This window comes from Bradyrhizobium sp. 31Argb, assembly GCF_043638955.1.
GTDB lineage: Bacteria > Pseudomonadota > Alphaproteobacteria > Rhizobiales > Xanthobacteraceae > Bradyrhizobium.
In genome coordinates, this window is the sequence record NZ_JBEGDB010000041.1 from 1 (window position 1) to 44,632 (window position 44,632).

Genomic DNA, 44,632 nt, shown 5'->3' on the forward strand with positions numbered 1-44,632 from the left:
GATCCGATCACCTCAAAAGCTCTTGTGCCACGGGGGCCGTCCACATATGGGTCCCGGGTCAAGCCCGGGACGACATCATCACTCATTCGACTCGCTTATTGCTTCGGCTTGATCGCCCAGGACACGTTCACCGAGACCGCCAGCGTCTCCTCGCCCGGCGCAACGGGAGCTGCTGCCGCCATTGGCGCGGCCATCTTGCCGCGGAAGAGGGGCGTCGGCGGCCCGCCTTCCGAAATGCTGAGCGCATCGCCGAGCGTTACGCCGGCCGCCTTGGCGTAGATTTCCGCCTTGCGGCGCGCGTCGGCGATGGCCTTTTCGCGTGCGTCGTCGAGCAGTTTTGAGGCCTGCGAAACCAGGAATCCGATCCCGCCGATCTCATTGGCGCCGGCGCCGACCAGGACATCGATCAGGCCCGCGATCTTGGCGATGTCGCGCACCTTGATGATCACACGATTGGTGGCGCGATAGCCGGAAATCGTTGCCGGCCCCGGTCGGCTTTGCGCCGACGGATATTGCGGCTGCAGCGACAATCGCGAGGTCTGGTAGTCCTTCTCATCGATGCCGGCGCCTTTCAGCGCCAGCAGCACCTTGCCCATTGCGGCGTTGTTGATGTCGGACGCCTCGCGCGCGGTCTTGGCTTCCGAGGTCACGCCGGCGTCGATCTCGGCCTGGTCGGGCGCGGCCGAGATCGTGGCTTCGCCGTTGACGGAAATGGCAGGGGGCGGGACCGTCTGCGCCAGGGCAGGCGATGCCGCCAGCGCCAGCGCCGCGAGGGCAACGAGCTGTTTCATTCGCTTCACTTCACTTCAGGGGTACGTAGACGTTGATCACCAGCTTGTCTTCCGCCGTCTTCAGCGGATCGGTGGTGTATTCTTCTATAAAGGTGTCTTTTGCCTCCAGTTTCTTGTCGTCGAGGTGGTTGGTGATCGCCTCGTAGGTGTTGTCCATGTTGTCGTAGGAGCCGCGGTGGACGAACTTCAGGGCCTTGCCGTCGGGCGAGTTGCCCATGCTCATGTTCTTGCCGAGGTTCTTCACCTCCTGGTCGACAGGGATTTCCGCGACGAAGGTGAAGCCGGTGTCATCGGTCGAGGTATAGACGATCATCGAATTGCCCGTCGGCTTGATGTTCTGCTTGTCAAGCTCCGCCGTCAGCGCCTTCAGCGAGTCGATCAGGGCGTCGAAGGCCGAATCCCAGTTGGCGTTGCCCTTCATCATGACAACCTTCTTCGGCTCCAGCGTGAACTCCTCACCGAAGGGGTCGGCGGTCTGCACCGGCGCGGAGGCGGGCGGCGTCGGGCTCTGGGCGGCTGACGGGGTGTCGGCCGGTGATTTGGTCTCGGCCGGCGGCGGCGCGGGAGAGGGGGTTGGTGCCGGCGGCACCGGCGAGGCCGAAGGCGCCGGCGAAGGCGAGGCGGCTGGAGCCGGCGCTTGCGCCAGCGCCGCGCTGCCCCAGGCAATGGCGACTACCGGGACCAGCGCGACCAGGGTGCCGCGGAAACCATTGAATCGAATCATCTTGATCTTCTCCATCCCCATCTCGAGCGGACGCCTTTTCGTCCCGGCTGACGTCCGCATGGCGCGATAGTCCTAACACGCAAGTTCCGCTTTCGTCCCATGACACTTGTGCCATGGGCGGCCGCGGGTGCGGAATGAATAGCGTCGTTTCGCGACATCATTCCGCTGCATCTTTCTGTCCGAGCGGGATCTTTTTCGGAAAATCGCTGTCGCTTTGCGCGAGCGCCGCCTCCCGGGTCTGGATCATGCTCTGGCCAATTCGGCTTCATTCGCCATATAAGGCAGGCATAAATTGGGAAATTCCATGAGCGCGCTCGCCAACCACGCATTCGCCAAGATGAACGGCATCGGCAACGAGATCGTCGTGGTCGACATGCGCGATTCGAAGGCGGCGGTGGCGCCGGACGACGCCCGCGCGGTGGCAGCCCCAGCCGGCGTGCCCTACGACCAGCTCATGGTGCTGCAGCCGCCGCGGCTGCAGGGGACGGAAGCCTTTATCAGGATCTACAACAATGACGGCTCGGAAGCCGGCGCCTGCGGCAACGGCATGCGCTGCGTGGTGCGCCGTGTGTTCGAGAAGACCGGGCAGACGGCAGCTACCTTCGAGACCCGGGCCGGGCTGCTCAATTGCTGGCAGGGCCCTGCGCCCGATCTCTACACGGTGGACATGGGCCCGCCGAAATTCGGCTGGCAGGATATTCCGCTGGCCGAGGAGTTTCGCGACACCCGCTATATCGAATTGCAGATCGGCCCGATCGATGCGCCGATCCTGCATTCGCCCTCGGTCGTCAGCATGGGCAATCCGCACGCGATCTTCTGGGTCGAAGACGTCAACGCCTATGACCTTTCCCGCTTCGGGCCGCTTCTGGAAAACCATCCAATCTTCCCGGAGCGTGCCAACATCACGCTCGCCCATATCGTCGATCCCGATCACATCACGATCCGGACCTGGGAGCGCGGGGCGGGCCTGACCAAGGCCTGCGGCTCGGCGGCCTGTGCGACCGCGGTGGCGGCGGCGCGGCTGAAGCGCGCCAATCGCACCGTCGAGATCACGCTGCCCGGCGGCAAGCTCATGATCGAATGGCGCGAGCGCGACGACCACGTGCTGATGACGGGGACGGCGACCTTCGAATATGAGGGCCGCTTCGATCCGGCGCTGTTCGCCAGCGCCAGCGTCACCTGAGATGGCCGTCGACGTCGTCACCTTCGGCTGTCGCCTGAATGCGTTCGAATCGGAGCTGATCCGGCACGAGGCGGAGAACGCTGGCCTTGCCGATACCATCGTCATCAATAGCTGCGCGGTCACCAACGAGGCGGTGGCGCAGGCGCGGCAGTCGATCCGCCGGTTGAAGCGTGAGCGCCCCGAAGCGCGCATCGTCGTCACCGGCTGCGCGGCGCAGACCCAAGCGCAGATGTTCGCCGAGATGGCCGAGGTCGATCGCGTCATCGGCAATGATAAGAAGACGCAAAGCGCAGCCTGGCGTGACGCGCGCGCCGTGTTCGATGCAGGCCTTGGTGTCGCGGCGAGCGAGAAGATGGCGGTCGCCGACATCATGGCGGTCAGAGAGATGGCGCCGCATCTGCTTGAAGGTTTTCAGAAGGGCCTGCCGCGGGTGTTCGTGCAGGTGCAGAACGGCTGCGATCATCGCTGCACCTTCTGCATCATCCCGTTCGGCCGCGGCAATTCGCGTTCGGTGCCGATGGGCGCGGTGGTCGACCAGGTCCGCGCGCTGGTCGAACGCGGCCATGTCGAGATCGTGCTGACCGGCGTCGATCTCACCAGCTATGGCGCCGACCTGCCGGGCATGCCCAAGCTTGGCACATTGACCCGGCAGATCCTGAAGCACGTGCCGGAGTTGAAGCGGCTCCGCATTTCCTCAATCGATTCCATCGAGGCTGACCGCGACCTGCTCGATGTGATCGCGGATGATGCCCGGCTGATGCCGCATCTGCATCTGTCACTGCAGTCCGGCGACGATCTGATCCTGAAGCGGATGAAGCGGCGGCATTCGCGGCGGGACGCGATCGAGTTCTGCGCGCAGGTGCGGCGGCTACGGCCGGACATGGCGTTCGGCGCCGACATCATCGCGGGCTTCCCGACCGAGACCGAAGAGATGTTTGCACGCTCGCTAGCTTTGGTCGAGGAGTGCGATCTGACCTTTTTACACGTGTTTCCCTATTCCAAGCGTCCGGGCACGCCGGCGGCGCGGATGCCGCAGGTGGCTGGTGGTGAGATCAAGGAGCGTGCGCGACGACTGCGCGCCGTGGGGGACGCGGCGTTGCGCAAACGGCTCGCGGCCGAAATCGGCACGACGCGTCAGGTCCTGATCGAAAGCGACAAACAGGGCCGCACGGAGCACTTCCTGCCGGTCGCGATCAGCGGCGAAACACCGGGCGCGGTGCAGGCGCTTGCGATCGCCGGTGATGATGGGGCGCGGCTGCTGGTTTAACCCCCGCTGTCATCGCCCGGCTCGACCGGGCGATCCAGTATGCGCCGGCCTCTCGGTGCTAGCGCGACCGTCTCTGGAATACTGGATCATCCGCCTTCGCGGATGATGACGGTGGCGTGTGCGGTGGCTACTCCCCATTCCAACCGCACGCCCGCAGCCGCTCATGCATATGCTCGGGCGCCGGCGCCGTCACGCGCACCGGGTCCTTGTTCTTCGAGATCGGAATCATGAGTTCGCGCGAGTGCAGATGCAGGCGCGGTTCGCCGAAGCGCGGGCCGTTGCCGTAGATGTTGTCGCCGACGATCGGCCAGCCCATGGCGGACGCGTGCACGCGCAATTGATGGGTGCGGCCGGTGACCGGTTCCATCGCAACCCAGGCGAGACCGTTGCCGCGGCCGAGTATTTTCCAGTTCGTCACGGCCTTTTGACCTTCCGGGTCCGGCTTCTGCCACCAGCCGCGCTCGGCGGTCTTGCGGCCGAGCGGCAGATCGATCGTGCCTTGCTCTTCGGCAGGCCCGCCTTCGACCACGGCCCAATATGTCTTTGATATCTTGCCGTGCTTGAACAGTAGGCCGAGCGAGGCGGTCGCCTTGCGGTGCCGCCCAAGGACGAGGCAGCCCGAGGTGTCCCGGTCCAGCCGATGGGCGAGCACCGGCGGTCGCGGCAGGCCGAAACGCAGCGCGTCGAACGAGGCTTCCAGATTGGGGCCGCCTTTTGGGCCGCGATGCACCGGAATCCCCGCCGGTTTGTCGATCACCAGCATCAGGCCGTCGCGATGGAGCACGCGGGCCTCGATTTCCGCCGGCGTCAATTGTGGAACATCGTTCACGCGTCGAGACTTTTGTTTGCGGGGCGAAACGGCTAACACACCCTTGCCATGAACGATACCACTGCACCCAAACTGAGCTGGTGGAAGAGGCTCTCCAACGGGCTGAAGCGGACCTCGAGTTCGATCGGCGCTGCCGTTGCCGGCCTCGTCACCAAGCGCAAGCTCGACCGCGCCATGCTCGATGATATCGAGGATGTGCTGCTGCGCGCCGATCTCGGGACCGACGTCGCGGTGCGCATCACGGAAGCCGTCGGCACCGGGCGCTACGACAAGGAGATCTCGGCCGACGAGGTCAAGGCCGTGGTCGCGACCGAGGTCGAGAAAGTGCTGGCGCCGGTTGCCCAGCCGCTCGAGATCGATGCGGCGAAAAAGCCGTTCGTGATCCTTGTGGTCGGGGTCAATGGCTCCGGCAAGACCACAACCATCGGCAAGCTCGCGGCCAAGCTTTCAGCGGAAGGCCGCAAGGTGATGCTGGCCGCCGGCGACACCTTCCGTGCCGCCGCGATCGAGCAGCTCAAGATCTGGGGCGAACGGACGAAATCGCCCGTCGTCGCGGGCGCGCAAGGCTCGGATTCCGCAAGCCTCGCCTTCAATGCGTTGAGCGCGGCCAAGGAGCAAAAGCTCGATGTGCTCTTGATCGATACCGCCGGCCGGCTGCAGAACAAATCCGAATTGATGAACGAGCTCGAAAAGGTCGTGCGCGTGATCCGGAAGGTCGATGCCACGGCGCCGCATGCGGTGCTCCTGGTGCTCGACGCCACGGTGGGACAAAATGCGCTGTCGCAGGTCGAGGCCTTTCACCGTACTGCTGGCGTCACCGGCCTCGTGATGACGAAGCTCGATGGCACCGCGCGAGGCGGCATTCTGGTGGCGCTGTCGGAGAAGCATAAATTGCCGGTGCATTTCATCGGCGTCGGCGAAGGCGTCGATGATCTTGCCCCCTTCACCGCGCGCGATTTCGCCAGGGCGATCGCAGGGATCGAGTAGTAATGGACAAGAAAGCACCGCATCCTCTGTTCAAGCTTGCGACCGAGCTTGGTCCGCTGCTCATCTTTTTCTTTGTCAATGCCAAGTCGAACCTGTTCGTGGCCACCGGCGTATTCATGGTGGCCGTGGTGGTCGCGATCATTGCGGCCTACGTGGTGACGCGGCACCTGCCGCTGATGGCGATCGTCACGGCCGTGGTGGTCCTCGTGTTCGGCACGCTGACGCTGATCCTGCACGACGAGACCTTCATCAAGATGAAGCCGACCATCGTCTACACGCTGTTCGCCGCGATCCTCGGCGGCGGCCTGCTGTTCGGCCGTTCCTTCATCGCGATCATGTTCGACCAGATGTTCAACCTCACCCCGCACGGCTGGCGCATCCTCACCTTCCGCTGGGCTTTGTGGTTCCTGGCGATGGCCGTGGTGAACGAGATCGTCTGGCGCACCCAGAGCACCGATTTCTGGGTCACCTTCAAGGTGTTCGGCATGGTGCCGCTGACGATGCTGTTTGCCGTCACCCAGATGCCGCTGATCAAGCGCTATCAGCTCGAGCCGGTCTCGCTGGAGCGGAGCGAGGCGGAGGCAGGGGACGTCAGCAAGGGATAATCTCTCCGCCCGTCATTCCGGAGCACGCGTAGCGTGAGCCCGGAATCCATTTTGTCACTTGCGCTAGCGGGCCAATGGATTCCGGGCTCGTGCTCCGCACGCCCCGGAATGACGGAGAGAAGCTACGTTCCCGCCTTGAGCGCCTTCTCGATCTCGACCTTGAGCACGCTGTCGAAATTCTGCGGCGTCACCGGCCCGACCATCTTGTAGACGATGGTGCCTTCGCGGCCGACGATGAAGGTCTCGGGCACGCCATAGACGCCCCATTCGATCGAGGCGCGGCCGTTGGCGTCGACGCCGACGATGCTGAAGGGATTGCCGTAGCGCCCGAGGAAGCGGCGGGCGTTGTCGGGTGCATCCTTGTAGTTGATGCCGACGAGCTGCAGTCGGTTGTCCTTGGCGAGCTCGGTCAGGAGCGGCGCTTCGTCATGACATGGCACGCACCAGGACGCCCAGACGTTGACGAGGCTGACCTTGCCCTTGAAGGTGGCGGGATCGAGCCCGGGCACCTGCGTGCCATCCCTGACCAATCCCTCGAGCGCGGGCAGCGCGGTCTGCGGCGCCGGCCGGCCGATCAGCGCCGATGGAATCCTCGAGGGATCGCCGCCATAGAGCCGGAGCAAGAACAGCGCCGCAAGGGCGGCAAAGACCACCAGCGGCAGCGCCACCAGCCAGCGCCGGCTCCGCGGCGCGGTTTCGGCAAGGGGCTCGCTCATGAGATCATGATCCGATTGGATGGAATCGGATTCATGATCCCATCTCTTTGCTTGAGCATCTGTTCGGAAAACCGGTTTCCACTTTTCCGGATCATGCTCTAGATCTCCGCTGCGCTGCGCCCGGAGCGCCTGACGATGCCGCTGGCCTCGAGTTCGCGCAGTCGCGCCGTCTGCTGGCGATAGTCGAGCGTGATCCAGACGATCAGCAGCACCACCACGGCCGCCACCAGCCCGTAGGATGTCGCGATAAAGGAGGCGTAGGGGCCGAGCGCTGCCATCATCACGCTGCCTTTTGATTGGCCTGCATCATCTGCAGGCTGCGCACCCTGCGGCGCAGGATTTCGTTCCGCATCGCCGCTAAGTGCAGCGTGATGAACAGCAGCGAGAATGCGATCGCCATCACCAGCAGCGGAATCAGGAAGGCATTGTCCAGCGTCGGCCCTCCCATCCGGATCACGGATGCCGGCTGGTGCAGCGTGTTCCACCAGTCGACGGAGAATTTGATGATCGGGATGTTGATCGCGCCGACCAGCGTGAGCACGGCGGCGGCGCGCGCCGCGCGCGAGGGATCCTCCACCGCGCGCCACAGCGCGATCAGGCCGAGATACATCAGGAACAGGATCAGCACGGAGGTAAGCCGCGCGTCCCATTCCCAATAGGTGCCCCACATCGGCCGGCCCCATAGCGAGCCGGTGACGAGGGCGAGGAAGGTGAAGGCGGCGCCGATCGGGGCCGCGGCCTTGGCCGCGACGTCGGCGAGCGGATGTCGCCATACCAGCGTGCCGAGCGAGGCGATGCTCATGATGCCCCAGACGAACATCGACAGCCACGCGTTAGGCACGTGGATGAACATGATCTTGACTGTCGCGCCCTGCTGGTAGTCGTCCGGCGCCATCGCGGACTGGTAGAGCCCGATCAGGAGCAGGATCACGGTTGCGCCGGCAAGCCACGGCAGCACCCGCGCGGTCAGCGCGAGGAATTTCGTGGGGTTGGCGAGGTCGATCAGGCTCATGGCTTTCTCTGATAATCGCGGCCGGCGTCGCAGGCAATTGGCCCAAAACCTCTCGTGAAGAGTTGATTGACCTCAATCCAGCCCATGCCGCAGGCTGGCGGCTGCGGCAAAAGGCCCGACCACGAAACTCACCAGCGACAGCGCGCACAGGATCGAGAACGGGGTTCCGAACGACATCGGGCCCGTTATCGCGGCTTGCGAGGCTGCGACACCGAAAATCAGCACGGGAATCGATAATGGCAGCACCAGCACGGCCAGGAGCAGCCCGCCGCGGTGCAACGTGACGGCGAGCGCCGCCCCGATCATGCCGGTAAAGGTGAGCGCGGGGGTTCCCGCCAGCAGCGTCAGCGCCACCGCCAAGGTCGCGGTGCCATCGAGATTGAGCAACAGCCCGAGCACGGGCGTCGCTACGATCAGCGGCAGTCCGGCGGCAAGCCAATGCGCCAGCGCCTTTGCCGCGCAGGCGAGTTCCAGCGGCGTCCGGCTCATGACAATGAGATCGAGCGAGCCGTCCTCGTGGTCGGCCGTGAACAGCCGATCGAGGGTCAAAAGGCTCGCGAGCAGCGCGCCGAGCCAGAGGATCGCGGGCCCCAGCCGCGAAAGCAGCGCCAGGTCCGGCCCGACCGCGAACGGCATCAGCACGGTGACGGTGAGGAAGAACAACACGCCGATCAGCGCGCCACCACCGACGCGCAGCGCAATCCGGATGTCGCGCCGAATCAGTGCCCGGAGCGCGGTCATGACTTGCCCCCCATGCGCAATTCCCTGACGTCGATGCCGAGCGGGGTATGGGTCGCGGCGATCAAGATGCCGCCGCTTGCCAGATGATCGCGCATCAAATTGACGAAGAGGTCCTGGCCTTTGGTGTCGAGCGCGGAGGTCGGTTCGTCCAGCAGCCAGACCGGCCGACGTGCGACCAGTAGCCGCGCGATCGACAGCCGGCGGCGCTGGCCGGCGGAGAGATAGGCGGCGGGCAGATGCGTGGCATGATCGAGGCCGACGGAGGCGAGGCATCGGCCGGCGTCATCAGATTCGCCGCCGAGAAAGTCCCGCCAGAAGGAAAGATTTTCGAGCACGCTCAGCGCCGGCTTCAGCGCGTCGCGATGGCCGAGATAGTGGGCCTGCTCGGCCACCGTCAGTTCAGCCTCGCCGCCGTCGAACGTGATCGCGCCGTCCGACGGCATCAAGAGGCCGGCGATCACGCGCAACAGCGAGGTCTTGCCCGAGCCGTTAGGGCCGGTGATGGCGAGTGCTTCGCCCGATGACGCCGCAAAGCCTAATCCCGAAAACACTTCGCGGCCGCCCCGCACGCATCGCAAGTTGTGTCCCGAGAGCCGCATCATCCCTCGCAGCCCTCTAGATCTGGCCGAGCATAATCTGCGCGCAAACGCTTCGCGTTTGTCGCGGGGAAAACCGGTCCCCACTTTTTCGGATCATGCTCAAAGAAATCTTTCGCTAGCCGTTGAGAATTTTTGGGTGGCGCAAGGCTGTGGCGCGCTCGTCGGTGTGGCGGCGCTTCTAGAAAGATTCTATAAGCCCCGGAACTTGATGCAGCACACCATCGGCCTCCGCAAGCGGGAAGCTGACCTCGCCGCTGCCGGTATAAAAATACCCTTGCCGGGTATAACGGAATAAGTGGGATTTCCTCGCATGACATCGCTCGACAGCTTCAAATGCCGCAAGACCCTGAAGGTCGGTGGCAAGACCTACGTCTATTACAGCCTGCCTACGGCAGAGAAGAACGGTCTGAAGGGCATTTCGAAGCTGCCATACTCGATGAAGGTGCTGCTTGAAAACCTTCTGCGCAACGAGGACGGCCGCACCGTCAAGAAGGAAGACATTGTCGCGGTCAGCAAATGGCTGAGGAAGCGCAAGCTCGAGCATGAAATTGCGTTCCGCCCCGCGCGCGTGCTGATGCAGGATTTCACGGGCGTTCCCGCCGTGGTCGATCTCGCGGCGATGCGCAATGCGATGCAGAATCTCGGCGGCGATGCGGAGAAGATCAACCCGCTGGTGCCGGTCGACCTCGTCATCGACCACTCCGTGATCGTCAACTTCTTCGGCGACAACAAGGCTTTCGCCAAGAACGTGGTCGAGGAATACAAGCAGAATCAGGAGCGCTACGAGTTCCTGAAATGGGGCCAGAAGGCGTTCTCGAACTTCTCGGTGGTGCCGCCCGGCACCGGCATCTGCCACCAGGTCAATCTCGAATATCTGGCCCAGACGGTCTGGACCAAGAAGGAGAAGATGACGGTCGGCAAGAAGACCGGCACCTTCGAAGTCGCCTATCCTGATTCGCTGGTCGGAACTGATTCGCACACCACCATGGTCAACGGCCTTGCCGTGCTCGGCTGGGGCGTCGGCGGCATCGAGGCGGAAGCCTGCATGCTCGGCCAGCCCTTGTCGATGCTGCTGCCCGAAGTGGTCGGCTTCAAGCTCAAGGGCCAGCTCAAGGAGGGTGTCACCGCGACCGACCTGGTGCTGACCGTGACGCAGATGCTGCGCAAGCAGGGCGTGGTCGGCAAGTTCGTCGAGTTCTTCGGCCCCGGCCTCGACTACCTCTCGGTCGCGGACAAGGCGACGATCGGCAACATGGCGCCGGAATATGGCGCGACCTGCGGCTTCTTCCCGGTGGACGCCGCGACCATCGATTATCTGAAGACCTCCGGCCGCAAGGCGGACCGCGTCGCGCTGGTCTCAGCCTACGCCAAGGCGCAGGGACTGTTCCGCACGGCGAAATCGACTGATCCGAAGTTCACGGAAACCTTGACGCTCGATCTCAAGGACGTCGTGCCGTCGATGGCCGGCCCGAAGCGTCCCGAGGGCCGCATCGCCCTGCCGACGGTTGCCTCCGGTTTCGCGACCGCACTCGCCAGCGAATACAAGAAGGCCGATGATGCGGCGAAGCGCTACCCGGTCGAAGATCGCAAATTCGATCTCGGCCATGGCGACGTCGTGATCGCCGCGATCACCTCCTGCACCAACACCTCCAATCCCAGCGTCCTGATCGGCGCCGGCCTGCTGGCGCGCAATGCGGTCGCCAAGGGCCTGAAGGCGAAGCCCTGGGTGAAAACCTCGCTCGCCCCGGGCAGCCAGGTTGTGGCGGAATATCTCGCCAATTCCGGCCTGCAGGCCGATCTCGACAAGGTCGGCTTCAACCTGGTCGGCTTCGGCTGCACCACCTGCATCGGCAATTCCGGCCCGCTGCCGGAAGAGATTTCGAAGTCGATCAACGACAATGGCATCGTTGCTGCTGCCGTGTTGTCGGGCAACCGCAACTTCGAGGGCCGCGTCAGCCCCGACGTGCAGGCGAATTATCTCGCCTCGCCGCCGCTGGTCGTGGCGCACGCGCTGGCTGGCACCGTGACCAAGGATCTCGCGGTCGAGCCGATCGGCGAGGGCAAGGACGGCAAGCCGGTCTACCTGAAGGACATTTGGCCGACCGCGAAGGAAATCAACGCCTTCATGAAGAAGTTCGTCACCGCGTCGATCTTCAAGAAGAAATACGCCGACGTGTTCAAGGGCGACACCAACTGGCGCAAGATCAAGACGGTCGAGAGCGAGACCTATCGCTGGAACATGAGCTCGACCTATGTGCAAAACCCGCCTTATTTCGAGGGCATGAAGAAGGAGCCCGAGCCGATCACCGACATCGTCGAGGCGCGGATCCTCGCCATGTTCGGCGACAAGATCACGACCGACCACATCTCGCCGGCCGGTTCGATCAAGCTGACTTCGCCCGCCGGTAAATTCTTGAGCGAGCATCAGGTGCGGCCCGCCGACTTCAACCAGTACGGCACGCGGCGCGGCAACCATGAGGTCATGATGCGCGGCACCTTTGCCAACATCCGCATCAAGAACTTCATGCTCAAGGGCGCCGACGGCAACATTCCGGAAGGCGGAAATACCAAGCACTGGCCCGACGGCGAGCAGATGTCGATCTACGATGCCGCGATGAAGTACCAGGCGGAAGGCGTGCCGCTCGTTGTGTTCGCCGGCGCCGAATACGGCAACGGCTCCTCGCGCGACTGGGCTGCCAAGGGCACCCGCCTGCTCGGTGTTCGCGCAGTGATCTGCCAGAGCTTTGAGCGCATCCATCGCTCCAACCTGGTCGGCATGGGTGTGCTGCCACTCACCTTCGAGCCGGGCACGTCGTGGCAGTCGCTGGGCATCAAGGGCGACGAGAAGGTCACGATTCGTGGCTTGCAGGGCGATTTGAAGCCGCGTCAGATGCTGACGGCGGACGTCACCTCCAGCGATGGCTCGGTGCAGCATGTCCCGCTGCTTTGTCGCATCGATACGCTCGATGAGCTCGATTACTATCGCAACGGCGGCATCCTGCACTATGTGCTGCGCAAGCTCGCGGCCTAACGCGGATTTGTGATCGGTGCCTCACTGCTACGTGAATGGCTAGGAAAATGCGGGCGGCCTATGAAAAAGGCCGCTTTCGCACGTCAGGGGCATACACACTCTTCAGGGTCGTCTCTCATGCCCCGTACAAGTACGGATGGAAATCATCACGATCGGTTCTCACTATGACAGCGATGATGGCCTATAATCGTCTTTCGCTTTGGTCCGGTGCGCTCAGTGTTTGCGCCATTATCGCGATCATCCGACCTGCTCACGCCGATCCGCGTGCGGTCGTCGAGCTCTTCACCTCGCAAGGTTGTTCGTCCTGTCCGCCCGCCGACAAGATCATCGGCGAACTCGCCAAGGACCCTGATGTCATCGCGCTCAGCATGCCGATCGACTACTGGGATTATCTAGGGTGGAAGGACACGCTGGCCGATTCGCGCTTCAGTGCGCGCCAGAAAGCCTATTCGCATGTGCGCGGCGACCGCGACGTCTACACGCCGCAAGTCATCGTTAACGGCTCAGCGAAGGTGATCGGCAGCGATCGCGTCGGCATCGAGACTGCGATCAAGGATACCGCGACTGAGGGCGTGATGTCGGTGCCGGTGACGATGTCGCTGTCCGGCAAGCAGATCAATGTCTCGGTGGCTGCGAGCAACGGGCCGCGCGTCAAGCATGGCGAAGTCTGGATCTGCTCGATCTCCAAGGCGGTGCCGATCTCGATCGGGCGCGGCGAGAATCGCGGCCAAGAGATCACCTACCACAACGTGGTGCGCAATCTCCTGAAGGTCGGCGACTGGAATGGCAGCGCGGGAAGCTGGACCGTGCCGATCGAGAACATCACGCGTGAAGGTGTGGATGCCGCCGTTGTCTATGTCCAGGACGGCAATCGCGACAAGCCCGGCCCGATGCTCGGCGCGGCCATGACGCCGCTGCGGTAAGGCCTAGGATCAAACCCCACCACACTTTGTCATTCCGGCGCACGCATCGCGCGAACCCGGAATCTCGCGCATCACTTCCAGATTCCAGGTTCACGCTGGCGCGCGCCCCGGAATGACGTATCGCGAGGGAACCCCAAAAAAGAAAAGGACCAACTCTCGTTGGCCCAGTCAAAAGGGAGTTAACTCCCCTGCGAACAGGCCCGGCTCCGACGGCCCCGGGGGGCTGGGGGCTGAGGAATCCGGAACCGAAAGAACCGGGCCAACGCAGGATTTCCTTGTCGCAGGGTAGCGGGGCGGGCGATGGGCGGAAGTGGGGCAGCAATATGATTCTTTCTAACGATACTGTGACCCCTGGAAAATTTTCCCATATGTCGCGCGGCCGGCTGCGAACCCTTGCGGCGCTGGCCGGTTAGCGCAATCATGTCAGCCGGATGACAGGAGGCGCTTGATGATATTGATATCGGAGGACACCGATCCAAGCGGGCTTCGCGCGGCGGCGCGGCCCGCCGCCACCAGCCCGCTACAGAACCGCGTCACGTTCAATCGCCTCGAACTCAATCGGATCCTCAATCTCTATGGCCGCATGGTCGCCGATGGCGAGTGGCGCGATTACGCCATCGACTTCCTGAAGGAGCGCGCCGTATTCTCGGTGTTCCGCCGCTCCTCCGAAGTCCCGATCTATCGAATCGAGAAGGACCCGCGGCTCGCCCGCAAGCAGGGCATGTACAGCGTGATCTCGGCGACCGGCCTGATCCTGCGCCGCGGCCATGAGCTGGAGCGCGTGCTGCTCGTGATCGACCGCAAGCTGGCGGTCGTTTAAGGCCGCCGCGTCCGTCATTCCGGGGCGCGAAGCGAACCCGGAATCTCGTGCGGCAAATTGAGCTCTCACCAACCTCTGGATTCCGGGTTCGCGCTTACGCGCGCCCCGGAATGACGGAGAGCTAACGCCGTCCCGGATCCTCTGAGGGCACCGTGGTCGCGCCGGCGCCGAGCGCGCGCTGCATCATCACCGTGTCGAGCCAGCGGCCGAACTTCAAGCCGACGCTCGGGTGGGTTCCGATCAGCGTGAAGCCGGTCTTGAGGTGAACGCCGATCGAGCCGGCGTTGGCGGAGTCCCCGATCACCGCGATCATCTGCCGGTAGCCGCGCGCCTCGCATTCGCTGATCAGCCGCTGCAGCAGTTGCAGGCCGACGCCGCGGCGGTGGATCGAGGGATCCAGATAAATCGAATTCTCCACCGTGAAGCGATAGGCCGGACGCGGGCGGTAGGCGGCGGCATAGGCATAGCCGACCACGCGTCCGTCAAGGACGGCGATGAAATAGGGAAAGCCGCCATCTGTCAGCGCACTGAAGCGGCGCGTCATCTCCGAAAGGTCCGGCGGGACCAGCTCGAACGTCGCGGTGCCGAAGCGCACGGCGTGCTCGTAAATCGCAGTGACGGAGGGAAGGTCGGCCTCAGTGGCGGGCCTGATCTCGGCGGCGGACATGGCGGCAAGATAGCAGCAGGTTTCCGGGGAGCAACGCTCTCGTTGTCCGTCATGGCCGGGCTTGACCGGGCCATCCACGCCTTTCTCGCCCATGGTCACAAAGGACGTGGATGCCCGGGGACGAGCCCCGGCATGGCGGACTGAGCGCGCAAACGAAAAGCCCCGGCGGTGAGGCCGGGGCTTCGATCGTTGGTTATGCCGGAGGCGCTTAGTCGCGCTGTCCGAGGAGCTGCAGGAGCAGCGTGAACAGGTTGATGAAGTTCAGGTAGAGCGAGAGTGCGCCGGTGATCGCCGCACGCTCGGCAATCGCGCCACCCTGCGAGGCGTAGCCGTAGATGTAGTCGTTCTTCAGCCGCTGCGTATCCCAGGCGGTGAGGCCCGCGAACACCAGCACGCCGACCACCGAAACGATGAACTGCAGCGCCGAGCTCGCCAGGAACAGGTTGACCAAGCTGGCGATGATGATGCCGATCAGGCCCATGAACAGGAACGAGCCCATGCCGCTCATGTCACGCTTCGTGGTGTAGCCGTAAAGGCTGAGCGCACCGAAGGTCGCCGCGGTGATGAAGAACACCCGTACGATCGAGGTGTGCGTATACACCAGGAAGATCGACGACAGCGAGAGGCCCATCAGCGCCGAGAACACCCAGAACAGGAGCTGGGCAGTCGCGGGCTGCAGCCGGTTGATGCCGGCCGAGATCACGAACACCATCACCAACGGCGCGAGGATGAACAGCCACTTCAGCGGGCTGACGAACATCGCGTAGCCGAACTGCGTCAGGTAGGCGCTGCCGAACTTCGCCACGGCTGCGGACGGATCCGCCGTCACCGCCGCCATATAGACGCCGAGCGCGGCGAGGCCCGTGATCGCGAGGCCGATGGACATGTAGTTGTAGATGCGCAGCATGTAGGCGCGCAGACCGGCGTCGACCGTCGCAGTGTCAATGCGACCGGCGGCCCGGCCGAAGGGAGAAGCATAGTTACGGTCTAGGTCCGACATGGTCGAATTCCCGTGGTTGTTCCGGTCGCAAGGGATTTGCGGGACCGGGTGTAATCTATCTCAGATAGCGCGGCCTGCGGACATTAAAATCCATGTCATCAAACCGCCCATCCCACCCGAAGCGTATGTGGGAAACTAACACAACCGCCGCAAGCTTCCACGCGCGGCTGAATGTCGCTCTGGCCCTTACTTCAAGGCAAAACCGGTATTAATCGAGCTCGTTCCCCGCTTCATATTGTCACAAATTCCGCAACACGGCGGCTGGCTTCTGATTCAACGCCAAAAGCGTGCCGGCCAGCCCGAGCCCGACCGTGACGATCAGGGCTGCAACCACCACCGCCGCGGCGCTGCCGGCCTCCCAGACGAAACTCAGCGTCATCAGCCGGGTGACGATCAGCCAGGCGGCGATCGAGCCGGCGAGCACGCCGAACAGCGCGGTGGCGAAGCCGATCATCAAATATTCGAGCGCATAGGCGCCCAGCAGGCGGGCGCGGGTGGCGCCGAGCGTCTTCAGGATCACCGCGTCATAGACGCGGTGGCGGTGGCCGGCGGCGAGTGCGCCGCCCAGCACCAGGATGGCCGAGATCAGCGTCACCGCGCTGGCGCCGCGGATCGCCAGCACCAGATTGGTGACGACGCTGCCGATGGTCTCCAGCGCCTCGCGGACCCGGACGCTCGTCACCATCGGGAAAGCGTCGGCGACCCGCTTGATGATACGGGCGTCGTCGGAAGGGGACGGATGCGCCTCCGTCAAGGTCGCGACATGGCTGTGCGGGGCGCCCTTGAAGGCGTTCGGCGAAAACACCAGCACGAAATTGATGCCGAGCCCCTGCCAGTCGATGTTGCGGAGATTGGCGATCTTCGCCGAAATGTCGCGGCCGAGCACGTTGACGACGATCTCGTCGCCGATCTTGAGCCTCAGCCCGTCTGCGATCTTCTTCTCCATCGAGACCAGCGGCGGGCCGTGATAGTCGGCGCCCCACCATTCGCCCTCGACGATCTTCGAGCCTTTGGGAACCTCCCCGGTGTAGGTCAGGCCGCGGTCGCTCTGCAGCACCCATTCGGCGTCGACCGATGGCTTCAGCTCGTCCGCCTTGACGCCGCGGGCGGCGACGATGCGCCCGCGCAGCATCGGCACATCCTCGACCGTCCCGTCCGGCGTGGTCTGCTTCAGAAAAGCGCTGAACCGGTCGGCCTCGGTGGAGGGAATATCAATGAAAAAGAACGAGGGGGCGCGGTCGGGCAGGGCGGCGAGGAACTGGCGGCGCAGATTACCGTCGATCTGGGTGATGGTGACGAGCACGGCGAGCCCGAGGCCGAGCGAAAGCACCACCGATGGCGTCAGCGCGCCGGGCCGGTGGATGTTGGCGACCGCCAGCCGCACCATGGTGATGCGGCTACGCGGCAGCCGCCGCGCCAGCGCCATCAGGCCGGCAGCGATCAAACGGAGCAGCACGAAGACCGCGATGGAGGAGGCGACGAACACCGCGGCGATGCGCTTGTCGTAGGAAAGTCCGATCGCAACCGCGATCAGCAGCGCGATCACTGCGCCCATCAGTGCGAGATAGCTCCAGCGCGGCCGGTGCCATTCGCTCGCGACCGTATCGCGGAACAGCGCCGCCACCGGCACGTCGTGCACCCGGCCGAGTGGCCACAGCCCGAACGCCAGCGCGGTCAGGAGGCCGTAGACGAACGACAATGCGAGTTCATCGGGATGCAGCGCCGGGATCACCGGCAGCGGCAGCAGCTTCCCGAACACGCCGACGATGACGAAGGGCAGGGCCGCGCCAAGCGCAAGCCCGATCACCGAGCCGATGGTGGCGAGCACGATCACCTGCGTCAGATAGATCGTGAAGACGTCGCGGCCGGTGGCGCCGAGCGCCTTGAAGGACGCGATGACGTCGCGCCGGCGATCGATATGACTTTTGACGGCGTTGGCGACGCCGACGCCGCCGACCAACAGCGCGGCGAGGCCGACCAGGGTCAGGAACTGGGTGAAGCGATGGATGTTGCGCTCGAGCTGCGGCGAGGCGTTGTCGCGGCTGCGGATCTCCCAACCGGCTTCGGGCAGCGCATTGCGCGCGCTATCGATGAATGTGCCGGTCGCGCGCTCGTCATTGGCATTGGCCGGCAGCTTCACGCGATAGACCCAGCGCACCAGGCTGCCGGGCTGCAGCAACCCGGTTGCACGCAGTCCCGCCTCGCTGACGAGGAAGCGGGGCCCAAGGCCCACGCCGCCGACGAGCTTGTCCGGCTCGGCCTCGATCACGCTGCGGATCTGGAACGTCGCGCCACCGATGGTGACGTCGTCACCGAGCTTCAGGTCAAGCCGCGCCAGCAAGGTCGAATCGACACCGGCGCCGAACACGCCATTGCGTTCGGCGAAGAGGTCGGGGACCGGCATCTTCGGATTGAGCGTCAGTTCGCCGAGCAGCGGATAGGATCCGTCGACGGCCTTGAGCTCGACCAGCGCCAGCGTGCCCGCCGGATTGCGCGCCATCGCGCGCAGCGTTGCCCCGACTGAGAGGTCGCCATGTGTGCGCAGGAACGCGATTTCGGCCGGCTTGGCCTCGCGCTGCATCAGGGAAAAGCTGACGTCGCCGCCAAGCAGCGTCCGGCCCTCGCGCGTAAGCCCTTCGCTCAGGCTTGCCGCCACTGAGCCGACGCCGGCGATGGCCATCACGCCGAGCGCGATGCAGGCGATGAAGACATAGAAGCCGCGCAGGCCGCCGCGCAACTCGCGCAGCGCATAGCGGAGCGCTAGCGACGGGGCGCGGCTCGTCGTGGCAGCCTCGACAGCAATGCTCATGTTGCGGACTGTCCGTCGATTCGTCCCGAGCGCAGCCGCACCACGCGGTCGCAGCGCTGTGCCAGCGAAGAGTCATGGGTGACGAGCACCAGCGTCATGCCGCGCTCGGCATGTTTGGTGAACAGGAGGTCGACAATCTGCTTGCCCGTTGCCTCATCGAGATTGCCGGTCGGCTCGTCCGCGACCAGGATCGCAGGATCGGGCGCCAGCGCACGCGCGAGCGCGACGCGCTGCTGCTCGCCGCCGGAGAGCTGCGTCGGATAGTGGTGCAGCCGGTGGCCGAGGCCGACCGATGTCAGTTCCGCGGCGGCGCGCTCGGCGGCGTCGGGATTGCCGGCGAGTTCGAGCGGCACCGCGACATTTTCCAGCGCCGTCATGGTGGGGATCAGGTGGAACGACTGAAAGACGATGCCGACCTGGCGCCCGCGGAAACGCGCCAGCGCGTCCTCGTCCAGCGTATTGAACGGCGTGCCGCTGACCACTACCTCGCCGCTGTCAGGACGTTCCAATCCCGCCATCACCATCAACAGCGTCGACTTGCCCGAGCCTGACGGCCCGATCAGTCCGATCGCTTCACCCGATGCCACACGAAGGCTGATATCTTTCAGGATATGAACCCGGGCCGCACCGGTGCCGAGCGAGAGGTTGACGTTGGAAATGGAAATGGTGTCCGGCGCGACGCCGGAGAGCGAAGAGGATTCTATGAGACTGTCCATGGCTCGGTCATATGGCACTTCCGCTGCGCGGGTCGAGGGCCGGATTGCGACCCTCGTGCACATACTTGTGTTGATTGTGACCTTGATGACGGTGGCTACGGCAACTGCACAGGGACAATCGGCCGGGGCGGCCAAAGCGGTCAAGATGGTCGTGCTGGGCGATTCCTTGAGCGCCGGCCTCGGTCTTCCCGCCAATGCCGCGTTCCCCGCGAAGCTGCAAAAAGCCTTGGAAGCCAAGGGGATAAAGGTTGATATGACCAACGCCGGGGTGTCCGGCGACACCGCCTCCGGCGGCCGCGAGCGGCTCGATTGGTCGGTGCCCGAGGGAACCGACGCCGTTATCCTCGAACTCGGCGCCAACGACGGGCTGCGCGGCACCGATCCCGCGGTGACCCGTGCCGCTCTCTCCGACATTCTGTCGCGGCTGAAGGCGCGCGGAGTAGCGGTGCTTATCTGCGGCATGGTTGCGCCGCCCAACTACGGAAGCGACTATGCGGCGCGCTTCAATGCGATCTATCCGGAGCTTTCGAAATCCTTCGGCGTGCCGCTTTACCCGTTCTTTCTTGAGGGTGTCGCGGCCGACGCCAAGCTCAACCAGGCCGACGGCATGCATCCCACCGCCGATGGCATCGACATCATCGTAAAAAATATGCTGCCCACGGTGGAGGCATTTGTTGGCACGATCTCTGGGCAGCGGAGTTGAAAAGCAGGCAGTGGACAAGCCTGGCTTGCGGTTTTTCCGTAGGTTTACGAGCTGTTAATGTCGCATGCTTCGCAGAGTCATATAAGTCGGCTAGAAATAATCACCGGTGATTCGCTGCCGGGCTATTCTCAGCGAGGGCTCTTCGAGCTCACGCTCTGCATCGAGGATCTTGCGATGCCGCGTCTGTTCACTGGACTGGAAATCCCGGCCGAGATTGGCCAGACCCTTTCCGGCTTGCGTGGCGGCCTTCCCGGCGCACGCTGGATCGATCCCGAAAATTACCACGTCACCTTGCGCTTCATCGGCGATATCGACGGCGTCTCCGCCAACGAGATCGCCTCGATGCTGCTGCGGATCAACCGCAAGCCGTTCGAGGTCAAGCTCAAGGGGCTATCGAGCTTCGGCGGACGCAAGCCGCGCGCGGTCGTTGCCTCCGTCGAGCCGAGCAAGCCGCTGATCGACCTGCAGGCCGAGCTTGAGCGGTTGATGCAGCGGATCGGGCTCGATCCGGAAGGGCGCAAATTCACGCCGCATGTCACGCTGGCGCGGTTGCATGACGCTTCGAGCCAGGACGTCGCCGACTATCTCTCGGTGCGCGGCTATTTCCCGAGCCGCACCTTCCTGGCTTCGCGCTTCGTGCTGTTCTCCTCGCGCGCCTCCACCGGCGGCGGACCCTATGTGGTCGAGGATTCCTACGCGCTGAGCGCGTGAACGCCTCCCGCTTGAGGTCGGGGCGGCAATGGCGACGTGGGAATGCCCCGGGGGCCAATCACCGGGGCATGACCGCCGTTAGAATTTGTCATAGCCCCGGCCCCATTCGCGGCTTGCAATTTTTTGTCCCATAGGGCCGAAAGGAGGCATGCTCTCCACCTCGCCGAGTTCCTTCCGCGCGCATTATCAGGCTCTCATTGACTCCGGGGCGATTGAAGCCGATCCGGAGCAGGCTCGCGTCGCCGACGCCTTCGGTGCGCTCGAGGACCGCTTGGCAAGCTACAAGCCCTCGCGCAAGCAGGGCCTGTTCGGCCGGCTGTTCGGCGGCGACAAGAACGAGCCGCCGCGCGGGCTGCACGTCCATGGCGAGGTCGGCCGCGGCAAGACCATGCTGATGGACCTGTTCTTCCAGCAGTGTCCGATCGAGCACAAGCGCCGCGCCCATTTTCACGAGTTCATGGCCGAAGCGCATGAGCGGATCTACGGTTATCGGCAGCAGATCGCGCGCGGCGAGATCGCCGATGCCGACGTGATCGCGCTCACCGCGCAGTCGATCTTCGATGAAGCCTGGCTGCTCTGCTTCGACGAATTCCACGTCACCGACATCGCTGATGCGATGATCCTGGGGCGGCTGTTCGCGAAACTGTTCGAGCTCGGTACCGTCGTGGTCGCGACCTCCAACGTTGCGCCAGAAGATCTCTACAAAGGCGGCCTCAACCGCGCGCTGTTCCTGCCCTTCATCGCGCAGATCTCCGAGCACATGGACGTGCTGCGGCTCGATGCGCGCACCGATTTCCGTCTGGAAAAACTTGCCGGCGGGAAGATGTGGCTGGTGCCGGCCGACGAGGAGGCGGAGGCCGCGCTGAATACGGCCTGGGTCCGGATGACCGGCAATGCGCCCTGCAAGCCGCGCGATATTCCGATCAAGGGGCGCATCCTGCAGGTGCCCTGCTCGTCGCATGGCGTGGCGCGTTTCAGTTTTGCCGAGATTTGCCAAAAGCCGCTGGCGGCCTCCGACTATCTGAGGCTCGCGCACGATTATCACACCATTCTGATCGACCGGATCCCGGTGATGGATCTGACCGATCGGAATGCCGCCAAGCGCTTCATCTCACTGATTGATACGCTCTATGACAATGCCGTGAAACTGATGGCCTCTGCCCAAGCGAACCCGGTGTCGCTTTACCTCGCGACCGAAGGTGTTGAGGCCAACGAATTCAAGCGCACGTCCTCGCGCCTGATCGAAATGAGCTCGGCCTCCTATCTGGCGCTTCCGCACGGGAAGCGAAAGGATTCCACGGCCAGCGGCTCGAGCACGGGGCTGGTGGAGACTTAAGTGCCACACGCAGTCATTCCGGGGCGCGCGCCAGCGCGAACCCGGAATCTGGAGATCGTGGTGCGAGATTCCGGGTTCATCGCTGCGCGATGCCCCGGAATGACGGACGTGCTGGTATGCCTCTGATCAGGATGTGCAGCCGGCCCGACAATTGGGCATGGCCGCGACTTGAATGGATCATTCGAAAGGGATAACCAGCGATCCAGTCTGCTATCCATCCTCCTCTTTGTGCTCAAAGGACAGATTTCCCATGGCGCGCGACAAGATTGCTTTGATTGGCTCCGGCCAGATCGGCGGAACGCTGGCTCACATCATCGGCCTGAAAGAGCTTGGCGATGTCGTGCTGTTCGACATCGCCGAGGGCGTGCCGCAGGGCAAGGCGCTTGATATCGCGCAGTCCTCGCCGGTCGACGGCTTCGATTCCAATCTGGTCGGCGCCAATTCCTACGAGGCGCTCGATGGCGCCAAGGTCTGCATCGTCACCGCCGGCGTGCCGCGCAAGCCTGGCATGAGCCGCGATGATCTCCTGAGCATCAACCTGAAAGTGATGGAGCAGGTCGGCGCGGGCATCAAGAAGTATGCCCCCGATGCCTTCGTCATCTGCATCACCAACCCGCTCGACGCCATGGTCTGGGCGCTGCAGAAGGCCTCGGGCATGCCGAGCAAGAAGGTTGTCGGCATGGCGGGCGTGCTCGACTCCGCACGCTTCCGCTATTTCCTCGCGGACGAATTCAACGTCTCGGTCGAGGACGTCACCGCCTTCGTGCTTGGCGGCCATGGCGACACCATGGTGCCGCTGGTGCGCTATTCCACCGTCGCGGGCATCCCGCTGCCCGATCTGGTCAAGATGGGCTGGACCTCGCAGGCGCGCATCGACGAGATCGTCGACCGCACCCGCAATGGCGGCGCCGAGATCGTCAACCTCCTGAAGACCGGCTCGGCCTTCTACGCGCCGGCGGCGTCCGCGATCGCGATGGCCGAGAGCTATCTGAAGGACAAGAAGCGCGTGATGCCCTGCGCCGCCTATCTCAACGGGGAATACGGCCTGAAGGATATGTATGTCGGCGTGCCCGTGGTGATCGGCTCCAAGGGCGTCGAGCGCGTGGTCGAGATCGAGCTGGCCGGCAAGGACCGCGAGGCGTTCGACAAATCGGTCGGCGCGGTGCAGGGTCTCGTCGACGCCTGCAAGAAGATCGCGCCCGATCTGCTCGGTCATTGATTTCGTTCAGTTTTCGGCCCCGATCGGGGCCGAAAGCGTTTCTGGGTTGCAGTTCTTTTGGTATGTGGTATGCCAACTACCAAGGTGAACTGTAGAACTCGCCGTAGAGGGTTTTGGGGAGCGTCCCGATGAATATCCATGAATATCAGGCCAAGGCATTGCTGCACGACTTCGGCGTGCCGATCTCGCGCGGCGTACCCGTGCTGAAGCCTGAGGATGCCGAGGTGGCGGCCAAGACGCTTCCCGGCCCGATCTGGGTGGTGAAGAGCCAGATCCACGCCGGCGGCCGCGGCAAAGGCAAGTTCAAGGAGGCCTCCGCCGGCGACAAGGGTGGCGTTCGCATCGCCAAGTCGGTGGCCGAGGTTGCCGCGTTCGCCAAGCAGATGCTCGGCGCGACGCTCGTGACCGTGCAGACCGGGGCGCATGGCAAGCAGGTCAATCGCCTCTACATCGAGGAAGGCTCCGAGATCGACAAGGAGTTCTATCTCTCGATCCTGGTCAACCGCGAGACCAGCGAAGTCTCGTTCGTGGTCTCGACCGAAGGCGGCGTCAACATCGAGGACGTCGCGCACTCGACCCCGGAGAAGATCATCACCTTCTCGGTCGATCCGGCCACCGGCATCATGCCGCACCACGGCCGCACCGTCGCGAAGGCGCTGAACCTTTCCGGCGATCTCGCCAAGCAGGCGGAAAAGCTCGTGAGCCAGCTTTACGCCGCGTTCACCGCCAAGGACATGGCGATGCTGGAGATCAATCCGCTCGTCGTCACCAAGCAGGGACAACTGCGCGTGCTCGATGCCAAGGTGGCGTTCGACGACAACGCCATGTTCCGCCATCCCGAGGTCGCGGCCCTGCGCGACGAGACCGAGGAGGACGCCAAGGAGATCGAGGCCTCGAAATACGACCTCAATTATGTGGCGCTCGACGGCACCATCGGCTGCATGGTCAACGGCGCCGGGCTTGCCATGGCGACCATGGACATCATCAAGCTCTATGGCATGGAGCCCGCGAACTTCCTCGACGTCGGCGGCGGTGCTAGTGTCGACAAGGTGGCCGCGGCGTTCAAGATCATCACCGCGGATCCCAACGTGAAGGGCATCCTGGTCAACATCTTCGGCGGCATCATGAAGTGCGACGTGATCGCCGAGGGTGTCGTCGCTGCGGTCAAGCAGGTTGGCCTGAAGGTGCCGCTGGTGGTGCGGCTCGAGGGCACCAATGTCGAGCAGGGCAAGAAGATCATCAACAATAGCGGTCTCAATGTCCTGCCCGCTGATAATCTCGATGACGCCGCGCAGAAAATCGTGAATGCCGTCAAGGGAGGCTAGCAATGGCTCAGGACCATCTCGCCGCACCGTCACCGCTTCCGGAGCACAAGAAGCTCGGGGTATTTGCGGGTGAATGGGCCGGCGAGGAGGTGGTCTATCCGTCGCGCTGGAACGCGGGCGGTCCCGCCACCTCGCATGTGGTGGCACGCATCGATCTCAACGGCTTTTATCTGATCCAGGACACGCGCCAGACGCGCGACGGCCTGGAGATATTCGCCACCCACGCCCTGTTCACCTATGACCGCGACGACCGGCTCTACAAATTGTTCTGGCACGATTCGCTCGGCTACTACCCGCCGTCGCCGGCGTCCGGGAGTTGGGTCGGCAAGACGCTGACCCTCGTGCGCGGCTCGCTGCGCGGCAACGCGCGTCACCTCTACGAGGTCGTCGACGACAACAGCTACACCATGAAGATCCAGTTCTCGCCCGACGCGGAAGGATGGGCCGACGTGCTCACCGGCGTGTCCACTAAGCCTGATCCGGCTCAAACCAAGTTAAACCTGTCACCGGCGTTTCGCGAAAGCATCTGAAGACATGTCCATCCTGATCGACAACAACACCAAGGTCATCTGCCAGGGTTTCACCGGCAAGAACGGCACCTTCCATTCGGAAGCGGCGATCGCTTACGGGACCAAGATGGTCGGCGGCACTTCGCCCGGCAAAGGCGGCTCGACCCATCTCGGCCTGCCGGTGTTCGACACGGTGCGCGAGGCGCGCGAGAAGACCGGCGCCGATGCGTCGGTGATCTATGTGCCGCCGCCGGGCGCGGCGGACGCGATCTGCGAGGCGATCGATGCGGAGATCCCGCTGATCGTCTGCATCACCGAAGGCATCCCGGTGCTCGACATGGTGCGCGTCAAGCGCTCGCTGTCAGGCTCGAAGTCGCGATTGATCGGGCCGAACTGCCCGGGGGTCATGACCGCCGGCGAATGCAAGATCGGTATCATGCCGGCCAACATCTTCCGGCCCGGCAGTGTCGGGATCGTTTCCCGCTCGGGCACGTTGACCTACGAGGCCGTGTTCCAGACCTCGCAGGAGGGGCTTGGGCAGACCACGGCCGTCGGCATCGGCGGCGACCCGGTCAAGGGCACCGAGTTTATCGATGTACTGGAAATGTTCCTGAAGGACGAGGCTACCAAGTCGATCATCATGATCGGCGAGATCGGCGGCTCGGCCGAGGAGGACGCCGCCCAGTTCATCAAGGACGAAGCCAAGCGGGGCCGCAAGAAGCCGATGGTCGGCTTCATCGCCGGGGTCACCGCCCCTCCCGGCCGCCGCATGGGTCATGCCGGCGCGATCATCTCCGGCGGCAAGGGCGACGCCGGTTCCAAGGCCGCGGCCATGGAATCGGCTGGAATCACCGTTTCCCCGTCGCCTGCACGGCTTGGACATACCCTTGCCGCAAAATTGAAGTCCTGATTCAGTCCTTGGTTCTTTTCGGCGCGAAGTTTAGGATTAAATAGGGTAAACCATCCTATCTCAGCCAGCCGGCCCTTCCAGGCCGGCTGCTTGCGCCGTCACTTGCGCGCGAACCGAAAATCACCAGGACGCTATCATGTCTCGCCAGGACGCGAACGCCGCTTTTGCCCTTTCCTCCTTTTTGCAGGGTACCAACGCCACCTACATCGACGATCTCTACGCCCGCTACGAGCAGGACCCGGCATCGGTCGACACGGACTGGCAGGATTTCTTTAAGAGCCTGAAGGACACCCCCGCGGACGTCCAGAAGAACGCGGAAGGCCCGTCCTGGAGCCGTCCCAACTGGCCGGCGACGCCGCGCGACGACCTGACCTCGGCGCTGGACGGCAACTGGGCACAGGTCGAGAAGGCCGTCGGCAACAAGATCGCCGCCAAGGCGCAGGCCAAGGGCGCCGAGCTCTCGGCCGCCGACGTCAACCAGGCGACGCGCGATTCGGTGCGGGCATTGATGCTGATCCGCGCCTACCGCATGCGCGGCCATTTCCACGCCAAGCTCGATCCGCTCGGCATCGAGGCGCCGCGCGACCGCGAAGAGCTCGATCCGCGCACCTACGGGTTCACGGAAGCCGATTTCGACCGCAAGATCTTCCTCGATCACGTGCTCGGGCTCGAATACGGCAACTTGCGCGAGATCGTCGCGATCTGCGAGCGCACCTACTGCCAGACGCTCGGCGTCGAGTTCATGCATATCTCCAATGCTGCGCAGAAGGCATGGATCCAGGAGCGCATCGAGGGTCCGGACAAGGAGATCAGCTTCACCCCTGAGGGGCGCCGTGCGATCCTGAACAAGCTGATCGAGACCGAAGGCTTCGAGAAGTTCTGCGATGTCAAATTCACCGGCACCAAGCGCTTCGGCCTCGATGGCGGCGAGTCGCTGATCCCGGCGCTGGAGCAGATCATCAAGCGCGGCGGCAATCTCGGCGTGAAGGAGATCGTGGTCGGCATGCCGCATCGCGGCCGCCTCAACGTGCTGACCCAGGTGATGGGCAAGCCGCACCGCGCGCTGTTCCACGAATTCAAGGGCGGTTCGGCCAATCCGGACGCGGTCGAAGGCTCCGGTGACGTCAAGTATCATCTGGGCGCGTCGTCCGACCGCGAATTCGACGGCAACAGCATCCATCTGTCGCTGACTGCAAACCCCTCGCATCTCGAGATCGTCGACCCCGTGGTGCTCGGCAAGGTGCGCGCCAAGCAGGACCAGCATGGCGATCCGCCGGACATGCGCATTTCGGTGTTGCCGCTGTTGATGCATGGCGACGCGGCGTTTGCCGGCCAGGGCGTGGTGGCGGAATGCTTCAGCCTGTCGGACCTGAAGGGTTATCGCACCGGCGGCTCGCTGCACTTCATCGTCAACAACCAGATCGGCTTCACCACCTATCCGCGCTACTCGCGCTCCTCGCCCTATCCGTCCGACGTGGCGAAGATGATCGACGCGCCGATCTTCCATGTGAACGGCGACGATCCGGAAGCGGTGGTGTTCGCGGCCAAAGTCGCGATCGAGTTCCGCCAGAAGTTCCACAAGCCCGTGGTCATCGACATGTTCTGCTACCGCAGGCATGGCCACAACGAGGGCGACGAGCCGGCTTTCACCCAGCCGGTGATGTACAAGAAGATCGCTTCGCATCCGTCTACGCTGGAAATCTATGCCAAGCGGCTGATCGCCGAAGGCGTCGTCACCGAGGGCGAGGTCGAGAAGGCCAAGGCCGACTGGCGCGCCCGGCTCGATGCCGAGTTCGAGGCCGGTGCCAGCTATAAGCCGAACAAGGCCGACTGGCTCGACGGCAAATGGGCCGGCTTCAAGATCGCGGACCAGGAAGAGGATGCGCGCCGCGGCGTCACCGGCGTCGACGTCGCCGTGCTCAAGGACATCGGCCGCAAGATCACCAAGGTGCCGGATGGTTTCCGCGTCCACCGGACCATCCAGCGCTTCCTCGATAACCGTGCGAAAGCAATCGACAGCGGTGTCGGCATCGACTGGGCGACCGGCGAGGCGCTGGCGTTCTGCTCGCTGCTGGAGGAAGGCCATCACGTTCGCCTGTCCGGCCAGGATTCGGAGCGCGGCACCTTCTCGCAGCGCCACTCGGTCTTGATCGACCAGGAGGATGAGAGCCGCTACACGCCGTTCAACCATCTCGGCGTCGACCAGGGCCACTACGAGGTCATCAACTCGCTGTTGTCGGAAGAAGCGGTGCTCGGCTTCGAATACGGCTATTCGCTCGCCGAGCCGAATGCGCTGGCGGTCTGGGAAGCGCAGTTCGGCGATTTCGCCAACGGCGCCCAGGTGGTGTTCGACCAGTTCATCTCGTCGGGTGAGCGCAAATGGCTGCGCATGTCCGGCCTCGTCTGTATGCTGCCGCATGGTTATGAAGGCCAGGGACCGGAACATTCCTCGGCCCGTCTCGAGCGCTATCTGCAGATGTGCGCCGAGGACAACATGCAGGTGGTCTACCCGACCACGCCGGCCAACCATTTCCATGTGCTGCGGCGGCAGTTGCACCGCGAGATCCGCAAGCCGCTGATCATGATGACGCCTAAGTCGCTGCTGCGGCACAAGCGCGCCGTCTCGCGACTCGAGGAGCTGGCCAAGGGTACGACCTTCCACCGCATCCTCTACGACGACGCCCAGATGCAGGCTGACGAGAAGATCAAGCTGCAGCCGGATGCCAAGATCCGCCGCGTCATCCTGTGCTCGGGCAAGGTCTATTACGACCTCTACGAAGAGCGCGAGAAGCGTGGCATCGACGACATCTATCTGCTGCGGATCGAGCAGCTCTATCCGGTGCCGCTGAAGGCGCTGGTGCAGGAGCTCAGCCGCTTCAAGGGCGCCGAGGTGGTGTGGTGCCAGGAAGAGCCGCGCAACATGGGTGCTTGGCACTTCATCGAGCCTTATCTCGAGTGGGTGCTGAACCAGATCCACGCGCCGAACAGGCGTCCGCGCTACGCCGGCCGCGCGGCCGCCGCGGCGACCGCCACGGGCTTGATGTCGAAGCATCTTGCGCAGCTCAAGGCGTTCCTGGACGAGGCGCTGAACTAACATTCAATCCGTCGTGCCCCGCGAAAGCGGGGCATCCAGTAGTCGGCGCCGCCGCTGCTTGATTGCAGCCGCCGCGGGCTACCGGCTCCTCCGCCCCGGTGCGCCATGGCGCACAAGGCGGAGGATGACAGCTAGAGTTTATGACCGCACAGGTTGTTTTAAGGAAACGAGACCATGACTGAAATCCGCGTTCCGACGCTAGGCGAATCCGTGACCGAGGCCACCATCGGCCGCTGGTTCAAGAAGGCCGGCGATGCCGTTGCCGTCGATGAACCCTTGGTCGAGCTCGAGACCGACAAGGTCACGATCGAGGTGCCGGCGCCTTCCGCCGGCACGCTCGGCGAGATCATCGCCAAGGACGGCGAGACCGTCGCGGTCGGCGCGCTGCTCGGCCAGATCAATGATGGCGCCGCAGGTGCTGCCGCCAAGCCGGCCGCTGCGCCGGCGCCGGCCAAGCCCGCGGCTGCACCGCCGCCTCCCCCTGCTGCCGCCGCACCTGCTCCTGCGCCATCAGCACCGAAGGCACTGCCTGCCGATACGCCGCTGGCGCCGTCGGTGCGCAAGCTCTCGGTTGAAAGCGGGATCGATGCCTCCACCGTGCCGGGCTCCGGCAAGGATGGCCGCGTGACCAAGGGCGACATGCTGGCGGCGATCGAGCGGGCGGCTTCCGCGCCGACGCCGGTCTTTCAGCCGGCGGCTTCCGTGCAGGTGCGTGCGCCGTCACCGGCGGATGATGCCGCGCGCGAAGAGCGCGTGAAGATGACGCGGCTGCGCCAGACCATCGCGCGGCGGCTGAAGGATGTGCAGAACACGGCGGCGATGCTGACGACCTTCAACGAGGTCGACATGAGCCACGTCATGGCAATGCGCGCTCAGTATAAGGACGCGTTCGAGAAGAAGCACGGCGTCAAGCTGGGCTTCATGGGCTTCTTCACCAAGGCCTGCGTGCAGGGCTTGAAGGAGATCCCGGCGGCCAACGCCGAGATCGACGGCACGGACCTGATCTACAAGAACTACTACCATGTCGGCATCGCCGTCGGCACCGACAAGGGCCTGGTCGTGCCCGTGGTGCGCGACTGCGACACCAAGTCGATCGCGGAGATCGAGAAATCGATCGCCGATTACGGCCGCAGGGCCCGCGATGGTCAGCTCAAGATCGAGGAGATGCAGGGCGGCACCTTCACCATCACCAATGGCGGCATCTATGGCTCGCTGATGTCGACGCCGATCCTGAACGCGCCGCAATCCGGCATCCTCGGCATGCACAAGATCCAGGAGCGCCCGGTGGTGGTCGGCGGCAAGATCGAGATCCGCCCGATGATGTATCTGGCGCTGTCCTACGATCACCGCGTCATCGACGGCAAGGAAGCGGTGACCTTTCTGGTGCGCGTCAAGGAAAGCCTGGAAGACCCGGCGCGGCTGGTGCTGGATCTCTGATCTTGCTTTCGCACGGCGGCTGAACTCGTTCGGCCGCCGAGACGGTGTTGCGTGAACGTTTAGGGGCGAATGTGACGGATAATGTCGTTGTCATCACCGGCGGCAGCCGCGGCATCGGCCGGGCCGCCGCCATCGCCGCGGCGGCCCGAGGCTTTCGCGTGGTTGTGGGCTATGCCAGCAACCAAGCGTCTGCCAACGAAGTCGTCTCCGCGATCGAGGCCAGCAACGGCGAGGCGATCGCGGTGAAATGCGATGTCGGCAGCGAAGCGGACATCCTCGCGCTGTTCAAGGCGGCCGATGAATTCGGCACGCTGGGCGCGCTGGTTAATAATGCCGGCATCGTCGGGCCCTCGATGCGGGTCGAGAATATGTCGGCTGAGCGCATCCAGCGCATGATGGCAGTCAACGTCACCGGCAGCATTCTGTGCGCGCGCGAGGCGGTGAAGCGGATGTCGACGCGCAACGGCGGCAAGGGCGGCGTCATCGTCAACCTGTCGTCGGTCGCGGCTAAGCTCGGCTCGCCCAACACCTATGTCGACTATGCTGCGTCGAAAGGCGCGGTGGATTCCTTCACCATCGGCCTTGGCTATGAAGTCGCGGCAGAAGGCATTCGCGTCGCGGCGATCCGGCCGGGCTTGATCGACACTGACATCCACGCCTCCGGCGGTGAACCCGATCGCGCCCATCGCCTCGCTCACATGGTGCCGATGAAGCGCGTCGGCACCGCAGAGGAAATCGCCAACGCCATCGTCTGGCTGATGTCGGACGAGGCTTCATATGTGACAAGCGCCATCCTTGATGTCTCAGGCGGCCGCTAATACCTGTCACGAACTTCAGCAGCAGGATCTTTGATATGGCCTCTTATGATCTCGTCGTCATCGGCACCGGCCCCGGTGGATATGTCTGCGCGGTGCGCGCGGCGCAACTTGGCATGAAGGTCGCAGTCGTCGAGAAGAACGCGACGCTCGGTGGCACCTGTCTCAATGTCGGCTGCATGCCGTCGAAAGCGCTGTTGCACGCGTCCGAGATGTTCGAGGAAGCCGCGCATTCCTTCGCCAAGATGGGCGTCAGCGTATCGGCGCCGAAACTCGACCTGCCCTCGATGATGAACTTCAAGCAGCAGGGCATCGATGGCAATGTCAGGGGCGTCGACTTCCTGATGAAGAAGAACAAGATCGACGTGCTGAAGGGGAGCGGGAAAATCCTCGGCGCGGGCAAGGTCGAGGTTTCCGCTGATGGCAAGGCGCAGACGGTCGAGACCAAGAACATCGTCATTGCCACCGGTTCCGATATCGCGCGGCTGAAGGGCATCGAGATCGACGAGAAGCGCATCGTGTCGTCGACCGGTGCGCTGTCGCTGGAGAAAGTGCCGGAGCGGCTCTTGATCATCGGCGCCGGCGTGATCGGGCTCGAACTCGGCTCGGTGTGGAAGCGCCTCGGCGCGGAGGTAATGGTGGTCGAATTCCTCGACCGCATCCTGCCCGGTATGGATGGCGAGATCGCCAAGCAGTTCCAGCGCATCCTCGAGAAGCAGGGCTTTGCGTTCAAGCTCGGCACCAAGGTGACCGCCGTGGATACCTCAGGCAAGACGCTGTTGGCCAAGGTCGAGCCCGCCGCGGGCGGGCCTTCGGAAACGATCGAAGCCGACGTGGTGCTGGTCTCGATCGGCCGCGTGCCTTACACCGAAGGCCTCGGCCTGAAGGAAGCGGGCGTTGCGCTCGACAATCGCGGGCGCGTCCAGATCGACCCGCATTTCGCGACCACCGTGAAAGGCATCTATGCGATCGGCGACGTCGTTGCCGGGCCGATGCTGGCCCACAAGGCGGAAGATGAAGGCGTGGCGGTTGCCGAGATCATCGCGGGCCAGGCCGGCCATGTGAATCACGACGTTATCCCAGCCGTCGTGTATACCACGCCGGAAGTCTCTTCGGTCGGCAAGGCCGAGGAAGAGCTCAAGCAGGCCGGCATTGCCTATACCGTCGGCAAATTCCCGTTCACCGCCAACGGCCGCTCCAAGGTCAACCAGACCACGGAGGGATTCGTCAAGATTCTCGCAGATGCGAAGACCGATCGGGTGCTTGGCGTGCACATCATCGGCCGCGAAGCCGGCGAAATGATCCATGAAGCCGCGGTTCTCATGGAATTCGGCGGCTCCGCCGAGGATCTGGCGCGCACCTGCCACGCCCATCCGACCCGCTCCGAGGCGATCAAGGAAGCCGCGCTTGCGGTCGGCAAGCGGGCCATCCATATGTGATCGACGCCGGGCCTGGGCAGGATCCGTATAGGATTATGCTCAAAGGTAAAATCTGGCCGGGGTCGAGACAACAGATGCTGCGCCGCCTGCTTCAGCCTTTCTGGGTCCTGCTCGCGATCATCTTCCTGATCGAGGCGTGGCTTTGGGACCATCTCGAGCCGATCGTCGCGCGCGTGGTGGCGATGATACCGCTGCGCGCGTTCAAGCAGTGGCTTGCCGATCGGGTCGATTCGCTGTCGCCGGCGATGACGCTGATCGTGTTCATCGTGCCGGTGATCCCGCTGTTTCCGCTGAAGCTGGTCGGCCTTTGGCTGCTCGCCCATGAGCACTGGATGAGCGCGATCGGCACCATCCTGTTCGCAAAGTTTCTCGGCGTTGGCGTCACCGCTTTCATCTTCGACGTGACCCGGCCGAAGCTTCTGGAGATGCCCTGGTTCGAGGCGCTCTATGATTTCGTGCTGAGGATGCGGGCGAAAGCGGCCGCGCTGGTCGATCCGATCAAGCAGCGTATCCTTGAAATCCTGCGCGGCGACGGCAACGGCTGGTCGGCGCGAACGTTCCGGCTGATCGCGCGCTTTCGCAGGAGCGTGCACCAAGCGCGGTGATTCTCTCTGCCGTCATCGCCGCGGCTTACTGGATGCCCCGCCTTCGCGGGGCATGACAATCCTATGGACCCGCGTATCGACGCATTGATCGACTCAATGCAGATGCAGCAGATGCGGCGAATACAGGCCCAGCGCGGTGATGACGATGCCCGCGAGCGTCAGCAGGCCTGAAATCCAGGCCAGCGCGAGGATGCCGGTGATGATGGTCGCCGATGCCAGCACGATCGCGATCTGGAAGGCGGCGGAGGCGATCTCGAAGTGGTGGTATTTTGCCGTCGCCTCGTCGCGCTGATGCTCGGCATGTTTGGCGCGTTCGGCGAGCTGCTCGGTGCCTTCGCCGGTCTCGGGCTCCGAGCGATAGCGGGCCGCCGTCTTCTGCCAGTCCTCGATCTGCTTCTGAATGGTCGCCCTGACGGCATCGTCTGTTGTGGTGGCAAGGGTGAGCTTGGCCTGCTCGGCGGCCGCCTGCACTGCGGTGCGGCGGATGCTCTTGGCCTGGAAGAACGCCCACAGGTTCGACGCCTCGACGTTCTTGCTGATCGATTCGGTCTGCGCCCCCTTGCCCAGCGTCTCCGAGAGCGCCAGGAACAGCGCGATCACGGCAATCAACAGCGCGATCTTCTTGTTCTCGCCGGAAGCATGCTCGGCGTGCTCGGCATGCTCCATACTCTCATGTGCGCTCATGATTCCCCTCTCCGATATGACCCGCCGTCACGATTGCCGAAACGACATCGCTTACGCAAGTGCCAAGCGGATGTGACGCGAGCGTGTCAGGATGAACCCGGCATCGCCCCTCGCATGAGGAAAACGCGTCAAGACAGAAGCGGAATTAGCCCCGCGGATGCGCGGAGCGATAGACCTCCAGCAGCCGCTCCGAATCGATGCCGGTATAGATTTGCGTCGTCGAGAGCGAGGCGTGGCCGAGCAATTCCTGGATCGCCCGCAAATCGCCGCCGCGGCTGAGCAGGTGGGTCGCGAACGAATGCCGTAGCGCGTGCGGAGTGGCGCTGTCGGGCAGGCCGAGCGCGCCGCGCAGCCGCTCCATGGCGAGCTGGATGATGCGCGGGCTCAAGGGGCCGCCGCGGGCGCCGACGAACATCGGGCCGGTGGGCGGCAGCGGATGCGGGCAGGTCGCCGCGTAGTCGGCAATGAGCTGCAACACGTTTTGCAGCACCGGCACCATGCGGGTCTTGTTGCCCTTGCCGGTCACGACCAGCACGTCGCCTTCGCCGGGCTTCGGCACGTCGCGACGTTTCAAGCCGAGCGCCTCGGAGATGCGCAGGCCCGAGCCATAGAGCAGCGCCATCACGGCGGCGTCGCGCACCAGCACCCAGGTCTCCCGGGCCTCGCCGGCGCGCTCGTCGGCATCGGCAAAGCGTTTTGCCGCTGCCACGTGGATGGGCTTCGGCAGGCTCTTTGCAACCTTGGGTGCGCGAATCGCGGAGAGGGCGCCGACCTTGCCTTTGCCTTCGCGCTCGAGGAACCGGCCGAACGAGCGCAGGCCCGCCAAGGCCCGCATCAGCGAACGCCCGGCGATATCGTCGGCGCGGCGCATCGCCATGAACGCCCTGATGTCGGTGGCTTCCAGCGCCGCAAAACCCTGCAGCGTCACCTGCGTGCCCCAGTGCTGGGCGAGAAAGGCGAGGCATTGGCGGACATCGCGAGCATAGGCCTCCAGTGTTTTCGGCGACAATCGCCGTTCGGCACGCAGATGCGATAGCCAGTGCGCCATCTCTTGCGTGACGGTTTCGTCGGCGCAGTCGAGTTCGATCAAGGGAACGGCGGGAAGCGCTTTAGCCATGGACCTGTCTTATGGACCTGTCTTGACGGACCTGTCTTGGAGGCGATGGTTTAAGCCATTATATCGCATCGCTTTCGTTTACCGTTCGCTAACTTGCGCCGGCCGCTCTAACCTCCAAGTCTACCTCCAAGTCGAGCAATCGGAACTCTTGATCCCCTGAATGGATACTGCGCGCAGCCACGCTTCCTCTATCACGCCGACCTCCATGGTCGATGTGCTGGTCCCGGTCGCGCTGGACCAGACCTATTCCTATCGCGTGCCGCGCGGCATGGATCTGAAGGCCGGCGATGTCGTCGCCGTGCCGCTCGGTGCGCGCGAGGTGATGGCGGTAGTGTGGGCGGAAAACGCAAAGCCCGATCCGCGGCTGCACAACCGGCTAAAGGATGTCAGCGAGAAGCTCGACCTGCCGCCGCTGAAACCGGAGCTGCGCGCGCTCGTCGATTGGGTTGCTAATTACACGCTGTCCGCGCGCGGCATGGTGCTGCGGATGACGCTGCGCATGGGCGAAAATCTCGGCCCTGAGCGGATGCGTCTGGGCGTGCGGCTGGTCGGAGAGCCGCCGCGGCGCATGACGCCGGCACGGCGGCGGGTGATCGACGTGCTCGCGGACCGCCTGCTGCATGGCAAGTCGGAGGCGGCGAGGGAAGCCGGCGTGAGCAGTGGCGTCATCGATGGCCTCGTCGATGAGGGCACCTTGACGGTCGAGCCGATGCCGCCGCCACCAGCGCCGCCCATGCCCGATCCGGATTACGCGCAGCCGGACTTCTCAGACCAGCAACGCGCCGCCGCCGATGCGATGCGGACGCTGGCGGCGAGCGGCAGTTTTCATGTGGCCCTGCTCGATGGCGTCACTGGATCGGGCAAGACCGAGGTCTATTTCGAGGCGATCGCCGAAAATATCCGCCGTAACAGGCAGTCGCTGATCCTGATGCCGGAGATCGCGCTGACCGGCCAGTTCCTCGATCGCTTCGCGCAGCGCTTCGGCGTGCGTCCGCTGGAGTGGCATTCCGAGCTCTCGCCGCGCACCCGCGCCCGCAATTGGGCAGCGATCTCGGGCGGAGAGGCGCCGGTGGTGGTCGGCGCGCGCTCGGCGCTGTTCCTGCCCTATGCCAATCTCGGGCTCATCATCGTCGATGAGGAGCACGACCAGGCCTACAAGCAGGACGACGGCGCGCATTACCATGCCCGTGACATGGCCGTCGTGCGCGCGCATATCGCCAAGATCCCGATCGTGCTCGCCTCCGCCACGCCGTCGATCGAGAGCGAGGTCAATGCGCGCAAGGGGCGTTATCAGCGCATTGCACTGCCCTCGCGCTTCGGCGGCCAGCACATGCCGACGATCGAGGCCATCGACCTGCGGCGCGAGCCGCCTGCGCGTGGCCGCTTCATCTCGCCGCGGCTCGCCGAGCAGATCCGTTACGCGGTGGAACGGCGCGAGCAGGCGCTATTGTTCCTCAATCGCCGCGGCTATGCGCCGCTGACGCTGTGCCGCGCCTGCGGACACCGCTTTGCCTGCACCATCTGCGACGCCTGGCTGGTCGATCACCGTTTCCGCCAGCGCCTGGTCTGCCACCACTGCGGCTTCTCGATGCCGCGCCCGAACATCTGCCCGCATTGCGCAGCGGAGGAATCGCTGGTGGCGGTCGGTCCGGGGGTTGAGCGGCTGCAGGAAGAGGCCGCGGCGCTGTTTCCCGGCGCGCGCACCATGGTGCTCTCCAGCGACCTCATCACCTCGATCGAGACCATGCGCAGCGAGCTCAACGAGATCGCGGCAGGCCGGGTCGACATCATCATCGGCACCCAGCTTGTGGCGAAAGGCCACAATTTCCCGCGCCTCAACCTGGTCGGCGTCGTCGATGCCGATCTGGGCCTCGGCAATGGCGATCCGCGCGCGGCCGAGCGCACGTTCCAGCTCCTCAACCAGGTGATCGGGCGCGCCGGCCGCGACCAGGGCCGCGGCGTCGGGTATCTGCAGACCCATCAGCCCGAACATCCCGTGATGAAGGCGCTGGTCGCCAATGACCGCGAGGCGTTCTATGCGAGCGAGATCGATTCGCGCGAGCGCACTGGCTATCCGCCGTTCGGGCGATTGGCGAGCCTGATCATCTCGGCGGGCGACCGGCCCACGGCGGAAGGCTTTGGGCGCAAGCTGGCCTCGGTCGCGCCGCTCGACGAACGCATCCAGGTGCTCGGCCCGGCGGAGGCGCCGCTTGCGGTGATCAAGGGCCGCTATCGCTTCCGCCTGCTGGTGAAGTCGCTGCGCTCGGTCGATCTGTCGCAGTACTTGCGCGAATGGCTGGCGGCCGGGCCGAAGACCACGGGGAACCTCAAGCTCGAGGTCGACGTCGATCCGCAGAGCTTCTTGTAAAGCTTGTCCCGGAGCCTCAGCCGTCATTGCGAGACGCGAAGCGGCGAAGCAATCCATGTCTCCACAAGCGGCGAGATGGATTGCTTCGCTTCGCTCGCAATGACGGGGGAGGGCGCGTGAAAAAGCCTGCCGTCACTTCTGACGGCAGGCCCTCATCGGTGCGCGGAAAGTTCCGCGACCGTACTCTACGCAACGCTTACCGAAACTGGTCGGAAACGGCGCCTGAAGGACGCCTTTAAGAGACGACCTCGGCGGTGACACGGCCGACGCCGGAACCAGTCAGGCCGATGGCACGGGCGGCGCCCGTGGAGAGATCGAGCACGCGGCCGCGGATGAACGGGCCACGATCATTGATGGTGACGATCACGCTGCGGCCGCCATGGGTCACGCGCAGCTTGGTGCCGAACGGCAGGCTGCGATGGGCTGCGGTCATGGCGTTCTGGTTGAAGCGCTGACCGGAGGCGGTGCGGCTGCCGGATTCGTTGCCGTAGAAGGACGCTACGCCCGAGAAGCTGCGGCCGCCGGTGCTGGGCGTGAACGCCGCATTGGCATCGCGCGAGGACGCACCGTCGGTTGCGGCACGGGCCTGGTGATGATGGTGGTGATAGCGATGATGGTGGTGCCGGGATTTAGCCGACGCTTCGGTGATGCTGCCACCAACCAGGAAAGTTGCGGCGACGACAGCCAGCGCCGCGCGCGACGACCGGGTTGCGTTGCCCCGAGCCGACTTCTTGTATTTCAGCATTCAAGACCCTCAAGCAGTATTGCCACGGACGCGGCAAATGGAACCCCCGTCCCTTCGTTGACGAAAGCCGTGTGATTTCGCAATGAGGCATGAATTGGGCAGTAAATTCGGAATGTATCAGGCTGAAATATCTTGTTACTGCCGGGGCCCGCCCGACAGCTTCCCCTAGTCTTCGGCCTTAACCAAATTTTAACCAAATGAATACTTACGAATACTGTTGATTTACGTCTAGGAAAGGTTTCCGCAAGTAATCACGAAATGGAGAGCAAGCGGCGGTTTTGTTCCTTTGCAGGAACTCTGGCCTGGCATGCGACTGCCAACGGAACGATCGGCGGCCTCCCTGCCTGGCGGCTAAAATTCCTGCGCGCAGAATTTTGCTCGGCAAGGTCCTCGCGGCGCTTCGTTGCGGCCGTGCGACAAGGCATCACCTACATGTGACGTCATGTTGCACCTGCGCGCCTGCCATGCTAGCAAAGCCGCGATTTTAACGATCCCGGCACTCCGCGTGTCGGTCGAAAATCGAAGTCCCGCTTGAATTCCAAGGGCTTGGATCGCTAGGCGCCGCAGCAGCGGCGACGGTTTTTCCCTTGCGAATTTGACAGCAAAAAAGAGCGCGTCTGTGGCTGCTGAAGATCCGTCCGTTTCGGGAGTTGCCGGTCGTTACGCAACGGCCCTGTTTGATCTGGCTCGCGACGAAAAGTCCGTCGATGCCGTGAAGTCCGATCTCGATAAATTCAATGCCCTTCTGAATGAGAGCGCCGATCTAAAGCGCCTCGTCCGCAGCCCGGTGTTTTCCGCTGAAGCGCAATTGAAGGCGCTCTCCGCGGTGCTCGACAAGGCCGGCATTTCCGGCATCACCGCCAAGTTCCTGAAAGTGCTCACCTCCAATCGCCGCTTGTTTGCGGTCGCGGACGTGATCCGCGCCTACAACGCGCTGGTGGCGAACTTCAAGGGCGAGGCGACCGCCGAGGTCACCGTCGCGGAAGCGCTCAATGACAAGAATCTCGACGCGCTGAAGGCCGCACTGAAGTCGGTGACGGGCAAGGACGTCGCGCTCAACGTGAAGATCGATCCCTCCATCATCGGCGGCCTTGTGGTCAAGGTCGGTAGCCGCATGGTGGATAGTTCGCTTCGCACCAAACTCAATTCGATCAAGCACGCGATGAAAGAGGCAGGCTGATGGACATCCGCGCCGCGGAAATTTCCGCGATCCTCAAGGACCAGATCAAGAATTTCGGCCAGGAGGCCGAGGTCACCGAAGTCGGCCAGGTGCTGTCGGTCGGTGACGGTATTGCCCGCGTCTACGGGCTGGACAACGTCCAGGCCGGTGAAATGGTCGAGTTCGAGAACGGCACCCGCGGCATGGCGCTCAACCTCGAAAACGACAACGTCGGCATCGTGATCTTCGGCGCCGACCGCGAGATCAAGGAAGGCCAGACCGTCAAGCGCACCCGCGCCATCGTCGACACGCCGGTCGGCAAGGGCCTGCTCGGCCGCGTCGTCGATGCGCTCGGCAACCCGATCGATGGCAAGGGTCCGATCCAGGCTGACAAGCGCATGCGCGTCGACGTGAAGGCGCCGGGCATCATTCCGCGCAAGTCGGTGAACGAGCCGATGGCGACTGGCCTGAAGGCGATCGATGCGCTGATCCCGATCGGCCGCGGCCAGCGCGAGCTGATCATCGGCGACCGCCAGACCGGCAAGACCGCGATCGCGCTCGATACCATCCTCAATCAGAAGCCGCTCAACGCCCAGCCGGACGAGAGCATCAAGCTGTATTGCGTCTACGTCGCGGTTGGCCAGAAGCGTTCCACCGTCGCGCAGTTCGTGAAGGTGCTCGAAGAGCAGGGCGCGCTGGAATACTCCATTGTGGTTGCCGCCACCGCATCGGACCCGGCGCCGATGCAGTACATCGCGCCGTTCACCGGCTGCACGATGGGCGAATATTTCCGCGACAACGGCATGCACGCGGTCATCATCTATGACGATCTGTCGAAGCAGGCCGTCGCCTACCGCCAGATGTCGCTGCTGCTGCGCCGCCCGCCGGGCCGCGAAGCCTATCCGGGCGACGTGTTCTATCTGCACTCCCGCCTGCTCGAGCGCGCCGCCAAGCTCAACAAGGAGCACGGTTTGGGCTCGCTGACCGCCCTGCCGGTGATCGAAACCCAGGCCAACGACGTGTCGGCCTACATCCCGACCAACGTGATCTCGATTACCGACGGCCAGATCTTCCTGGAAACCGACCTGTTCTTCCAGGGCATCCGCCCCGCGGTGAACGTCGGTCTGTCGGTGTCGCGCGTCGGATCGTCGGCGCAGACCAAGGCGATGAAGAAGGTCGCCGGCAAGATCAAGGGCGAGCTCGCGCAGTACCGTGAAATGGCGGCGTTCGCGCAGTTCGGCTCCGACCTCGACGCCTCGACCCAGCGCCTGCTCAACCGCGGCTCGCGCCTGACCGAACTGTTGAAGCAGCCGCAGTTCTCGCCACTGAAGATGGAAGAGCAGGTCTGCGTGATCTGGGCCGGCACCAACGGCTATCTCGATCCGCTGCCGCTCAACAAGGTGCGCGCCTTCGAGGATGGCCTGCTGTCGCTGCTGCGCGGCAAGAATGCCGACATCCTCGACGCGATCCGCGATAGCCGCGACCTCAATGACGACGTTGCCGCCAAGCTGAAGAACGTGGTCGAAGGTTTCGCCAAGACGTTTGCCTAAACGTCGTCGCGGCCGGACAAGGTGCGAAGCTGGTCTTCGCGCCTGTGGCTCCCGGCTGACGAGAAGCGGATGCCCGGCGCAGGCGCCGGGCGGAACAATGGGATAGGCTAGCGGTCGGATCGCCCGATCGGATCGCCGGGGTGGACGAAGAATGGCGTCACTGAAAGACATGCGGGTCCGCATCGCCTCGACCAAGGCGACGCAGAAGATCACCAAGGCCATGCAGATGGTGGCGGCGTCAAAGCTGCGCCGCGCGCAGACCGCTGCCGAGGCCGCTCGGCCCTATGCAGACAAGATGGGCGCCGTGATCGGCAATATCGCCAGCGCCGCCGCAGGCTCGCCCGGCGCGCCGGCGCTGCTCGCCGGGACGGGCAGGGACCAGGTGCATCTGCTCCTGGTCTGCACCGGCGAACGTGGCCTTTGCGGCGCGTTCAACTCCGCGATCGTGCGGTTGGCGCGCGAGCACGCGCTGTCGCTGCTCGGTCAGGGCAAGGAAGTCAAATTCTTCTGCGTCGGCCGCAAGGGCTATGAGCAGCTTCGCCGCCTGTTCGAACGGCAGATCGTCGAGCATATCGACCTGCGCACGGTGCGGCAGCTCGGCTTCGTCAATGCCGAGGACATCGCCAAGAAAGTGCTGGCGCGCTTCGATGCCAGCGAATTCGACGTCTGCACGCTGTTCTATTCGCAGTTCAAATCGGTGATCGCGCAAGTCCCGACCGCGCAGCAGGTCATTCCACTGGTGGTGGAAACGCCGGCCGGAAACGGCGGCGCTGCGACCGCTTACGAATACGAGCCGGAAGAGGACGAGATCCTCGCCAATCTGTTGCCGCGCAACCTCGCGGTGCAGGTCTTCCGCGCACTTCTCGAAAACAACGCCTCGTTCTACGGCGCACAGATGAGCGCGATGGACAACGCGACCCGCAACGCCGGCGAAATGATCCGCAAGCAGACGCTGGTCTACAACCGAACCCGTCAGGCGATGATCACCAAGGAACTGATCGAAATCATTTCCGGCGCCGAGGCGGTCTAACCAAGGGAGCGCGAAATGGCTTACGTCACATCGGCTACCACCAAGGGCGGACGCAACGGCCGCTCCATGCTCGACAATGGCGGGCTGGCGCTCGCAATGGCACTGCCGAAGGAATTGGGCGGCGCCGGCGACGGCCACAATCCCGAGCAGCTTTTTGCGCTGGGCTATTCGGCCTGCTTTGGCCAGGCCATCCTCGTGGTCGCCAAGAACCATGGCGTCGACGGCCAGGCGGCAAAGGTCACCGCCGACGTGACGCTCAAGACTGATGGCGGCTTTTCGCTCGCCGTCGAACTCAAGGTTTCAATCCCAGGCGCGGACAAGGCCAAGGTCCAGGCGCTGGTCGAGGAAGCTCACACGGTGTGCCCGTATTCGAAGGCCACCAAAGGTAATATCCCGGTCAAGCTGACCGTGGTCTGAAATTCGGATCGAAGGAGACAGAGTAAATGGCTATAGCAGCCAACCAGATCGGTCGCGTCACCCAGGTTATGGGCGCCGTCGTCGACGTCCAGTTCGAGGGCCACCTGCCGGCGATTCTCAACTCGCTGGAAACCAAGAACGGCGGCAGCCGTCTCGTGCTCGAGGTGGCGCAGCATCTCGGCGAATCCACCGTGCGGACGATCGCGATGGATACGACCGAAGGTCTGGTGCGCGGGCAGGAAGTGACCGATACCGGCGAGCCGATCAGGGTGCCGGTCGGCGTCGGCACGCTCGGCCGCATCATCAACGTCATCGGCGAGCCGATCGACGAAGCCGGCCCGATCAAGGCCGAAGACGTGCGTGCGATCCACCAGGAAGCGCCGAGCTATACCGACCAGTCGACCGAGGCGGAAATTCTCGTCACCGGCATCAAGGTCGTCGATTTGCTCGCGCCTTACGCCAAGGGCGGCAAGATCGGCCTGTTCGGCGGCGCCGGCGTCGGCAAGACCGTGCTGATCCAGGAGCTGATCAATAACGTCGCGAAAGCCCACGGCGGTTACTCGGTGTTCGCCGGCGTCGGCGAGCGCACCCGCGAAGGCAACGACCTCTATCACGAGTTCATCGAGTCCAAGGTCAACGCGGACCCGCGCAATCCCGATCCGAGCGTGCAGTCGAAATGCGCGCTGGTGTTCGGCCAGATGAATGAACCGCCGGGCGCACGCGCGCGCGTCGGCCTCACCGGCCTCACGGTGGCCGAGCATTTCCGCGACCAGGGTCAGGACGTGCTGTTCTTCGTCGACAACATCTTCCGCTTCACGCAGGCCGGCTCCGAAGTGTCGGCGCTGCTCGGCCGCATCCCGTCGGCGGTGGGTTACCAGCCGACGCTTGCGACCGACATGGGTGCGCTGCAGGAGCGTATCACCACCACCCAGAAGGGCTCGATCACTTCGGTGCAGGCGATCTACGTGCCGGCCGACGACTTGACCGACCCGGCGCCGGCGACCTCCTTCGCCCATTTGGACGCCACCACCGTGCTGTCGCGCGCGATCTCGGAGAAGGGCATCTACCCGGCGGTGGATCCGCTCGACTCGACCTCGCGCATGCTGTCGCCGCTGGTCGTCGGCGAGGAGCATTACAACACCGCGCGCATGGTGCAGCAGGTGCTCCAGCGCTATAAGTCGCTGCAGGACATCATCGCCATCCTCGGCATGGACGAACTTTCGGAAGAGGACAAGCTGACGGTGGCCCGCGCCCGCAAGATCGAGCGCTTCCTGTCGCAGCCCTTCCATGTTGCCGAAGTCTTCACCGGCTCGCCGGGCAAGTTCGTCGAGCTCGCCGACACCATCAAGGGCTTCCGCGGCCTGTGCGAAGGCAAGTACGACCACCTGCCGGAGGCTGCCTTCTACATGGTCGGCACCATCGAAGAGGCGGTCGAGAAGGGCAAGAAGCTGGCTGCCGAAGCAGCTTAAGGGGCGAATGGCGAATAGGGAGTGGCGAGTTAGCGCTGGCTCCCTGACTTCGCCACTCACCATTCGCTATTCGCTATTCGCAGGTACACCATGGCCACCTTCCACTTCGATCTCGTCTCCCCCGAAGCGCTCGCTTTCTCCGGCGAGGTCGATCAGGTCGACGTCCCCGGCGCGGAAGGTGATTTCGGCGTGCTCGCCGGTCACGCACCGGTCGTGGCGGCAGTCCGTCCGGGCATCCTGACCATCACGACCGGCGGCACGCATCAGAAGATGGTGGTGCTCGGCGGTCTGGCCGAAGTCTCCGACAATCGCCTGACCGTGCTCGCCGATGTCGCGACCTCGATCCAGGAGGTCGATCGCGCCCAGTTCAGGGAAACCATCGCTGAGATGGAAGAAAATCTGAAAGAGAAGCACGGCTCGGAGCTCGACCGCGAAATCGAGCGGCTCGACCATTTCAAGAGTATCGAGCACATCCTCAACGCAACCGCTATGCACTAGTGGTTCATCACAGTGATTTTGACGTTTTGATACCGAGCCATTCGAGGATCGGCAAGTTTTCGGGTGGCAGGA

General features: G+C 63.9%; 41 protein-coding genes. 26 read left to right on the forward strand and 15 right to left on the reverse strand.

What is annotated here, in order from left to right:
* Positions 1-95: 95 nt before the first annotated feature.
* Positions 96-791, reverse strand: a complete 696-nt coding sequence (locus tag AAFX91_RS10925) for an SIMPL domain-containing protein (protein ID WP_130581202.1) — start codon at positions 789-791, stop codon at positions 96-98.
* A 10-nt stretch (positions 792-801) separates the two neighbouring features.
* Positions 802-1,515: a GyrI-like domain-containing protein gene (locus AAFX91_RS10930; protein WP_282528771.1), complete on the reverse strand. Its 714-nt coding sequence runs from the start codon at positions 1,513-1,515 to the stop codon at positions 802-804.
* Positions 1,516-1,819: 304 nt separating this feature from the next.
* Here AAFX91_RS10930 and dapF point away from each other — a divergent pair, with 304 nt between their 5' ends.
* Positions 1,820-2,698 carry a diaminopimelate epimerase gene (gene dapF / locus AAFX91_RS10935; protein ID WP_394566446.1) on the forward strand — a complete coding sequence of 293 codons (879 nt, stop codon included), beginning with the start codon at positions 1,820-1,822 and terminating at the stop codon, positions 2,696-2,698.
* 1 nt (position 2,699) lies between these two features.
* On the forward strand, positions 2,700-3,965 hold the full coding sequence (gene mtaB, locus AAFX91_RS10940; protein WP_394566447.1) for a tRNA (N(6)-L-threonylcarbamoyladenosine(37)-C(2))-methylthiotransferase MtaB: 1,266 nt from the start codon (positions 2,700-2,702) through the stop codon (positions 3,963-3,965).
* A 127-nt stretch (positions 3,966-4,092) separates the two neighbouring features.
* Here the strand turns inward: mtaB and AAFX91_RS10945 are convergent, their stop codons facing one another.
* Positions 4,093-4,794 carry an RluA family pseudouridine synthase gene (locus AAFX91_RS10945; RefSeq protein ID WP_394566448.1) on the reverse strand — a complete coding sequence of 234 codons (702 nt, stop codon included), beginning with the start codon at positions 4,792-4,794 and terminating at the stop codon, positions 4,093-4,095.
* Between the two features lie 48 nt (positions 4,795-4,842).
* Between AAFX91_RS10945 and ftsY the strand changes: the two genes are divergently transcribed.
* Positions 4,843-5,781 (forward strand): signal recognition particle-docking protein FtsY, encoded by a 939-nt coding sequence (gene ftsY, locus AAFX91_RS10950; RefSeq protein ID WP_130579835.1) that lies wholly within the window; start codon positions 4,843-4,845, stop codon positions 5,779-5,781.
* A 2-nt stretch (positions 5,782-5,783) separates the two neighbouring features.
* On the forward strand, positions 5,784-6,386 hold the full coding sequence (locus tag AAFX91_RS10955) for a septation protein A (protein WP_130579834.1): 603 nt from the start codon (positions 5,784-5,786) through the stop codon (positions 6,384-6,386).
* A gap of 122 nt (positions 6,387-6,508) precedes the next feature.
* Here AAFX91_RS10955 and AAFX91_RS10960 read toward each other — a convergent pair whose 3' ends face one another.
* From AAFX91_RS10960 to ccmA, 5 genes are all read right to left on the reverse strand, one after another.
* Positions 6,509-7,102, reverse strand: a complete 594-nt coding sequence (locus tag AAFX91_RS10960; protein WP_394566449.1) for a DsbE family thiol:disulfide interchange protein — start codon at positions 7,100-7,102, stop codon at positions 6,509-6,511.
* A 98-nt stretch (positions 7,103-7,200) separates the two neighbouring features.
* Positions 7,201-7,383: a heme exporter protein CcmD gene (gene ccmD, locus AAFX91_RS10965; protein WP_394566459.1), complete on the reverse strand. Its 183-nt coding sequence runs from the start codon at positions 7,381-7,383 to the stop codon at positions 7,201-7,203.
* A complete protein-coding gene (locus AAFX91_RS10970; protein WP_282528774.1) occupies positions 7,383-8,114 on the reverse strand; it encodes a heme ABC transporter permease in 732 nt (243 codons plus the stop codon). Before AAFX91_RS10970 ends, ccmD begins: the two co-directional genes overlap by 1 nt.
* A gap of 72 nt (positions 8,115-8,186) precedes the next feature.
* The gene (gene ccmB, locus AAFX91_RS10975) at positions 8,187-8,855 is read right to left on the reverse strand and encodes a heme exporter protein CcmB (protein ID WP_394566450.1); all 669 of its coding nucleotides are present in this window, start codon (positions 8,853-8,855) and stop codon (positions 8,187-8,189) included.
* Positions 8,852-9,454, reverse strand: coding sequence for a heme ABC exporter ATP-binding protein CcmA (gene ccmA, locus AAFX91_RS10980; RefSeq protein ID WP_394566460.1), 603 nt, complete (start codon positions 9,452-9,454; stop codon positions 8,852-8,854). Before ccmA ends, ccmB begins: the two co-directional genes overlap by 4 nt.
* A gap of 310 nt (positions 9,455-9,764) precedes the next feature.
* On the opposite strand from ccmA, the gene acnA reads away from it, so the two are divergent.
* The 3 genes from acnA to AAFX91_RS10995 all read left to right on the forward strand — a co-directional run bounded on the left by acnA (position 9,765) and on the right by AAFX91_RS10995 (position 14,228).
* Positions 9,765-12,485 (forward strand): aconitate hydratase AcnA, encoded by a 2,721-nt coding sequence (gene acnA / locus AAFX91_RS10985; protein ID WP_282528777.1) that lies wholly within the window; start codon positions 9,765-9,767, stop codon positions 12,483-12,485.
* Between the two features lie 164 nt (positions 12,486-12,649).
* Complete coding sequence (locus AAFX91_RS10990) at positions 12,650-13,408, forward strand: thioredoxin family protein (RefSeq protein ID WP_130579829.1); 759 nt, start codon at positions 12,650-12,652, stop codon at positions 13,406-13,408.
* Between the two features lie 448 nt (positions 13,409-13,856).
* Entirely contained in the window at positions 13,857-14,228 is a 372-nt protein-coding gene (locus AAFX91_RS10995) for a DUF2794 domain-containing protein (RefSeq protein ID WP_130579828.1), read from the forward strand.
* A gap of 121 nt (positions 14,229-14,349) precedes the next feature.
* Here AAFX91_RS10995 and AAFX91_RS11000 read toward each other — a convergent pair whose 3' ends face one another.
* The 4 genes from AAFX91_RS11000 to AAFX91_RS11015 form a co-directional block, all read right to left on the reverse strand.
* The gene (locus AAFX91_RS11000; RefSeq protein ID WP_394566461.1) at positions 14,350-14,895 is read right to left on the reverse strand and encodes a GNAT family N-acetyltransferase; all 546 of its coding nucleotides are present in this window, start codon (positions 14,893-14,895) and stop codon (positions 14,350-14,352) included.
* Positions 14,896-15,103: 208 nt separating this feature from the next.
* Positions 15,104-15,895, reverse strand: a complete 792-nt coding sequence (locus tag AAFX91_RS11005) for a Bax inhibitor-1/YccA family protein (protein WP_130579827.1) — start codon at positions 15,893-15,895, stop codon at positions 15,104-15,106.
* Positions 15,896-16,133: 238 nt separating this feature from the next.
* Complete coding sequence (locus AAFX91_RS11010) at positions 16,134-18,704, reverse strand: ABC transporter permease (RefSeq protein ID WP_130579826.1); 2,571 nt, start codon at positions 18,702-18,704, stop codon at positions 16,134-16,136.
* Positions 18,701-19,420 carry an ABC transporter ATP-binding protein gene (locus AAFX91_RS11015; protein ID WP_130579825.1) on the reverse strand — a complete coding sequence of 240 codons (720 nt, stop codon included), beginning with the start codon at positions 19,418-19,420 and terminating at the stop codon, positions 18,701-18,703. The genes AAFX91_RS11010 and AAFX91_RS11015 overlap by 4 nt, the downstream gene beginning before the upstream one ends.
* A 55-nt stretch (positions 19,421-19,475) precedes the next feature.
* On the opposite strand from AAFX91_RS11015, the gene AAFX91_RS11020 reads away from it, so the two are divergent.
* The 12 genes from AAFX91_RS11020 to AAFX91_RS11075 all read left to right on the forward strand — a co-directional run bounded on the left by AAFX91_RS11020 (position 19,476) and on the right by AAFX91_RS11075 (position 33,523).
* Entirely contained in the window at positions 19,476-20,123 is a 648-nt protein-coding gene (locus tag AAFX91_RS11020) for an arylesterase (protein ID WP_130579838.1), read from the forward strand.
* Positions 20,124-20,297: 174 nt separating this feature from the next.
* Positions 20,298-20,834: an RNA 2',3'-cyclic phosphodiesterase gene (gene thpR, locus AAFX91_RS11025; RefSeq protein WP_130579824.1), complete on the forward strand. Its 537-nt coding sequence runs from the start codon at positions 20,298-20,300 to the stop codon at positions 20,832-20,834.
* Between the two features lie 148 nt (positions 20,835-20,982).
* On the forward strand, positions 20,983-22,170 hold the full coding sequence (zapE, locus tag AAFX91_RS11030; RefSeq protein WP_394566451.1) for a cell division protein ZapE: 1,188 nt from the start codon (positions 20,983-20,985) through the stop codon (positions 22,168-22,170).
* A gap of 250 nt (positions 22,171-22,420) precedes the next feature.
* Positions 22,421-23,389: a malate dehydrogenase gene (gene mdh, locus AAFX91_RS11035; protein ID WP_394566452.1), complete on the forward strand. Its 969-nt coding sequence runs from the start codon at positions 22,421-22,423 to the stop codon at positions 23,387-23,389.
* A gap of 128 nt (positions 23,390-23,517) precedes the next feature.
* Entirely contained in the window at positions 23,518-24,714 is a 1,197-nt protein-coding gene (sucC, locus tag AAFX91_RS11040) for an ADP-forming succinate--CoA ligase subunit beta (protein WP_130579821.1), read from the forward strand.
* Positions 24,715-24,716: 2 nt separating this feature from the next.
* The gene (locus tag AAFX91_RS11045; protein ID WP_394566453.1) at positions 24,717-25,244 is read left to right on the forward strand and encodes a DUF1579 family protein; all 528 of its coding nucleotides are present in this window, start codon (positions 24,717-24,719) and stop codon (positions 25,242-25,244) included.
* A gap of 4 nt (positions 25,245-25,248) precedes the next feature.
* A complete protein-coding gene (gene sucD / locus AAFX91_RS11050; RefSeq protein ID WP_130579819.1) occupies positions 25,249-26,133 on the forward strand; it encodes a succinate--CoA ligase subunit alpha in 885 nt (294 codons plus the stop codon).
* Between the two features lie 136 nt (positions 26,134-26,269).
* Positions 26,270-29,227 carry a 2-oxoglutarate dehydrogenase E1 component gene (locus tag AAFX91_RS11055; RefSeq protein WP_130579818.1) on the forward strand — a complete coding sequence of 986 codons (2,958 nt, stop codon included), beginning with the start codon at positions 26,270-26,272 and terminating at the stop codon, positions 29,225-29,227.
* A 174-nt stretch (positions 29,228-29,401) separates the two neighbouring features.
* Complete coding sequence (gene odhB, locus AAFX91_RS11060; protein ID WP_394566454.1) at positions 29,402-30,664, forward strand: 2-oxoglutarate dehydrogenase complex dihydrolipoyllysine-residue succinyltransferase; 1,263 nt, start codon at positions 29,402-29,404, stop codon at positions 30,662-30,664.
* A 71-nt stretch (positions 30,665-30,735) separates the two neighbouring features.
* Positions 30,736-31,482, forward strand: a complete 747-nt coding sequence (locus AAFX91_RS11065) for an SDR family oxidoreductase (protein ID WP_394566462.1) — start codon at positions 30,736-30,738, stop codon at positions 31,480-31,482.
* A gap of 35 nt (positions 31,483-31,517) precedes the next feature.
* Positions 31,518-32,918, forward strand: coding sequence for a dihydrolipoyl dehydrogenase (gene lpdA, locus AAFX91_RS11070; RefSeq protein WP_394566455.1), 1,401 nt, complete (start codon positions 31,518-31,520; stop codon positions 32,916-32,918).
* 74 nt (positions 32,919-32,992) lie between these two features.
* Positions 32,993-33,523: a hypothetical protein gene (locus AAFX91_RS11075; RefSeq protein ID WP_130579671.1), complete on the forward strand. Its 531-nt coding sequence runs from the start codon at positions 32,993-32,995 to the stop codon at positions 33,521-33,523.
* Positions 33,524-33,616: 93 nt separating this feature from the next.
* Here AAFX91_RS11075 and AAFX91_RS11080 read toward each other — a convergent pair whose 3' ends face one another.
* A complete protein-coding gene (locus AAFX91_RS11080; protein ID WP_130579672.1) occupies positions 33,617-34,207 on the reverse strand; it encodes a DUF4337 domain-containing protein in 591 nt (196 codons plus the stop codon).
* Positions 34,208-34,352: 145 nt separating this feature from the next.
* Entirely contained in the window at positions 34,353-35,324 is a 972-nt protein-coding gene (locus AAFX91_RS11085; RefSeq protein WP_394566456.1) for a tyrosine recombinase XerC, read from the reverse strand.
* 160 nt (positions 35,325-35,484) lie between these two features.
* Between AAFX91_RS11085 and AAFX91_RS11090 the strand changes: the two genes are divergently transcribed.
* Positions 35,485-37,692, forward strand: coding sequence for a primosomal protein N' (locus AAFX91_RS11090; RefSeq protein ID WP_394566457.1), 2,208 nt, complete (start codon positions 35,485-35,487; stop codon positions 37,690-37,692).
* 235 nt (positions 37,693-37,927) lie between these two features.
* Here the strand turns inward: AAFX91_RS11090 and AAFX91_RS11095 are convergent, their stop codons facing one another.
* On the reverse strand, positions 37,928-38,437 hold the full coding sequence (locus tag AAFX91_RS11095; RefSeq protein ID WP_130579675.1) for a septal ring lytic transglycosylase RlpA family protein: 510 nt from the start codon (positions 38,435-38,437) through the stop codon (positions 37,928-37,930).
* Positions 38,438-39,056: 619 nt separating this feature from the next.
* Here AAFX91_RS11095 and AAFX91_RS11100 point away from each other — a divergent pair.
* The 6 genes from AAFX91_RS11100 (at position 39,057) to AAFX91_RS11125 (ending at position 44,560) form a co-directional block, all read left to right on the forward strand.
* Complete coding sequence (locus AAFX91_RS11100; protein ID WP_028166250.1) at positions 39,057-39,617, forward strand: F0F1 ATP synthase subunit delta; 561 nt, start codon at positions 39,057-39,059, stop codon at positions 39,615-39,617.
* Complete coding sequence (atpA, locus tag AAFX91_RS11105) at positions 39,617-41,146, forward strand: F0F1 ATP synthase subunit alpha (RefSeq protein ID WP_130579676.1); 1,530 nt, start codon at positions 39,617-39,619, stop codon at positions 41,144-41,146. The genes AAFX91_RS11100 and atpA overlap by 1 nt, the downstream gene beginning before the upstream one ends.
* 151 nt (positions 41,147-41,297) lie before the next feature.
* Positions 41,298-42,176 carry a F0F1 ATP synthase subunit gamma gene (locus tag AAFX91_RS11110; RefSeq protein ID WP_394566458.1) on the forward strand — a complete coding sequence of 293 codons (879 nt, stop codon included), beginning with the start codon at positions 41,298-41,300 and terminating at the stop codon, positions 42,174-42,176.
* 15 nt (positions 42,177-42,191) lie between these two features.
* Positions 42,192-42,593 carry an organic hydroperoxide resistance protein gene (locus AAFX91_RS11115; protein WP_130579677.1) on the forward strand — a complete coding sequence of 134 codons (402 nt, stop codon included), beginning with the start codon at positions 42,192-42,194 and terminating at the stop codon, positions 42,591-42,593.
* Positions 42,594-42,619: 26 nt separating this feature from the next.
* On the forward strand, positions 42,620-44,062 hold the full coding sequence (atpD, locus tag AAFX91_RS11120; RefSeq protein ID WP_130579678.1) for a F0F1 ATP synthase subunit beta: 1,443 nt from the start codon (positions 42,620-42,622) through the stop codon (positions 44,060-44,062).
* Between the two features lie 90 nt (positions 44,063-44,152).
* Entirely contained in the window at positions 44,153-44,560 is a 408-nt protein-coding gene (locus AAFX91_RS11125) for a F0F1 ATP synthase subunit epsilon (RefSeq protein ID WP_130579679.1), read from the forward strand.
* Positions 44,561-44,632 lie beyond the last annotated feature (72 nt).

Excerpts from the sequence above, each read along its gene's own strand:
- AAFX91_RS10925 (WP_130581202.1), bottom strand. The coding sequence starts at position 791 with ATGAAACAGCTCGTTGCCCTCGCGGCGCTGGCGCTGGCGGCATCGCCT.
- AAFX91_RS10930 (WP_282528771.1), bottom strand. The coding sequence starts at position 1,515 with ATGATTCGATTCAATGGTTTCCGCGGCACCCTGGTCGCGCTGGTCCCG.
- dapF (WP_394566446.1), top strand. The coding sequence starts at position 1,820 with ATGAGCGCGCTCGCCAACCACGCATTCGCCAAGATGAACGGCATCGGC.
- mtaB (WP_394566447.1), top strand. The coding sequence starts at position 2,700 with ATGGCCGTCGACGTCGTCACCTTCGGCTGTCGCCTGAATGCGTTCGAA.
- ftsY (WP_130579835.1), top strand. The coding sequence starts at position 4,843 with ATGAACGATACCACTGCACCCAAACTGAGCTGGTGGAAGAGGCTCTCC.
- AAFX91_RS10955 (WP_130579834.1), top strand. The coding sequence starts at position 5,784 with ATGGACAAGAAAGCACCGCATCCTCTGTTCAAGCTTGCGACCGAGCTT.
- AAFX91_RS10960 (WP_394566449.1), bottom strand. The coding sequence starts at position 7,102 with ATGAGCGAGCCCCTTGCCGAAACCGCGCCGCGGAGCCGGCGCTGGCTG.
- ccmD (WP_394566459.1), bottom strand. The coding sequence starts at position 7,383 with ATGATGGCAGCGCTCGGCCCCTACGCCTCCTTTATCGCGACATCCTAC.
- AAFX91_RS10970 (WP_282528774.1), bottom strand. The coding sequence starts at position 8,114 with ATGAGCCTGATCGACCTCGCCAACCCCACGAAATTCCTCGCGCTGACC.
- ccmB (WP_394566450.1), bottom strand. The coding sequence starts at position 8,855 with ATGACCGCGCTCCGGGCACTGATTCGGCGCGACATCCGGATTGCGCTG.
- ccmA (WP_394566460.1), bottom strand. The coding sequence starts at position 9,454 with ATGCGGCTCTCGGGACACAACTTGCGATGCGTGCGGGGCGGCCGCGAA.
- acnA (WP_282528777.1), top strand. The coding sequence starts at position 9,765 with ATGACATCGCTCGACAGCTTCAAATGCCGCAAGACCCTGAAGGTCGGT.
- AAFX91_RS10990 (WP_130579829.1), top strand. The coding sequence starts at position 12,650 with ATGACAGCGATGATGGCCTATAATCGTCTTTCGCTTTGGTCCGGTGCG.
- AAFX91_RS10995 (WP_130579828.1), top strand. The coding sequence starts at position 13,857 with ATGATATTGATATCGGAGGACACCGATCCAAGCGGGCTTCGCGCGGCG.
- AAFX91_RS11000 (WP_394566461.1), bottom strand. The coding sequence starts at position 14,895 with ATGTCCGCCGCCGAGATCAGGCCCGCCACTGAGGCCGACCTTCCCTCC.
- AAFX91_RS11005 (WP_130579827.1), bottom strand. The coding sequence starts at position 15,895 with ATGTCGGACCTAGACCGTAACTATGCTTCTCCCTTCGGCCGGGCCGCC.
- AAFX91_RS11010 (WP_130579826.1), bottom strand. The coding sequence starts at position 18,704 with ATGAGCATTGCTGTCGAGGCTGCCACGACGAGCCGCGCCCCGTCGCTA.
- AAFX91_RS11015 (WP_130579825.1), bottom strand. The coding sequence starts at position 19,420 with ATGGACAGTCTCATAGAATCCTCTTCGCTCTCCGGCGTCGCGCCGGAC.
- thpR (WP_130579824.1), top strand. The coding sequence starts at position 20,298 with ATGCCGCGTCTGTTCACTGGACTGGAAATCCCGGCCGAGATTGGCCAG.
- zapE (WP_394566451.1), top strand. The coding sequence starts at position 20,983 with ATGCTCTCCACCTCGCCGAGTTCCTTCCGCGCGCATTATCAGGCTCTC.
- mdh (WP_394566452.1), top strand. The coding sequence starts at position 22,421 with ATGGCGCGCGACAAGATTGCTTTGATTGGCTCCGGCCAGATCGGCGGA.
- sucC (WP_130579821.1), top strand. The coding sequence starts at position 23,518 with ATGAATATCCATGAATATCAGGCCAAGGCATTGCTGCACGACTTCGGC.
- AAFX91_RS11045 (WP_394566453.1), top strand. The coding sequence starts at position 24,717 with ATGGCTCAGGACCATCTCGCCGCACCGTCACCGCTTCCGGAGCACAAG.
- sucD (WP_130579819.1), top strand. The coding sequence starts at position 25,249 with ATGTCCATCCTGATCGACAACAACACCAAGGTCATCTGCCAGGGTTTC.
- AAFX91_RS11055 (WP_130579818.1), top strand. The coding sequence starts at position 26,270 with ATGTCTCGCCAGGACGCGAACGCCGCTTTTGCCCTTTCCTCCTTTTTG.
- odhB (WP_394566454.1), top strand. The coding sequence starts at position 29,402 with ATGACTGAAATCCGCGTTCCGACGCTAGGCGAATCCGTGACCGAGGCC.
- lpdA (WP_394566455.1), top strand. The coding sequence starts at position 31,518 with ATGGCCTCTTATGATCTCGTCGTCATCGGCACCGGCCCCGGTGGATAT.
- AAFX91_RS11075 (WP_130579671.1), top strand. The coding sequence starts at position 32,993 with ATGCTGCGCCGCCTGCTTCAGCCTTTCTGGGTCCTGCTCGCGATCATC.
- AAFX91_RS11080 (WP_130579672.1), bottom strand. The coding sequence starts at position 34,207 with ATGAGCGCACATGAGAGTATGGAGCATGCCGAGCACGCCGAGCATGCT.
- AAFX91_RS11085 (WP_394566456.1), bottom strand. The coding sequence starts at position 35,324 with ATGGCTAAAGCGCTTCCCGCCGTTCCCTTGATCGAACTCGACTGCGCC.
- AAFX91_RS11090 (WP_394566457.1), top strand. The coding sequence starts at position 35,485 with ATGGATACTGCGCGCAGCCACGCTTCCTCTATCACGCCGACCTCCATG.
- AAFX91_RS11095 (WP_130579675.1), bottom strand. The coding sequence starts at position 38,437 with ATGCTGAAATACAAGAAGTCGGCTCGGGGCAACGCAACCCGGTCGTCG.
- atpA (WP_130579676.1), top strand. The coding sequence starts at position 39,617 with ATGGACATCCGCGCCGCGGAAATTTCCGCGATCCTCAAGGACCAGATC.
- AAFX91_RS11110 (WP_394566458.1), top strand. The coding sequence starts at position 41,298 with ATGGCGTCACTGAAAGACATGCGGGTCCGCATCGCCTCGACCAAGGCG.
- AAFX91_RS11115 (WP_130579677.1), top strand. The coding sequence starts at position 42,192 with ATGGCTTACGTCACATCGGCTACCACCAAGGGCGGACGCAACGGCCGC.
- atpD (WP_130579678.1), top strand. The coding sequence starts at position 42,620 with ATGGCTATAGCAGCCAACCAGATCGGTCGCGTCACCCAGGTTATGGGC.
- AAFX91_RS11125 (WP_130579679.1), top strand. The coding sequence starts at position 44,153 with ATGGCCACCTTCCACTTCGATCTCGTCTCCCCCGAAGCGCTCGCTTTC.